The organism is Parafrankia discariae (assembly GCF_000373365.1).
GTDB lineage: Bacteria > Actinomycetota > Actinomycetes > Frankiales > Frankiaceae > Parafrankia > Parafrankia discariae.
Genome location: NZ_KB891102.1, coordinates 127,805 through 185,475 on the forward strand (window position 1 = coordinate 127,805; position 57,671 = coordinate 185,475).

Annotated in this window: 49 protein-coding genes and 1 pseudogene (1 of these 50 cut by a window edge); 34 read left to right on the plus strand and 16 right to left on the minus strand. The window is 74.4% G+C overall.

Going from position 1 to position 57,671, the window contains the following annotated elements; translation table 11 throughout:
- Positions 1–131: 131 nt before the first annotated feature.
- Complete coding sequence (recD2, locus tag B056_RS0100470; RefSeq protein ID WP_018499931.1) at positions 132–2,369, minus strand: SF1B family DNA helicase RecD2; 2,238 nt, start codon at positions 2,367–2,369, stop codon at positions 132–134.
- A 152-nt stretch (positions 2,370–2,521) separates the two neighbouring features.
- The gene (locus tag B056_RS0100475; RefSeq protein WP_018499932.1) at positions 2,522–3,151 is read right to left on the minus strand and encodes a TetR/AcrR family transcriptional regulator; all 630 of its coding nucleotides are present in this window, start codon (positions 3,149–3,151) and stop codon (positions 2,522–2,524) included.
- 89 nt (positions 3,152–3,240) lie between these two features.
- Here B056_RS0100475 and B056_RS0100480 point away from each other — a divergent pair, with 89 nt between their 5' ends.
- The 3 genes from B056_RS0100480 (at position 3,241) to B056_RS0100490 (ending at position 6,928) form a co-directional block, all read left to right on the plus strand.
- Positions 3,241–4,050, plus strand: a complete 810-nt coding sequence (locus tag B056_RS0100480; RefSeq protein ID WP_018499933.1) for a lysophospholipid acyltransferase family protein — start codon at positions 3,241–3,243, stop codon at positions 4,048–4,050.
- Positions 4,051–4,278: 228 nt separating this feature from the next.
- A complete protein-coding gene (locus tag B056_RS0100485) occupies positions 4,279–5,901 on the plus strand; it encodes a sulfatase family protein (protein ID WP_026239169.1) in 1,623 nt (540 codons plus the stop codon).
- A 277-nt stretch (positions 5,902–6,178) separates the two neighbouring features.
- Positions 6,179–6,928, plus strand: coding sequence for a neutral zinc metallopeptidase (locus B056_RS0100490; RefSeq protein WP_026239170.1), 750 nt, complete (start codon positions 6,179–6,181; stop codon positions 6,926–6,928).
- Between the two features lie 143 nt (positions 6,929–7,071).
- Here the strand turns inward: B056_RS0100490 and B056_RS0100495 are convergent, their stop codons facing one another.
- Complete coding sequence (locus B056_RS0100495; protein WP_018499936.1) at positions 7,072–7,605, minus strand: pyridoxamine 5'-phosphate oxidase family protein; 534 nt, start codon at positions 7,603–7,605, stop codon at positions 7,072–7,074.
- A 387-nt stretch (positions 7,606–7,992) separates the two neighbouring features.
- Between B056_RS0100495 and B056_RS0100500 the strand changes: the two genes are divergently transcribed.
- A complete protein-coding gene (locus B056_RS0100500; RefSeq protein WP_026239171.1) occupies positions 7,993–8,835 on the plus strand; it encodes an SAM-dependent methyltransferase in 843 nt (280 codons plus the stop codon).
- Here the strand turns inward: B056_RS0100500 and B056_RS0100505 are convergent.
- The gene (locus B056_RS0100505) at positions 8,810–9,310 is read right to left on the minus strand and encodes an ester cyclase (RefSeq protein WP_018499938.1); all 501 of its coding nucleotides are present in this window, start codon (positions 9,308–9,310) and stop codon (positions 8,810–8,812) included. The two genes, B056_RS0100500 and B056_RS0100505, sit on opposite strands and share 26 nt — an antisense overlap.
- Before the next feature lie 142 nt (positions 9,311–9,452).
- Between B056_RS0100505 and B056_RS0100510 the strand changes: the two genes are divergently transcribed.
- From B056_RS0100510 to B056_RS0100520, 3 genes are all read left to right on the plus strand, one after another.
- Complete coding sequence (locus B056_RS0100510; protein WP_018499939.1) at positions 9,453–10,940, plus strand: TetR/AcrR family transcriptional regulator; 1,488 nt, start codon at positions 9,453–9,455, stop codon at positions 10,938–10,940.
- Between the two features lie 294 nt (positions 10,941–11,234).
- Positions 11,235–11,549 carry a hypothetical protein gene (locus tag B056_RS0100515; protein ID WP_018499940.1) on the plus strand — a complete coding sequence of 105 codons (315 nt, stop codon included), beginning with the start codon at positions 11,235–11,237 and terminating at the stop codon, positions 11,547–11,549.
- A gap of 14 nt (positions 11,550–11,563) precedes the next feature.
- Entirely contained in the window at positions 11,564–13,063 is a 1,500-nt protein-coding gene (locus B056_RS0100520; protein ID WP_018499941.1) for a class I adenylate-forming enzyme family protein, read from the plus strand.
- Positions 13,064–13,176: 113 nt separating this feature from the next.
- Here B056_RS0100520 and B056_RS0100525 read toward each other — a convergent pair whose 3' ends face one another.
- The 3 genes from B056_RS0100525 to B056_RS0100535 are packed head-to-tail and all read right to left on the minus strand — an operon-like array spanning position 13,177 to position 16,863.
- Positions 13,177–13,881 carry a VIT1/CCC1 transporter family protein gene (locus B056_RS0100525; RefSeq protein WP_020572239.1) on the minus strand — a complete coding sequence of 235 codons (705 nt, stop codon included), beginning with the start codon at positions 13,879–13,881 and terminating at the stop codon, positions 13,177–13,179.
- A gap of 17 nt (positions 13,882–13,898) precedes the next feature.
- On the minus strand, positions 13,899–15,887 hold the full coding sequence (locus B056_RS0100530; protein ID WP_018499943.1) for an APC family permease: 1,989 nt from the start codon (positions 15,885–15,887) through the stop codon (positions 13,899–13,901).
- 28 nt (positions 15,888–15,915) lie between these two features.
- Entirely contained in the window at positions 15,916–16,863 is a 948-nt protein-coding gene (locus tag B056_RS0100535; protein WP_018499944.1) for a hypothetical protein, read from the minus strand.
- Between the two features lie 238 nt (positions 16,864–17,101).
- Between B056_RS0100535 and B056_RS0100540 the strand changes: the two genes are divergently transcribed.
- A complete protein-coding gene (locus B056_RS0100540) occupies positions 17,102–18,037 on the plus strand; it encodes a sulfotransferase family protein (RefSeq protein ID WP_018499945.1) in 936 nt (311 codons plus the stop codon).
- Between the two features lie 116 nt (positions 18,038–18,153).
- Positions 18,154–18,471, plus strand: coding sequence for an STAS domain-containing protein (locus tag B056_RS0100545; protein WP_035749792.1), 318 nt, complete (start codon positions 18,154–18,156; stop codon positions 18,469–18,471).
- On the opposite strand, the gene B056_RS0100550 is transcribed toward B056_RS0100545, so the two are convergent.
- Positions 18,468–19,493, minus strand: a complete 1,026-nt coding sequence (locus B056_RS0100550) for a sigma-70 family RNA polymerase sigma factor (RefSeq protein WP_020572240.1) — start codon at positions 19,491–19,493, stop codon at positions 18,468–18,470. The two genes, B056_RS0100545 and B056_RS0100550, sit on opposite strands and share 4 nt — an antisense overlap.
- 137 nt (positions 19,494–19,630) lie before the next feature.
- Here B056_RS0100550 and B056_RS0100555 point away from each other — a divergent pair, with 137 nt between their 5' ends.
- The 11 genes from B056_RS0100555 (at position 19,631) to nhaA (ending at position 32,458) form a co-directional block, all read left to right on the plus strand.
- Complete coding sequence (locus B056_RS0100555) at positions 19,631–21,040, plus strand: hypothetical protein (RefSeq protein ID WP_018499948.1); 1,410 nt, start codon at positions 19,631–19,633, stop codon at positions 21,038–21,040.
- Positions 21,027–22,088: a glutamate ABC transporter substrate-binding protein gene (locus B056_RS0100560; RefSeq protein WP_026239173.1), complete on the plus strand. Its 1,062-nt coding sequence runs from the start codon at positions 21,027–21,029 to the stop codon at positions 22,086–22,088. The genes B056_RS0100555 and B056_RS0100560 overlap by 14 nt, the downstream gene beginning before the upstream one ends.
- A gap of 144 nt (positions 22,089–22,232) precedes the next feature.
- Positions 22,233–22,424: a hypothetical protein gene (locus B056_RS34645; protein WP_018499950.1), complete on the plus strand. Its 192-nt coding sequence runs from the start codon at positions 22,233–22,235 to the stop codon at positions 22,422–22,424.
- A gap of 5 nt (positions 22,425–22,429) precedes the next feature.
- Positions 22,430–23,740 carry a hypothetical protein gene (locus tag B056_RS0100570; RefSeq protein WP_026239174.1) on the plus strand — a complete coding sequence of 437 codons (1,311 nt, stop codon included), beginning with the start codon at positions 22,430–22,432 and terminating at the stop codon, positions 23,738–23,740.
- Positions 23,731–26,070 (plus strand): serine/threonine-protein kinase, encoded by a 2,340-nt coding sequence (locus tag B056_RS0100575; RefSeq protein ID WP_018499952.1) that lies wholly within the window; start codon positions 23,731–23,733, stop codon positions 26,068–26,070. Before B056_RS0100570 ends, B056_RS0100575 begins: the two co-directional genes overlap by 10 nt.
- Complete coding sequence (locus B056_RS0100580; protein WP_018499953.1) at positions 26,067–27,188, plus strand: PP2C family protein-serine/threonine phosphatase; 1,122 nt, start codon at positions 26,067–26,069, stop codon at positions 27,186–27,188. Before B056_RS0100575 ends, B056_RS0100580 begins: the two co-directional genes overlap by 4 nt.
- The gene (locus tag B056_RS0100585) at positions 27,188–28,483 is read left to right on the plus strand and encodes a VWA domain-containing protein (RefSeq protein WP_018499954.1); all 1,296 of its coding nucleotides are present in this window, start codon (positions 27,188–27,190) and stop codon (positions 28,481–28,483) included. Before B056_RS0100580 ends, B056_RS0100585 begins: the two co-directional genes overlap by 1 nt.
- An 80-nt stretch (positions 28,484–28,563) precedes the next feature.
- Positions 28,564–29,100, plus strand: a complete 537-nt coding sequence (locus B056_RS0100590; RefSeq protein WP_154676762.1) for an FHA domain-containing protein — start codon at positions 28,564–28,566, stop codon at positions 29,098–29,100.
- Positions 29,101–29,134: 34 nt separating this feature from the next.
- Complete coding sequence (locus B056_RS0100595; RefSeq protein WP_018499956.1) at positions 29,135–29,836, plus strand: NADPH-dependent FMN reductase; 702 nt, start codon at positions 29,135–29,137, stop codon at positions 29,834–29,836.
- Between the two features lie 276 nt (positions 29,837–30,112).
- Positions 30,113–30,883 carry a class I SAM-dependent methyltransferase gene (locus B056_RS0100600; protein ID WP_018499957.1) on the plus strand — a complete coding sequence of 257 codons (771 nt, stop codon included), beginning with the start codon at positions 30,113–30,115 and terminating at the stop codon, positions 30,881–30,883.
- A gap of 177 nt (positions 30,884–31,060) precedes the next feature.
- A complete protein-coding gene (nhaA, locus tag B056_RS0100605; RefSeq protein WP_018499958.1) occupies positions 31,061–32,458 on the plus strand; it encodes a Na+/H+ antiporter NhaA in 1,398 nt (465 codons plus the stop codon).
- On the opposite strand, the pseudogene B056_RS34650 reads toward nhaA, so the two are convergent.
- A pseudogene (locus B056_RS34650) lies at positions 32,402–32,956 on the minus strand (DsbA family protein); the annotation flags it as partial. The gene nhaA and the pseudogene B056_RS34650 sit on opposite strands and share 57 nt — an antisense overlap.
- Positions 32,957–33,342: 386 nt before the next feature.
- Between B056_RS34650 and B056_RS0100615 the strand changes: the two are divergent.
- Entirely contained in the window at positions 33,343–34,917 is a 1,575-nt protein-coding gene (locus B056_RS0100615) for an ABC transporter ATP-binding protein/permease (RefSeq protein WP_230202750.1), read from the plus strand.
- 52 nt (positions 34,918–34,969) lie between these two features.
- Here B056_RS0100615 and B056_RS0100620 read toward each other — a convergent pair whose 3' ends face one another.
- The 5 genes from B056_RS0100620 to B056_RS0100640 form a co-directional block, all read right to left on the minus strand.
- Positions 34,970–36,910, minus strand: coding sequence for an ABC transporter ATP-binding protein (locus B056_RS0100620; protein WP_018499961.1), 1,941 nt, complete (start codon positions 36,908–36,910; stop codon positions 34,970–34,972).
- Complete coding sequence (locus B056_RS0100625; RefSeq protein WP_018499962.1) at positions 36,907–37,350, minus strand: lasso peptide biosynthesis B2 protein; 444 nt, start codon at positions 37,348–37,350, stop codon at positions 36,907–36,909. Before B056_RS0100625 ends, B056_RS0100620 begins: the two co-directional genes overlap by 4 nt.
- A complete protein-coding gene (locus B056_RS0100630; RefSeq protein WP_018499963.1) occupies positions 37,347–37,601 on the minus strand; it encodes a lasso peptide biosynthesis PqqD family chaperone in 255 nt (84 codons plus the stop codon). The genes B056_RS0100625 and B056_RS0100630 overlap by 4 nt, the downstream gene beginning before the upstream one ends.
- A gap of 2 nt (positions 37,602–37,603) precedes the next feature.
- Positions 37,604–38,443, minus strand: a complete 840-nt coding sequence (locus B056_RS0100635; RefSeq protein WP_018499964.1) for an AfsR/SARP family transcriptional regulator — start codon at positions 38,441–38,443, stop codon at positions 37,604–37,606.
- A 144-nt stretch (positions 38,444–38,587) separates the two neighbouring features.
- Positions 38,588–40,885 carry a PI-PLC domain-containing protein gene (locus B056_RS0100640; protein ID WP_018499965.1) on the minus strand — a complete coding sequence of 766 codons (2,298 nt, stop codon included), beginning with the start codon at positions 40,883–40,885 and terminating at the stop codon, positions 38,588–38,590.
- A gap of 151 nt (positions 40,886–41,036) precedes the next feature.
- Between B056_RS0100640 and B056_RS0100645 the strand changes: the two genes are divergently transcribed.
- From B056_RS0100645 to B056_RS0100655, 3 genes are all read left to right on the plus strand, one after another.
- Positions 41,037–41,267 (plus strand): hypothetical protein, encoded by a 231-nt coding sequence (locus tag B056_RS0100645; RefSeq protein WP_018499966.1) that lies wholly within the window; start codon positions 41,037–41,039, stop codon positions 41,265–41,267.
- A 46-nt stretch (positions 41,268–41,313) separates the two neighbouring features.
- Positions 41,314–42,102: a hypothetical protein gene (locus B056_RS0100650; protein WP_026239176.1), complete on the plus strand. Its 789-nt coding sequence runs from the start codon at positions 41,314–41,316 to the stop codon at positions 42,100–42,102.
- An 82-nt stretch (positions 42,103–42,184) separates the two neighbouring features.
- Positions 42,185–43,009 carry an enoyl-CoA hydratase/isomerase family protein gene (locus B056_RS0100655; protein ID WP_018499968.1) on the plus strand — a complete coding sequence of 275 codons (825 nt, stop codon included), beginning with the start codon at positions 42,185–42,187 and terminating at the stop codon, positions 43,007–43,009.
- Positions 43,010–43,025: 16 nt separating this feature from the next.
- Here B056_RS0100655 and pepN read toward each other — a convergent pair whose 3' ends face one another.
- Positions 43,026–45,602 carry an aminopeptidase N gene (pepN, locus tag B056_RS0100660; protein WP_035749725.1) on the minus strand — a complete coding sequence of 859 codons (2,577 nt, stop codon included), beginning with the start codon at positions 45,600–45,602 and terminating at the stop codon, positions 43,026–43,028.
- Between the two features lie 168 nt (positions 45,603–45,770).
- Between pepN and B056_RS0100665 the strand changes: the two genes are divergently transcribed.
- The 7 genes from B056_RS0100665 to B056_RS0100700 all read left to right on the plus strand — a co-directional run bounded on the left by B056_RS0100665 (position 45,771) and on the right by B056_RS0100700 (position 53,426).
- Complete coding sequence (locus tag B056_RS0100665) at positions 45,771–46,913, plus strand: phosphotransferase family protein (RefSeq protein ID WP_230202751.1); 1,143 nt, start codon at positions 45,771–45,773, stop codon at positions 46,911–46,913.
- 64 nt (positions 46,914–46,977) lie between these two features.
- The gene (locus B056_RS0100670) at positions 46,978–47,268 is read left to right on the plus strand and encodes a TFIIB-type zinc ribbon-containing protein (protein WP_026239177.1); all 291 of its coding nucleotides are present in this window, start codon (positions 46,978–46,980) and stop codon (positions 47,266–47,268) included.
- A gap of 140 nt (positions 47,269–47,408) precedes the next feature.
- Positions 47,409–48,827 (plus strand): sensor domain-containing phosphodiesterase, encoded by a 1,419-nt coding sequence (locus B056_RS0100675; RefSeq protein ID WP_018499972.1) that lies wholly within the window; start codon positions 47,409–47,411, stop codon positions 48,825–48,827.
- Positions 48,828–48,892: 65 nt separating this feature from the next.
- Positions 48,893–50,170, plus strand: coding sequence for a bifunctional cobalt-precorrin-7 (C(5))-methyltransferase/cobalt-precorrin-6B (C(15))-methyltransferase (locus B056_RS0100680; RefSeq protein ID WP_018499973.1), 1,278 nt, complete (start codon positions 48,893–48,895; stop codon positions 50,168–50,170).
- A gap of 83 nt (positions 50,171–50,253) precedes the next feature.
- Entirely contained in the window at positions 50,254–51,306 is a 1,053-nt protein-coding gene (locus B056_RS0100685; protein WP_230202752.1) for an LLM class F420-dependent oxidoreductase, read from the plus strand.
- Between the two features lie 57 nt (positions 51,307–51,363).
- Entirely contained in the window at positions 51,364–52,170 is an 807-nt protein-coding gene (locus B056_RS0100690) for a 2-phosphosulfolactate phosphatase (protein ID WP_018499975.1), read from the plus strand.
- 887 nt (positions 52,171–53,057) lie between these two features.
- Positions 53,058–53,426 carry a hypothetical protein gene (locus B056_RS0100700; RefSeq protein WP_018499977.1) on the plus strand — a complete coding sequence of 123 codons (369 nt, stop codon included), beginning with the start codon at positions 53,058–53,060 and terminating at the stop codon, positions 53,424–53,426.
- Here the strand turns inward: B056_RS0100700 and B056_RS34655 are convergent.
- Positions 53,416–54,822: an MFS transporter gene (locus B056_RS34655; RefSeq protein ID WP_018499978.1), complete on the minus strand. Its 1,407-nt coding sequence runs from the start codon at positions 54,820–54,822 to the stop codon at positions 53,416–53,418. The genes B056_RS0100700 and B056_RS34655 overlap by 11 nt on opposite strands.
- 185 nt (positions 54,823–55,007) lie before the next feature.
- On the opposite strand from B056_RS34655, the gene B056_RS0100710 reads away from it, so the two are divergent.
- The 3 genes from B056_RS0100710 to B056_RS0100720 all read left to right on the plus strand — a co-directional run.
- Positions 55,008–55,877, plus strand: a complete 870-nt coding sequence (locus tag B056_RS0100710) for a rhomboid family intramembrane serine protease (protein WP_020572242.1) — start codon at positions 55,008–55,010, stop codon at positions 55,875–55,877.
- 140 nt (positions 55,878–56,017) lie between these two features.
- Complete coding sequence (locus B056_RS0100715) at positions 56,018–57,229, plus strand: MFS transporter (RefSeq protein WP_018499980.1); 1,212 nt, start codon at positions 56,018–56,020, stop codon at positions 57,227–57,229.
- Positions 57,230–57,327: 98 nt separating this feature from the next.
- Positions 57,328–57,671 carry the beginning of a response regulator gene (locus B056_RS0100720; protein ID WP_026239179.1) on the plus strand. It continues 352 nt past the right edge of the window, so 344 of the gene's 696 nt are visible here — the first part of the coding sequence; it begins with the start codon at positions 57,328–57,330; its stop codon lies beyond the right edge, outside the window.

Here is a 57,671-nt window from a genome sequence, read left to right on the forward strand (position 1 = left end):
GGCGAAGACTGTAGCAGCCCGTGCCGGACGGACGCCGCAGAGACACCGAGAGCGGGCCGAAAGACCCGGAGCAACCGGCAGACCGAAGGCCCGGACCACCGACCCCCGGCTGCCGACCGCTGGCCGGCGAGCTATCCGGAACGCCCGGCGGACCGCAGGCGGTGCGCGAGCGCGGTGTGCCGCTGGCCGTGGCCGGCCGAGCGGACCGCCTGCCCGACGGCCCGGCGCGAGCCGACGAGGACCACCAGCCTCTTCGCCCGCGTCACCGCCGTGTAGAGCAGGTTGCGCTGCAGCATCATCCACGCGCTGGTCGTCAGCGGGATGACCACGGCCGGGTACTCGCTGCCCTGCGAGCGGTGGATCGTCACCGCGTAGGCGTGGGTCAGCTCGTCGAGCTCGGTGAACTCGTAGTCGACGTCCTCGTCCTCGTCGGTGCGCACGGTCAGGGTCTGGTTGTCGTTGTCGAGCGCGGTGACGACCCCGAGCGTCCCGTTGAACACCCCGTTCGCGCCCTTGTCGTAGTTGTTGCGCACCTGGGTGACCTTGTCGCCGACCCGGAACACCCGGCCGCCGAAGCGGCGCTCGGGGCGGTCCTGCCGGCTCGGCGTGAGCGCCTCCTGCAGCGCGATGTTGAGCGCCCCGGCGCCGGCCGGGCCGCGGTGCATCGGCGCGAGCACCTGGATGTCGCGCCGCGGGTCGAGGCCGAACTTCGCCGGGATCCGCCGTGCCACCACGTCCGCGGTGAGCCGGGCGGCGTCCTCGGCCTCCTCGGCGGCGAAGAGGAAGAAGTCGTCCAGGCCGCGCACCAGCGGATGGTCGCCGCGGTTGATGCGGTGCGCGTTGGTCACCACGCCCGACTCGCTGGCCTGACGGAACACCTGGGTCAGCCGCACGTGCGGGATCGGCGTGCCGGTGGCGAGCAGGTCGCGCAGCACCTGCCCGGCGCCGACGGAGGGGAGCTGGTCGACGTCGCCGACCAGCAGCAGGTGCCCGCCCGGCGGGACGGCCTTGACCAGCTTGTTCATCAGCAGCAGGTCGACCATGGACGCCTCGTCCACCACGACGAGGTCGGCGTCGAGCGGGCGGTCCCGGTCGAAGGCGGCGTCGCCGCCGGGGCGCAGCTCCAGCAGCCGGTGCACGGTGGACGCCTCGTGGCCGGTGAGCTCGGCGAGCCGCTTGGCGGCCCGGCCGGTCGGGGCGGTGAGGACGACCTTCGCCCGCCGGGCGCGGGCCAGCTCGACCACCGAGCGCACCGTGAAGCTCTTCCCGCAGCCGGGGCCGCCGGTCAGCACCGCCACCCGGGCGGTGAGGGCGAGGGTGACCGCCTCGCGCTGCGCCGCCGCCAGCTCGACCCCGGTGCGGGTGTGCAACCAGCCGAGCGCCTTCTCCCAGTCGACGGCGGCGAACGCGGCCAGGCGATCCTCGTCGGCCCGCAGCAGGCGCAGCAGCTGCCCCGCGACGGAGATCTCGGCGCGGTGGAACGGGACGAGGTACACGGCGGCGACCGGCTGCTCCGGGTCCTCGCCCGGGACGTCCTCACGCACCACCCCCTCCTCGGTGATCAGCTCGCCGAGCCCCTCGATCACCGCGCCGGTGTCGACGCCGAGGATGCGTACCGCGTCGGCGATCAGCCGGGTCTCGGGCAGGAAGCAGTGCCCGCCGTCGGTGGCCTCGGAGAGGGTGAACGCGAGGCCGGCCTTGATCCGCTGCGGGCTGTCGTGCGGGATGCCGACCGCCTGCGCGATGGTGTCCGCGGTGCGGAACCCGATGCCCCACACGTCGGCGGCCAGCCGGTAGGGCTCGGTGCGCACCACCCCGATCGAGGCGTCCCCGTACTGCTTGTAGATCTTGATCGCCAACGAGGTCGAGACGCCCACGCCCTGCAGGAAGACCATGACCTCCTTGATGGCCTTCTGCTCCTCCCAGGCCGCGGCGATCGCCTTCGTCCGCTTGGGGCCGAGGCCCGGCACCTCGATGAGCCGCGCCGGCTCGGTCTCGATGACGTCCAGCGCGTCGACGCCGAAGTGCTCGACGATGCGCTCGGCGAACCGCGGCCCGATCCCCTTGACCAGGCCCGATCCCAGATAGCGCTGGATGCCCTGGACGGTCGCCGGCAGGACGGTCGTGTAGTCCTCGACCTGGAACTGGCGGCCGTACTGGGGATGCGAGCCCCACCGCCCGCGCATCCGCAGCGACTCACCGGGCTGGGCGCCGAGCAGCGCGCCGACGACCGTCAGCAGGTCCGCGCCGCGGCCCGTGTCGACCCGGGCGACCGTGTAGCCGGTCTCCTCGTTGGCGTACGTGATCCGTTCGAGGACGGCCTCGAGCACGGCGAGCTGGAACGGCGCGGCGGCGGCGGGTCGGGACACGGCTGGTCACTCCGGGGCTTCGGGCCTTGGGGACTTCGAGTCTTCGGGAACTTCGGGAACTTCGGGACTCGGGAACTTCGGCGATCCGGGCTTCGGCAACTACGGGAATCCGGTCATCCTCGCCCACAGTCTCGGTGCCGGGAGCAGGCGGATCAGCGCGGCCCGACGTCCGGGCACAGGTGGACACCGATCGCCTCGACGACCAGGTCGGTGGGATCGGGTGATCCGGTGACCAGCCCCAGGCTGTCGTTGGCCGCGAGCACGGCGATGCCGTGCAGGTGCGTCCACGCCAGCAGGGCCCGCCCGCGCGCCCGCTCCGCAAGGTCAGCCGGGTCAGCGCCGGCCCCGGCGGGCGGCGGGGGCAGCGCGGCCCGGACGAGATCGGTCCAGGCGTCGAACAGCGGCAGGCTCCGCCCGCGGAGGTTCTCCCCCGACCCGACCAGGATGTCGTGCCGGAACATCAGCTCGAACATGGCGGGCCGTTCGCGGGCGAACCGGACGTACGCGGATCCGGCGTGGACGACGCACTCGCGCGGGGAGGCTCCGGCCGCCTCGCGTCCCGCCCGGACCCGGGCCAGGCGGGACGTGAGGTCGGCCAGCCCGCCGCCCGCGATCGCCGCGAGCAGCGCCGCATGGGTGGGGAAGTACCGCCGGGGCGCGCCGTGTGAGACGCCCGCCTGCCGCGCGATCGCCCGCAGGCTGACGGCGGCCAGCCCGCCCTCGTCGAGCATCGCCGTGCCCACCTCGACCAGCCGGCACCGCAGCGTCCCGTCACCCGTCACGTAGACAGTGTCTACTATCCGATGGGTAGACACTGTCTACCCATCGGGAGGCCGCTTGCCGGCCGGGCGAGTCAGGAGTGGGCGGACACATGGTGTACTGGCTGATCAAGCTGCTGGTGGTGGGACCGCTACTCGGCCTGCTGGGACGTCCGAGCGTCACCGGCGCGGAGCACATCCCACGCCGCGGGCCGGTCATCCTGGCCGGCAACCACCTGGCCGTGGCCGACTCGTTCTTCCTGGTCCGCCTCGTCCCCCGGCGGATCACGTTCCTGGCCAAGCAGGAGTACTTCACCGGGCGGGGAGCGCGGGGGCGGCTGGTCCGCTGGTTCTTCACCGCCGCCGGGCAGGTGCCGGTCGACCGGCGCGGTGGCGCCGCGGCGGCCGGGGCGCTCACCGCCGCCGTCCGGGTCCTCGATGCCGGCGGCGCGTGGGGGGTCTACCCGGAGGGCACGAGATCACCGGACGGCCGGCTCTACCGGGGCCGGACGGGGGTGGCCCGGGTCGCGCTCGCCACCGGGGCACCGGTCGTCCCGGTGGTGGTGAAGGGAACCGAGGCGGTGAGCCCACGCGGCCGGCGCCGCTGGCGCCGCGGGCGGGTCCAGATCGTCGTCGGCCGCCCCCTGGACTTCTCCCGGTACCGCCGCGTGCTGGCCGACGGCCCGCCGGGCCGCCCCGCGCCGGTCGAGCGGATGGTGCTCAGATCCGCCACGGACGAGCTCATGCGGGTGCTGGCCGAACATTCGGGCCAGGAGTACGTGGACGCCTACGCCGCGGACCACCACCGACCGGCCCCACGCGGGCACACCGCGCCTTCACGCCGAACCGAGTTGCCAGACCAGCGCACGGACCGGATCAGGCCGACTCACCTCGGCGGCCCCCGGAACCACCGGAACCGCTGAGACCCCCCAGACCCCCGAGACCCCCCAGACCCCCGAGAACGCCGAGACCGCCCGAAGGGCTGGGCGGATCGACCCGCGGATTCCTCGGCCGGATGAGTCGGCGGCTCCCGGGCCGCCGATGCTCACATCCGGGGCACATGTTCCGTTCGCCTTTCTCGAATCCGAGCCGACCAGGATGGGCCGGCCGTCGCCCGCCGGCCCGGCCACGGTCGAGAGAAGGAGCGCTCTGTGCCTGGACGACATCGACCCCGCGGAACCCGTGCCCGGATCGGGACGGCCGGTCTCCTCGTCGCGGCCCTCGGCGCGGCGGTGTTCGCCGCCGCGGGCGGCCCGGAGCCCTCGACACCACCCGGCCTGTCGGCCACGCCGCTGGCGGCCGACACACCTTTGGCGGCCGACACGCAGCGGCCCAACTTCGTCTTCATCCCCGCCGACGACCTCGACGCGACCACCTCGCCCTACTGGGCGGCGATGCCGAAGACGGCAGCGCTCATCCGGGACGCCGGCCTGACCTTCACCGAGAGTTTCGCGCCCACCCCGATCTGCTGCCCGGCCCGCGGGTCGCTGCTCACCGGGAAGTACGGGCACAACACCGGGGTGCTCACCAACAGCGGCGACGAGGGTGGCTGGGCGACGTTCGCGGCGAACGGCAACGAGGAGCACACCTTCGCGAAGTACCTGCAGGACGCCGGCTACGACACCGCGCTCGTCGGCAAGTACATGAACGGCATCGAGGACGCGCCCGACCACGTTCCTCCGGGCTGGACGGAATGGTATGGCAGCGTCGACAACTTCTTCTACACCGGCTACGACTACGCGCTGAACGAGAACGGGACGATCGTGCACTACGGCGGGCCGTCCGACCCGGCGAACTACTCCACCGACGTCGTCGCCGCGAAGTCGGTGGACTTCCTCCGGCGGGCGGCGGCGAAGGACGAGCCGTTCCTGCTCTACGCCGCCTCGACCGCGCCGCACCTGCCACTGCCGCCCGCGCCGCGCGACAGCGACAATCCGTTCACGGACGATCTCGCGCCGCGCTCGCCCAACTACCGGGAGCCGGACGTCAGCGACAAGCCCGCCTGGCTGCGGACGAGCGCCGGGGTCCGCTCCGCCCAGGTGAACCTGATCAACGACACCGACTACCGGAACCGGATGGGATCACTGCTCGCGCTCGACGACATGGTCGGCGACATCGTCACGACGTTGCGCGACACCGGCGAGCTCGACCACACCTACCTGGTCTTCACCTCGGACAACGGCTACAACCTCGGCGCGCACCGACTGATCCACAAGATGGCGCCGTACGAGGAGTCGCTGCGGGTCCCGCTGGTCGTCGCCGGGCCCGGGGTGACCCGGGGAACCGACGACCACATGGTCGCCGCGATCGACATCGCGCCGACGTTCCTGGAGCTGGCCGGGGTGCCCGTCCCGGCCGACGTCGACGGCCTGTCGCTCGCGCCGCTGCTGCGCGGACAGGACCCGGCCCGGTGGCGCTCGGACCTGCTGGGCCAGTACGCCGGCCCGGGCGGCCAGGGTGACGACGGCATCGCCGCCGAGCAGGTGCCCGGCCGGCCGATCGTGGCGGCCGCCACCGACCCGGTCGCCCACTACCTGGACATCCCGGCCTGGAGCGGGCTGCGGACCGACCGGTACACGTACGTGCGCTGGTACGACACGGACCGGACCGTGGTCCACGAGCGCGAGCTCTACGACCTGTCCAACGATCCGTACGAGCTCACGAATCTGCTGGCGACCCCGGCGGGACGCGCGGCGAACGCCGAGCTCGTCGCCCGCCTCGACAGCCGCCTGGACTCCCTCGCCGCCTGCGCCGGAGCGACCTGCCGGACGTGAGCCCGGGTAGGGACGAAATCCGCTCCGGGCGGGGTTCCGGCCCGGCCCGGAGCGGATTTCGGATGACCCGTCGGTGCCTCCCGGAACGGGTACGGGACGACCGTCACACAATGCCGCGGACCGCATGGCGAAGGTCACCCGCACGGCGTTGCCCAGGCTGAACCGGTAGTCCGGGAATACGGGCACACCCATTTCGGCCATCCCGGGGACGGCGGGTGTGCCATGGAGTCGACCGACCCCGCCCCGGGTGGCCGAAATGCCCTCTACGGTGGCCGTCGTGCGCGCCAGAAAGGCCGTTGCGGCCGTATTCGCCCTTTCGTTCTTTCTGCTTGCGGGCTGGTTGGGCATCCCGCCGACGGGTGCCTCGGCGGCCTGGGCACAGACCCCGTCCTGCGGAGGGAAGATCGGAACCCTGGCGGATGTCGACACGCTGATCTCGGAGCCCGCCGAATGCCCGGGGTCGGTGAACGGCTACTGGCGCGCCCACCTGGGCACCGCGTGGACCCAGCCGCACTACGTCCCCTACCGCAACGGCGAGATTCCCAGGATCGCGTGCGCGGACGGCGTCACTGACCCGAAGGTGTTCGCCGACAACGCCCTCTACTGCACCACCGACGACACGGTCGCGTACAGCACCGACTTCATGGCCCAGCTCAACCAGAGCGGCGGGCCGTCCTACCCGGCTTTCGTGATCATGCATGAGCTGGGCCACCGCGGCGATCGGATCGGCGGGACCCTCGGTTCGGTGTCCCGGGCCGAGGAGAACCAGGCCGACTGCCTGGCCGGTGGCCAGGCCCGCTTCGCGGTCGACGCGGGCCGGCTCACCTCGACCGACGCGGTGAACGGCTCGATGCTCTTCTTCAGCCTCGGCGACACCCGCGGCGGCTGGTTCGACCAGGAGGCGTCCGCCCCGGACGCGCACGGCACGCCGATGCAGCGGGCGCAGGCCTTCGACCTCGGCTACCAGCAGGACATCTCCGCCTGCCGCCGCATCGGCCAGTCCCCGAACGGCAGCGTCACGGGCTGACGACGGCACGGACGGCACGGGGGCACCGGCCGCCCGGGGGCACCGGCGGGCCCGGCGTCCCCGGCGCCGGGTCGGCGGCCGGCTCGACGGGCGGCCCAACGGCCGGCTCGGCGGGCGGCCCAGCAGCCGGCTCGGCGGGCGGCTCAGCACTCGTCGGCGGACGGCGGACGGGTGGTCGTCCGGCCGGAGACCGAGTCCCAGTGGATACGGACCCAGCTCGGCCGCTCGAGGTTCACCGACCAGGGCGCCAGCCCGCGGCCCTCGAGCCGGGCGATCTCGGTGTCCTCCCGGACGGCTTCCGCGCACCCGTTGATCAGCACGCTCCAGCCGACGCCGACGGTGGCGTCATAGCCGTCCACCTCGAAGGCGACGACGCTGTGGTTGGTGGCGGCGGAGAGCTTCGAGCCCACCCGGGAGCGGAACGCGACGGTGTTGCCGTCCACGATGTAGTTCACGGGCAGCACCAGGATCTCGCCGTCCGCGACGAACGCGACCCGGCCCATCCGCTCGCCGGCGACGAGCCGCACGCAGATGTCGAAGGTCAGGACGCCGAAGCCGGCGTGGTCACGCGGGATACCCGACCGGGGGATACCCGCCTCGTCGGTGGTGCGCTGCGCAGCACCGGAGCCCAGCGGAGCGCCGATGGTCGCCGGAGCAGGAGCGTCGGTCCGCGTCATGACGGCCTCCGTGGTCGTAGGTCGCCGCCGGGGCGCCGGGCGGCGTCGCCGGGTCGGCGCTGGTCCGGTACCGAGGTGATCCCTCGGTACCTGGGCCACCGTAGGCGCGGCCCGACCGGGGTGGGCAGTGCCTGTCGCCGCCGGCCGCCGGTGCATGCGGCCGGTTCGGGACCCGTCGTCCGGACGCGGCGGGCAGGCCGGATGGCCGCCGCGCCCACGCTGACCCGGGCCGCCGGAGCGGGCGCGGCCCAGCGCTGACGTCGGTCCCGGCTCCGCCGCGGACACCGACCCGGACGCCGGCCCGCACCGGCCGGGACGAAGGCCACACCCGTGCCGCAATGGGCCGACCGTCAGCACCCGGCGGATGGGCTGAACTACGTTCGGTACATGAACGAGGTTCCGCGGGGCGTGGGACGGACGGCTCTGGCCACGGCCTGGATCCGGGCCGGGGAGAACGACCGCCCGGACCGGCTGTTCGACGACTGGCTGGCACCGGCGTTCGTGGCCGCGGCCGGCGACGCGGTGCCGCTGCTCCCGCCCGACGCCGAGCACCGGCTGGGCGAGCTCACCGAGGTGATGACCACCTATCTGATCGTGCGGACCCGCTTCTTCGACGACGAGCTGCTCGCCGCCGCGCAGGCCGGGATCAGGCAGGTGGTCCTGCTCGCGGCCGGTCTCGACAGCCGCGCCTTCCGGCTCTCCTGGCCGGCCGGGACGCGTCTTTTCGAGGTGGACCGGCCGGACATGCTGACCTTCAAGGAGCGGGTCCTGACCTCGGCTGGGACCCGGCCGCGGTGCGAACGCCACGCCGTGCCGGCCGACCTGACCGAGGACTGGGTCGACCGGCTCCTCGACGCCGGTTTCCGCCCGGACGAGCCCACCGCCTGGCTGGCCGAGGGCATCATCGTCTACCTGTCCGCGGAGGAGGCCGAACGCCTGCTCACCGACGTCACCCGCCTCTCGGCGCCGGGCAGCCGGCTCGCGCTGGAGGACTCGAAGGGCCTGGCCGACGAGATGATCGAGCAGGCCCGGCATATCCCCCCGCTGGGGGAGTTCGCCGACCTGTGGAAGGGCGGCCTGGAGGGGGCCTCCCCCGCCTGGCTGGGTGACCACGGCTGGCGCGGCCGGGAGATCGACTCCACCACCGTGGCGACCGGGCTGCACCGGCCGATCCCGGAGCGGCTGCCGGTCGCCGGCTACTTCGTCACGGCTCAGCGCACGGCGGGGTGAGCTGACACGGCCGCGAGCTGGCTGACACGGGCTCTGGCTCTGGCTCGGCCGCGGGCTCTGGCTCGGCCGCGAGCTGACGGTACAGGTGGGCCGCGTCGAAGTAGAAGCGGTTCTCCGTGATGTGGCCGCCCTGGACCCGGTAGACCTCGGCGACGCGCACCGAGACCCGCCGGCCGGTGGGCGCCAGGGCCTCCCCCGTGGGCGTGGTGAACGTCGCGGCGTGCGTGGCGACGAGCGTGTACTCCTCGACGACCATCTCGCCCTGCTCGGCCAGGACGTGGGTCCGCACCGTCAGGTCGGTGAAGGCGGCCAGGAACCGGGCGCTGTAGTCGGCGACCGCGTCCCGCCCGGTGAGCCGGACCGGGCCGGGCGCCTCCAGGACGACGTCGGCGGCGAGCAGCGACCGCAGCGTGACGTCGTCCGCCTCGTCGAAGGCGGTCAGCATCCGCCGCACCGTGTCCAGCGCCTCGCCCATGTGCCTCCCCCTCATCCAGGTGCCCGCCCCGCCGGGACCGCCGAGAGCCGACCAGCCGACTCAATTCCACCTTTCGGCGGGCAACGGCGTTCCGCGCCGCGGAACGGAATGCAGCGCGATCCGTTCGCATACTCTGACATGGATGTCCGAGAACGAGATCCTGCGACGGGCGAGCTACGGCCCCACCAGTCCGGTGGTGGGGGCACGCGGTTCACGCACCCGCACGCGCATCGTCGACACGGCGCTGGCGCTATTCGAGGCCCAGGGCTTCCACGGCACGTCGGTGGACGACATCGCGAAGGCCGCCGAGGTGTCCCGGGCCACGCTGTACCAGTATTTCGAGAGCAAGGAACAGATCTTCGTCGAGCTGCTCGAGGAATGCGGCGGCGCGCTCATGCGGGTGGTTCGCCGCATCGGCCCGCTGGAGCCCGGCGAGCTCGGCTTCGACAATCTGCACTGGTGGCTCGGCGAGTGGGCCTGGGTGTACGACAGGTACGCGACGATGTTCGTGCAGTGGGCGAACGTCAGTTCGCCGGGCACCGCGATACCGCCACTGGTCAGCCGTTTCTCGGCCGCCTACCGGGACCGGATCGCGCAGCGGCTCGCCTCCTCGGGGGTGACCGGCCTCGCCCCGGCCGACGCCGCGCTGGCGCTGACGGCGCTGGTGAGCAGCTGTAACTACACCCGATACGCGCAGACACCGCCCGGTCGGGAACAGGGCGGAGCCGGGCCGGCCGCCCGCGGCCCGGCGGCGGGCACCGACTACCTGACCGACAACCTCGCCGTGCTCGTCCAGCTCATCCTTTTCCCGCACACCCCGGTGAGTGTTTTCGCCCAGCTGGGTCGGGAGATCCCCACCCCGCGCCCACCGAGCACCGGAGAACGCCTCTGGTCCGCGCCGGCCACGGCGGCCGACCCGCCACCGGTCCTGCCGCCGGACGGGCGCCTGCGGCAACTCAGCAGCCGCGCCACGGTGACCGTCCGGCGACTTCTCGACGCCGGGATCAGATGTTTCACCGAAAAGGGCTACCACCAATGCTCGGTCGACGACATCGTCACTGAGGCGGGTTACGCACGCGGCACCTTCTACAAGTATTTCGACGAGAAACTCGACCTGTTGGTGGCGCTGAGCGACGAGGCGATCGAGACGATCACGGAGCTCGACGGCCGGCTGCGGCGGATCGGCCCGACCGTCGGCGACGACCCCACCGGGCTGCGGAGCTGGCTCGGCGACACCGTCGCCTTCCACCTGCGGTATCTGGGCGTCACCCGGGCCTGGCTCGACCGGCGGCCGTGCCACCCGCGTCTGGACGCGGCCCGCCGGCTCGTCGGCGAACGGCTGCACACCGGCTACCCCGCCCTGCTGGGCCCGGCGCGCTGGTCGCATCCGCTCGACCCGCGGGTCGCCAGCATCGCGTTCTTCAGCCTGCTGGAGCGACTGCCCGAGGCGATGGTGGCCGCCGAACCGGACCGCCCGCTGGAGGAGATCGTCGACCTCGTCGCCACGGTGCTGGAGCGCGCGCACCTGTGCCCCCGCGGCGGCCCCCGCGACTCCCACGGCTCCCGGCCCGGCGACGCCGGCGCGGACGCCGCCTCCGTCCCCTCGGGGCACCGCCTCCCCCGCCCCTGACGCTTCTCGGCTCGGACCTCCCCCGGCCCTGACACCGGCTCCTCGCCGGTGCCCCCGCCCGCTCCTCACCCGCTCCTCGCCGGCGGCCCCCGTCGTCACCGTCGGGGACCGCCGGCCGCACGTCCGGTGACCCTCGCGTGCCAGACGGGCCCCCGGTGGATCACCGACCGGCGCGGGGCCCGGCAATCTGCTGGTGGCAAGGCATCTCGGCGGCAATTCTGAGAGTCTGGTGACAGGAGAATGGCCCCTGCGCGCGGATGTGCGGCGGGATGCCCGAACGAGGAGGTCACACGGGTGAGCACCCTGGTCAAGCCGGGTACGCGTTACAAGTCCACGGTGTGCGACACCGAGGTGATCGTCGTCAAGCCGGCGGCGGGCGCCGTCGACCTGCGCTGCGGCGGGCACCCGGTGATCGAGGTCGGCGCGGAGGCACCCGCCGGGCTCACCCTCGACCCGGCGTTCAGCGCCGGCACCCCGCTGGGCAAGCGGTTCGCCGACCCCGAGTCCGGGCTCGAGCTGCTGGCCACCAAGGCGGGCGCCGGGTCACTGTCGATCGGCGACGTTCCGCTCCCGCTGAAGGACGCCAAGCCGCTCCCCTCCTCGGACTGACGGGCGACAGGCACATGCACCTCGGGATGCTGTTGGAGATGGCCGCGGACGGTCTGGCCGACCGGGTCGCGCTCGGTTCCCGCGTCGGCGGGCTGAGCTTCGCCGAACTCGCGCACCAGGCGCGCCGGGTCGGTGCCGCGCTGCAGGCCCTGCCTGGAGACCGGGTCGGGCTGATCGACCTGAACTCGCCCGCAGTCCCGCTGGCCCTGTTCGGGTCGGCGATCGCGGGCAAGCCGTTCGTGCCGATCAACTACCGGCTCGCCGACGAGCAGCTGCGCGCGATCGTCACCCGGACCGCGCCGGCCACCGTCGTCGTCGGGGCCGGCGTCGCCGAACGGCTGGGCGACATCGACGGCATCCACCTGGTCACCCGGGACGAGCTGCTCGCCATCGCCGCGGACGCCGACGCCAAGGAGGCCGACGGCTGGGGCGGCGACCCCGAGGACATCGCAGTGCTGCTGTTCACCAGCGGCACCACCGGCGAGCCCAAGGCCGCCGTGCTGCGCCACCGCAACCTGACCGAGTACGTCATCTCCACGGTCGAGTTCGCCGGTTCCGCCGAGGACGAGGTCGCGATCGTCAGCGTCCCGCCGTACCACATCGCCGGGGTGTCGGCGTCCTGCTCGTCGACCTACTCGGGACGTCGGGTCGTCCAGCTCGAGAGCTTCGAGCCCCGGGCCTGGGTCGAGCTCGTCCGGGCGGAGTCGGTCACGCACGCGATGGTGGTGCCGACCATGCTCGGCCGCATCCTCGACGTCATCGAGGCCGACGGCCAGGGGCTGCCGTCCCTGCGGTCGATCTCGTACGGCGGCGGGCCCATGCCGCTGCCGGTCATCGAGCGCGCGGTCTCCGCACTCCCGCACGTGGGGTTCGTGAACGCCTACGGGCTCACCGAGACCTCGAGCACGATCGCCGTCCTCGGCCCGGACGACCACCAGGCCGCGATCAGCAGCGACGACCCGGAGGTACGGGCGCGGCTGGGGTCGGTCGGCAAGCCGCTGCCGAGCCTGGAGGTCACGATCCGCGACCCGGGCGGCCAGGAGGTCCCCACCGGCGAGCACGGTGAGATCTGGGTCCGCGGCGGGCAGGTCTCCGGCGAGTACCTGGGCATCGGGCGGGTCGAGAACGACGGCTGGTTCCCGACCCGCGACGAGGGCCACCTCGACTCGGGCGGCTACCTGTACGTCCACGGCCGGCTCGACGACGTCATCGTGCGCGGCGGGGAGAACATGTCCCCGGGCGAGATCGAGGCCGTGCTCATCACCCATCCCGCCGTCGAGGAGGCCGCCGTCGTCGGCATCCCGCACCGGGACTGGGGCGAGCAGGTGGTGGCCGCGGTCGTCACCTCCGGCGAGGTCACCGAGGACGAGCTGCGCGGCCACGTGCGCGCCCAGCTGCGGTCCAGCCGCACCCCGGAACACATCCAGTTCCGCTCGGAGCTGCCGTTCAACGAGAACGGCAAGCTGCTGCGCCGGGTACTGCGCACCGAACTCCAGGAGGCTTTCCCCTCCTGACCGCCGGTTCCGCCGGCCGCGGCCGGCGCGGCAGGCTTCGAAGTGAGGTGTGACAGCGGCTCATCGAGTGGCTGTCACACCTCACTTCCGGCGGGGTCCGCGGCGCGGTGGTGTCAGGTGATGAAGGTGTTGACCAGGATGCCGATGCCGTAGGTGGCGGCGGCGGCGACCGACCCCAGCAGGAGCTGACGGCCGCCGCTGTAGAACGCCGAGCGCTCGGTGAAGCGGCTGACCGCGGCCCCGAGGGCGAACAGCCCGAGGCCGGCGAGCACCGCCGCGGTCGCGAACGAGGCGAACCCGGCCAGGTAGGGCGCCACCGGCACCAGCGCGCCGAGGGCGAACGCGCCGAACGACGCGCCGGCCGCGCCCAGCGGTGACGGCAGGTCGTCCACGTCCAGGCCGAGCTCGTTGCGGGCGTGCGCGCGCAGCGCGGCGTCCGGGTTGCGGGCCAGCTGACGGGCGACCGACTCGGCGGTCGGCGCGTCGACCCCCTGGTCGCGGAAGAACCCGGCCAGCTCGGCGTGCTCGGCCTGCGGATACTGCTCCAGCTCGCGCCGTTCGACCTCGATCTGCGCCCGCATCGCCTCGTTCTGCGAACGGACGGAGGTGTACTCCCCGGTCGCCATCGAGAACGCCCCGGAGGCCAGGCCCGCGAGCCCGGCCAGCACGACCGCCGGCCGCCCGGCGGCCCCACCGGCGAACCCGCTGATCAGCGCGATGTTGCTGACCAGCCCGTCCATCGCCCCGAACACCGCCGGACGCAGCCACCCGGCGCCCGCCGAGTGCCCCGACGGATGCGCCTCCCCTGTCCCGCTCAAGTGCCGCACATCCCCGCTCAGGCCACGTGGACGAACGGGCGGCGCTGCGGGTCGGGCTCGGCCTCGCGGAGGATCTCCCGGGTCGTCGAGGCGACCTCGCCGACTCCGAAGAACACGAAGCGCGCCAGGTTCTGCAGCGGGTTGCCCTCGGACCACTCGAAGTACACGTTCGGCCTGGTCCCGGTGAGGTCGCGCAGGTGCAGGAGCAGGGCCGCGATCGCGTTCGGGACGGAGTTGCTGGTGAGCTGCAGGATCCGGTACCCGTGCCGCTCCCGCCCGCAGACGTCGAGCCCGCCCTCGAACTCCGACGAGTCCGGGACGACCACCTCCAGGAACAGCGGGCGGGCCGCGCGCGGGACGTGCAGCACCTCGTGCGCCTTGCCGGCCTTGTCGGCGTACTCCGCGGCGTCGCCGGTGTCGAACTCGTTGGCGACCAGGTGCAGCGACCCCGAGCGGGCCGCCTCGGTGACCCACCGGGTCGCCGTCTCGTCGAGCCGAACGCCGGTGACCCGCAGCTCGAAGGACCGCACGGCCCGGGAGACGAAGGAGATCACCAGGATCGACAGGATGAAGATCGAACCGATGATGAGCCCGTCCGGCCGCTCGACGACGTTCGCGACGGTCGTGTAGACGAACACGGCCGCGATGGCGCCGAACCCGAACACCGCCCGCCGCCGGCCGCGGCGCGCGGCGGAGATGGTGACGGCGACCGACGCCGAGGTGATCAGGACGAGCACCCCGGTCGCGTAGGCCCCGCCCTGCTTGTCGACGCTGGCCCGGAAGATGACCGTGACCGCGAAGCCGATGACGGTGAAGACCAGGACCAGCGGGCGCACCGCCCGGGCCCAGTGCGGAGCCATCCCGTACCTGGGCAGGTAGCGGGGAACGAGGTTGAGCAGGCCGGCCAGCGCCGAGGCGCCGGCGAACCACAGGATCGCGATCGTGCTGACGTCGTAGGCGGTGCCGAAGACGTTGCCCAGTTCCTGGTGCGCCAGATACGCCAGCGCCCGCCCGTTCGCCGGGCCGCCGGGCTCCGCGAGCCGCTCGGGGATGAGCACCGTCGTCGCGAGGCTGCTGGCGAGCAGCAGCACGGCCATGATCAGCGCGGCCGTGGTGAGCAGCCGCCGCGCGCCGCGGATCCGGCCGGCGAGGTTCGCGTCGGTGTCGGCCGAGTCGGCGGTGTCGGCGGTGTCGGCGGTGTCGGCGGGGCTGTCGGTGTCGGCGGGGCCGCCGCGGATCAACGGCATCACCGCGACGCCGGTCTCGAAGCCGGAGAGTCCCAGCGCGAGCTTCGGGAAGACGATCAGGGCCACGCCCACCAGCGCGAACGCGTCCGGATGCTCGGCCACCAGCAGCGCGTGCCAGTCGTCGAGCAGGGACGGGTGGGTGGCGACCTTGTACAGTGACACCGCGATGACGACCACGTTCAGGGCCAGGTAGACCACGACCAGGACGACGGCGATCCCCACCGCCTCGGTGAACCCGCGCAGGAACACGGCCGCGAGCAGGGCCAGCAGCACCAGCGTGACGGCGACCTCGTGGCCGGCGAGCAGGTCCGGCGCGTACGGGTTCTCCAGGATGTGCGCGGAGGCGTCCGCGGCCGAGAGGGTGATCGTGATCAGGAAGTCGGTGCAGGCGAAGCCGAGGAGCACCAGGACCAGCAGCTTGCCCTTCCACCAGGAGAGCTGCTTCTCCAGGATCGCGATCGAGCCCTCACCCCGCGGGCTCTCGCCGGCGACCCGCCGGTAGACCGGCAGCGCCCCGAACAGCGTCACGGCGACGAGCACCGCCGTCGCCACCGGGCTCACCGCGCCCGCCGCGAGGATGGCGATCCCCGGCTGGTAGCCCAGTGTGGAGAAGTAGTCGACGCCGGTCAGGCACATCACCCGCCACCAGTGATGGCGGGGCTGGTGCGGTTCGGGCTGCGCGTGCGGGCCGGGATGGCGGCGGGCCTGCTCCGTCCCGGCGAGCAGCCAGCCGCGCAGGCCCTCCCTCCACGGTGTCACCGCGCCACCCCGATGGGCCGGGGCCGGTTCAGCGCGGCGGGTGCAGGTCGGTGCGCAGCTCGTGCGACCCGTCGGGACGGGCCTGCTCGTAGTACAGCCGCTGGCCGCCGTCGGGCAGCGGCACCACGGTGACGTACCGCAGCGCGCCGCCGTGCGGTGAGACCGCGATCGGCGCGTCGCCGACCGCTTCGAACCCGTCGAGCCCGCCGACGGCGATGCCGGTGCGCTCCGACCAGTTCTCCGCCGCGTTGGCCCGACCGTCGTAGTAGGCGACGGCGTCCGGCGGGGCGCCCGTTCCGTCGGGACCGCCCCCGGCGCCGAGCAGGACGGCGGAGATCCGGACCCCGCGGGCGTCCCACGCGCCGGGCCGGGGCGCGAGGGCGGTGCCCTGCCACGTCCAGGTCAGCCCGTCCGGGCTGGTGGCGTGCCGGCTGTCCATCCGGTCGGTGGCCGCCGGGTCGTCCAGCGGATGGCAGGAGGCCCACAGATGCCACAGGCCGTCGTGCCAGACGACGACCGGGTCCTTGACCGCCGTCAGGTGGTCGCCGGGGAGCACGGTGCGCCGGGTGGCGGGGTCGAAGGCGTCCGGCGTGTCCGCCTCGAGCACGTCGACCCACCAGTGCGGGCTGCCCGGCGTCGCGCAGCTCACGTAGAGCCGCCAGCTTCCCCACGGGGTGGGCACCAGGGCCGGCCGTTCCAGCGACTCGGTGGGGAAGGCGTCCCGGGGAATCGTATGGATCGGGGTGAACCGCTCACCGTCATCGGAACGGGCGATCACCACCGCGTACCCACGGCCGTGCCCGACCGGCCGGCGCAGCCGGTAGGCGAGGTAGAACGTGCCGTCGACGAGCACGGCGCTCGGCGCCCCGGCCCAGAAGCCCGGCCCCTCGCCTGGGGGAGACACCACCGTCACCGCGCTGCCCGGTGTGGGCAGGGGCACGTTCACCGTTGTCCGCTCGACCTCGTACGTCACCACGGGCGGAATCCTACTTAGCTGATGAACAAACCCGGCAGCCGACACGAACGGTCACCCACCGCAGTTGATCCGGTGGTCCGACCTGGGCGTCGGCCGTAACGTCGGCCGGACCGCCGGCCTGTCACCGACCGCCCGCGGGGGCGGCCGGCGCGACGCTTTTCACCTTTTTTCCATCGGGAATGTCCCTTAGTCTGATCCGATCCCACATCAGCCGCGCCGGCCCCTGGAGCAGTCGTCGATGTCCCTGCCCGACTTCCTGGTGATCGGGGTTCCCAAAGCCGGCACCACGGCGCTGCACGCCGCGCTCAGCCGCCACCCCGAACTGTTCCTCTCCAAGGTGAAGGAACCGAAGTTCTTCCTCTCGGACGGCCCGCCGCCCGCCCGCGGCGGGCCCGGGGACGCGCAGACCTACCAGGAGCACATCTGGCGCCGGGCGGACTACGAGGCGCTGTTCGACCCCGCGCCCGACGGAGCTCTGCGCGGCGAGGCGACGCCGTTCTACCTGTACGACCTCGACGCGCAGAACCGTATCCGCCGGCTGGTCCCGAAGGCCCGGCTCGTCGTCCTGCTCCGCAACCCGGTCGACCGCGCCCACTCGAACTGGACGCATCTGTGGGCCGCCGGTCTGGAGTCCGAACGTGACTTCGTGCGGGCGTGCGCCCTGGAGGAGAGCCGACGCGACGCCGGCTGGGCGCACTTCTGGCACTACGTGAGCCAGGGGCTCTACGGCCGGCAGCTCGAGCACCTGTACGGCCTGTTCGCCCGGGAGCAGGTGCTGGTGCTGCGCTACCGCGACCTGCGGGACTCCCCGGTGCAGACGCTCGACCGGGTGTGCGAGTTCCTGGGCGTGCAGACCGGGCTGCTCGACGCCGTCCCGTCCCAGAACGTGACGCCGTTCGTAGCCGACACGGCGGCGAACGCGGTGCTGCGCGCCGCCCTGCGCACCGGTGGGCGGATCGGGCACCACTTCCCGGCGCCGCTGCGCGCCGTGCCCCGCGGGCCGCTGCTGACGGCCCTGCAACGGCAGCGGGGCGGCCGGCCGACGATGACACCGCGGGAGCGTGCCGCCGTCCTGCCCTACTTCACCGCGGACATCGCGCTGCTCGAGCAGGTCACCGGCCAGTCCTACGCCGACTGGCTCACCGTGGGCCTCGAACCGGACGTCATCGACTGATCCGGCCGGCCCGGTGCCTGGCCGGGGTTGGTGGCGGGGCCGATGAGTTCCGGGTAACCGATCGGTCTGTGCCGGTGGGTGGGCCACGGTGCGCGCCCACCGACGGGAGGCCGATCATGCCTGATGACGGATCGCCGCCGCCGGGCCCGGCCACGGTGGTGCTGCCGTTCCCGCCCGGGCTGCGGCGGGCGGCCGTTCCCGAGCTGTGCGCGCGGCTCGACAGGCTCCTGCGCTCCGGCCCGGAAGCCACCGTCATCCTCGACACGACCCCGGTGGGCCGACCGGACGCCGTCGTCGTCGAGGCGATCGCCCGGCTCGCGCTCGTCGCCCGCAGGCACCGCCGGCCCGTCCAGGTGCACGCGCCACCGCGGGTCTGGGAGCTGCTGGCCCTCACCGGCCTCGCCCCGCTCGTCGGACGCCCGGGGCAGCCCTAACCAGGCAGCCCGGCCGGCAGGCCGAACAGCGGGAAGAGACGTTCGACGTCCAGGAACGTGTTGATGCCGGCGACCCGCCCGGCCGAGATCTCCAGGACGACCAGGCCCCACGGGTCGTGCCCGGCGCCCGTGGCACTGGGCCGGTACTGCCCGAAGGCCGGGTGGCCGTTGGCCACGGTGGGCAGCAGCCGCGAGCCCCGGCAGCCGCGGCCGGTGCCGAGCATCCACGCCTGGACGTCGGCCTGGCCGCGCAGCCACAGGCCCAGCGGCGGCATCGACATCGTGACGTCCTCGTGCAGCAGTGCCGTGAGGGCCTGCAGGTCGTACCGCTCGAACGCCTCGACGTAGCGGGCGAGCAGCTCCCGCTGCCCGGCGTCGGCGGGGCGCAGCGGGTCGGCGGTGGAGATCTCCGCCGCGGCGATCGTGGCGCGGGCCCGTTGCAGGGCGCTGTTGACCGAGGCGACGGAGGTCTCCAGCAGGTCGGCGACCTCGGCAGCCGACCAGTTGAAAACCTCGCGCAGGATGAGCACCGCCCGCTGGCGGGCCGGCAGGTGCTGCAGCGCGACGACGAACGCGAGCCTGATCGTCTCGCGGCGGGCGGCGAGATCGGCGGGGTCGGCCGCGGCGGCGGCGCTGGAGTACACCTGGCCGTCCGGCGCGGGCACGATCCAGGCCGTCTCCGGCAGCGGCGCCGGCAGCGGGGAGTCGGCCGCCGACGGGCCGGCGAGATCCATCGGCCGGGCCCGCCGCTGACTGGCGCCGAGCATCGACAGGCACACGTTCGTCGCGATGCGGTACAGCCAGGACCGCAGCGCGGCCCGGCCCTCGAACCGGTCGAGGCCGCGCCAGGCGCGGATCATCGTGTCCTGCACGGCGTCCTCCGCCTCGAACGGCGAGCCGAGCATGCGGTAGCAGTAGCCGGTCAGCTCACGGCGGTACGGCTCGAGAAGGTTCTCGGCACCCGCCGCCGCCCCGGCGAGAGCGATACCGCCCGTTCCGCCACCCGGAAGCACATCACCCATCAGAGGCCGCCTCTCTTCGCCTTCCTGACTCACCGCAAGGCTAGCCAGCACCTCCGACAAAACCACCGCGACCATGACGCGCATCCGACAGCGCGCGCGTCTTTCTCTGCGCCACAGCAGAACTAAGATCATCAGGCATGAGCACGGTGGCAACGCCGTCCGCGGCACCTTCCACCTCGCCGGCCGCCGGCCCGGCGAGGGCCAGCCCGGCGACCGCCGGCGCCGTGACTGCCGGCGCGGCGCCCGCGGGCGCCGCGGCCGTCGCGGCGGCGGCGGGGGCGATCCGGCGGCGGAGCCGGACCCCACCCGGATTCCTGCGTCTGCTGTCCGTCGGGCTCGTGCTCGTCCTGCTGGTGACGCTGTCCGTCTGCCTGCTGGCCACGCTCTCCCGCCAGCACGCCGTGGACGCCCTCGCCCACGACTCCGGCGCGTCGTTCGTCGCGGCGCAGCAGTTGCACGCCGAGCTCTCGGTGGCCGACGCGACCATGGCCCGCGCCTTCCTCGCCGGCGGCGTGGAGCCACCGGCCCAGCGGACCGCCTACCAGGAGAGCATCGCCTCGGCGAGCGGGCGCATCGTCGACCTGGCACTCGCCGGCGGCCCGCGCGAGCCGCTGAGCGTCCTGGCGGCCCAACTGCCGGTGTACACCGGACTGATCGAACGGGCCCGCGCGAACAACCGGATCGGGAACGTCGTCGGCGGCGCGTACCTTCGCCAGGCCTCCGAGCTCATGCAGACCAGGATCCTGCCGGCGGTCGACCGGCTGGCCGCCGAGGACGCGGTGGACATCGACCACGGCTACACCCAGGCGACGCGCTGGTACCAGCCCGTCCTCGTCGGCGTGGCCGCCGCCGCGGCGCTGGCGGCCCTGGTCGCGCTGCAGATCCGGCTGTTCCGGCGGACGCACCGGATGTTCAACCTCCGGCTGGTCGCCGCGACGGCGCTGGTCCTGATCGCGACGGGTCTCACCCTGGTCGCCTTCGGTGTCTCCCGGGCCCGCCTGGTCGACAGCCGCGACGACGCCTTCCGGCCGATGACGATCGTCGCCCAGGCGCGGGTGCTGGCGCTGCGGGCCTGGGGCGACGAGAGCCTCTCCCTGATCGCCCGCGGCAACGGCGACGAGTTCGACGTCGACGCGCGCCGGGTGACCGCTCGTCTCGGCTACGACCCGGCGGGCCGTCCCGCCGGTACGGGCACGCTCGCCACCGCGGCGGCGCTGGACGGCCCGGACGCGCCGGGACGGGACGCGCTCGTCCCCGACTGGGAGCGCTACCAGGACACGGCCGTCCGGGTCCGGGACCTGATCCGCGACGTCGGCGGCTTCCAGGACGCCGTCCGGCTGGCCCTCGGCGAGGGAACCTCGACGTTCACCCGCTTCGACGGCGACGCGGAGACCGCGTTCACCGCGAGCCGCGAGCGTCTCGCCGTTGGGCTGAGCTCCGCCGCGGGCGCCTATGACGGGGTGGCCGCCGGGACGGGCGCGGCGCTCGGGCTGGCGGCGCTCCTCACCCTGGCCGGGATGCAGTCGAGGATCAATGACTACCGGTGACGGCGCCCCGCCGAGGTCGGTGACCGCCCGCCGCACGCCCGCCAGCCGGGTGACGCTCATGCTCGTGGGGCTCGTGATCCTCCTCGGCGCCTGTGGCACGGTCGGCAGCCCGCTCCCCGAGCAGGCCCGGGCCCTGCCGGCGGCCGGCGCCGCACCGGCTGCCGGCACGACGCCGGGCCCCACCGCGCCGGGCCGTACCGCACCCGCACCGGGCGGCGGGACGCCGCCGGCGGCCGGCGACTGCGGGGACCCGACGGCCAGCCTGCGCCCGCCCGCGGAGCTGCCGTCCCCCGGGGCCATGCCGGCCGGATCCCACCTGGAGACCATCGCCCGGCGGGGCTACCTGACCGCCGGCGTACTCGCGGATGTGCCTCCGTTCGGATACATCGATCCGTTCGACGGCGAGTTCGCCGGCTTCGACGTCGACGTGGCCCGGCTGATCGGGCGGGCGATCTTCGGCGCGGACGGTCACGTCCGGTTCCGGGCCGTGACCTACCCGGAACGGATCCCCGTCCTGCGGGACGGCACGGTCGACGTGGTCGTGGCGACGATGACGACGAACTGCGAGCGCCGCGCCCAGGTGGACTTCTCCGCGGTGTACTACGAGGAGGCGAACCGGGTACTCGTCCCGACCGACTCGCCCTACCAGGGCATGGCGGACCTCGGCGGTCGCCGGGTCTGCACCGCGGCGGGGACGACGACCCTCGACCACCTCAGGAACGCGGACCCGCGGCCGGTCGCCGTCGCCGCGCCGACCATCGGGGACTGCCTGGTGGAGCTGCAGGCCGGAGGGGTGGACGCGATCACCACCACCGAGGCCATCCTGGCCGGGATGGTCGCCCAGGATCCGCGGGTCCACATCGTCGGGCCGAGGCTGACGCCCGAGCCGGACGCCGTCGGCGTGAGCCTGAACCACCCCGATCTGACCCGGTTCGTCAACGGCGTCCTCGCCCGGGCGATCGCCGACGGCAGCTGGACCCGCCTCGCCCGCACCTGGCTCCCCGGGCTCACCCCCACCCCACCGACCGCCGTCTACCGCGACGAGTAGGCCGGTGGGCCCGCGCCGGCGGGAACGGCTGGGGCCGCGCGGTTCCGGGAGCGGGTGGGTCGTCGTGCGTCGGGCCGGAAACCGGGTGACGACAACACGACAAGTCCCGATCGGAGGAGTACCGACGATCTAGCATCAGCGATCATGCGGAGGGTCGGACGCGGGCCAGACCGCCGACGCCGGCGGATCATCCCGAGGATCACGCCGAGCACCACGTTCCGGGCGATGGTCCTCGCTGTCGTCTCCCTGCTCGGCACCACCGGGGCCTGCGGGACCGTGCCGAACGCGCTGCCAACCGCGGGCGGTCCCCTGCCGGCCGCCGCCTACCGGGACTGACCCCGATGGTCTCGCGACGCGACGTGGACGACGCCCTGGCCCGGCTCCGGTCGGAGACGGCGGCCCTGTCGGCGGCCCTGCTCGAGCTCGACACGACCGCGGAACAGGTGCTCGGCGACGGCACCCGGCTGCGCGGGCACACCGCCGCCCGCGCCGCGGCGGCCCGGGCCGGACTGGGCTGGCTGTGGGACCGCCACCGCGCCGTCAGCGAGGTACTGGCCCGGGCCGAGGCTTTGCGCGGCCTGCCGGATTCCCGGCTCGGCGCCCGGCAGGCCGCGCGGGTCGAGGCGTTCCTACGCGAGCCGCCGTCACACCCGCCCGCGCCGCCGCCCGGGGAGTTGGGAACTGCCCCCGGGCAGCTGGCGGCCGGCGCGGCCGGGGACCTCCTGGGCGGCGCGGCCGGAGGCCTGCTGGCCGGCACCCGGGAGGTCGCCGCGGCGATCCGTACCGAGTTGGCGGCCATCACCGCGGCCCGGGCCGCGCATCACCGGATTCTTGTCGACGCGGCGCGTGGGCTCGCGGAGACCGACGCCGTCTGCGCCCGGCTCGCGATACCCGACCTGCCGGAGCTGGTCGCCGCGCGCGCGGCACTGGACGCCGCGGCAGCGGCGGTGACGGCCAACCCGCTGGAGACCACACCGGACGACCTCGGGCCCGCCGTCGCCGCGGCTACCCAGGTAGGTGAGCTGGTCGCCGTCCTACGCCGAACTTTCGACGGGCTGGACGCGGAGCTCGCCGCGGCCGCGGCGATGCTGCGGCGGATCGTGTCGGTCGCGCAGGAGGGTGACCGCGCCGCCCGCACTGTGGTGGAACGCCTCACCGGTGACCCGACCGGCCTGGTGCGGCTGGGCGACGGATGGTTCGACGGCCCGCGCAGCGGGCTGCGGCCATGGCTGGACCGGCTGGTGGCGGCCGGTGCCGCAGGTGAGTGGCGGCTGGTCGCCCACGGCCTGGGCGCCTGGCACCGGGTCGCGCGGGAGACGCTCGCCGCGGCGGAGGAGACCGTCACGACGAACTCGGCGCCGCTGCGCCGCCGGGACGAGCTGCGCGGCCTGCTGGGCGCGCTGCGCGCGAAAGCCGGCCGGCTCGGCCAGCTCGAGTCGCCTCATATCGGCGAGTTGTACGAACGCACCGCGACCGCGCTGCGCACCGTCCCGGTTGATCTGGACGCGGCACAAGCCCTGGTCACGGCATTTGGCGACGCCCTGCTGAACATCCCGCCGCCGCCGCTGCCACCGGTGTCGGTGTCGGTGGCAGCGGCGGGACGGACCGGTGACGGGAGCGGCGAGGCCGCGTGGACGGAGGAATGCTCGTGACGGTCAACGGCATCGCCTGCCCGGAACCCGACTGCGACGGAACCATCGAGGACGGCTACTGCGACGTGACCGGGCTGGCGTACCGGCCACCCGCACCCCACCCGGCACCGGCACCGGCACCCCAGTCCAACCCTGCGGACAGGTCGGTCCCGGGCGGGCCGGGCGGCAGCGGATCCGGCACCGGCGGGTCTGGCACGAGCGGGTCTGGCACGAGCGGGTCGGCCGCGGGCTCCGCGTCGTGGAGCGCGACGGCGGGCGGCACACCGCGCCGGCGGCGCCGCCCGGGCCGGGCGCGCCGGTCCCCGAGCCGGCTCGGGGAGGGGCTGGTGGACGTCCCGGACGTGCCGGTCCCCGACCCGGAGTCGCTGCTGCTCACCGACCCGTGCGTTCCGGAGCACCGGCGGGTGTGCCCGAACCCGAACTGCGAGGCCGAGGTCGGGCGGGCCCGCGACGGCCGGCCGGCCTCCGCCGAGGGTTTCTGTGTCGGGTGCGGGCATCATTTCTCGTTCGTCCCGGCGCTGCGCGCCGGTGACCGGGTCGGCTCCTACGAGATCGCGGGCGCGCTGGCGCACGGCGGCCAGGGCTGGGTGTACCTCGCCCGCAACCGCGAGGTCGCGGACGACTTCTGGGTCGTGCTCAAGGGCCTGCTCGACCAGGGCGACCCGGACGCGCAGGCCGCCGCGATCGCCGAGCGCCGCTTCCTCGCCGCGGTCGACGACCCGGCGATCGTGCGCATCCACACGTTCGTCCGGCACGCGGGTACCGGCTACATCGTCATGGAGTACGTCGGCGGGACGTCGCTGCGCGAGGTCCTGCGCCGGCGCCGGGCGGAGGCGGGACGTCCCGACCCGCTGCCGGTCACCCAGGCGATCGCCTACATCCTGGCCGTGCTGCCGGCGTTCGCGTACCTGCACCGCAACGGGCTGGTGTTCTGCGACTTCAAGCCGGACAACGTCATGCTCGGCCGGGAGAGCCTGCGGCTGATCGACCTGGGGGCGGTCCGCCGGCTCGACGACGAGGAGGGCGCGTCCTACCGGACCCGCGGCTACTCGGCTCCGGAGGTCGAGACCGAGACACCCACCGTCGCCTCCGACCTGTACACGGTGGGGCGGACGCTCGCCACGCTGATCCTGAACTTCCGCGGGAACACGAGCACCTACGTCCACAGTCTCCCGCCCGCGTCGGCGCACGAGGTCCTGGAACGCCACGAGTCGCTCGACCTGTTCCTGCGCCGGGCCACCGCCTGGCTGCCCGAGGACAGGTTCGTCTCCGCCGACGAGATGCGCGACGAGCTGCTCGGCGTGCTGCGCGAGATCGTCGCCGCGGAACGGGGCTCACCGGTGGCCGCGCCGAGCCGGCGGTTCACCGGGGACGTCCACCTGACCGGGGAGAACGCCGACGGGTCGGTCGTCACCCCGCGGTGGGCGAGCCTGCCGCGGCTGCGCGTCGACCCCGAGGATCCGGCCGCGGCCACCCTCGCGGCGCTGCCCGACAGTTCGCCCGCGCAGCTCGCGACGCTGCTGGCGGCGATCAGCCCGACGACGGTCGAGGTCCGGCTCCGGCTGGCCCGCGCCCACCTCGAGACCGGGGACGCCGCGGCGGCCACGGCCGTACTCGACGAGGTCGCGGCCGAGGATCCGTTCGAGTGGCGGGTCCACTGGTACCGGGGGCTGCTCGCGCTCGGCGACGGCGGCGGCGGAGAACGAGGAGGCGGCCACACGGCCGCGGCGGCCGCCGCGTTCACCCACGTGTACGCGCAGGTACCCGGGGAACTCGCGCCCAAGCTGGCGCTGGCCGTCACGGCCGAGGCGGCCGGCGAGCGGGACCGGGCCGCCACGCTGTTCGACCTGGTCTCGCGGACGGACGACGGGTTCACCAGCGCCGCGTTCGGCCTCGCCCGGGTGCGGATCGCGGCGCGGGACCGCGCCGGGGCGGTCGCCGCCTACGAGCGGGTCCCGCCCGCGTCCGCGGCGTACCAGGAGGCCCGGATCCGGACCGCGCTCGTCCGCGGGACGACGACGGCGGCCGGGGTGCCGCGGCCCGCCGATCTGGTCGCGGCGTCGGGCATCCTGGCCGGTCTGGACGTCGACCGGCGGCGCCGGGTGGCCCTCGCCCGGGACCTGCTGCGCTGCGCGCTGGACCTGGTCCTCGCCGGAACCGGGCCACCCGAACCGGACGTCGAGGTCGCCGGGACCGCGTTCCGCGAGGTCGACCTGCGCTTCGGGCTGGAGCGCGCCTACCGCGAGCTGGCCACCCTGGCCCCACTCGCGCGGGAGCGCCACGACCTGGTGGATCTCGCCAACGCCGTGCGCCCGAGGACGCTGCGGTGAGCGGGCCCCCGGCGGGGCCGCTGCCCGGCCCCGCGGAACCGGCCCCGGTCACCACGCCACCCGACTGCCCGCGGTGCGCCACGCCGCCGCTGGCCGGGGACCGGTACTGCGAGCGGTGCGGCGCGGCCCTGACCGCGACGGCTGCCTCCGGGACCGGCCCCGCTTCGCGGACCGCCGCCGCCACGCCCGCCGTGCTCGGCGTCGGCGTCGGCGTCGACCGGTACGAGACCGACCTCGGCGCCGCCGCCGGGGTGTCCGACCTCGGCCTCGTCCACCACTCGAACGAGGACGGAATGGGCGTGGCGTTGGCCGCCGGCAGCGGCGGCGGCGCGGTCCACGCGGTCGGCGTGGTCTGTGACGGGGTGTCGAGCGCGCGCGGCTCCGGGCCGGCGGCCGTGGCCGCCGCGGCCGCCGCGACGGCGCTGCTGACCGATCGGGTCGAGGCCTGGCGGTCCCGCGCCGTCCCGGTGCCGGCGGGCCGGCGGGCGCCGGGTCCCGTTCCCCGGCCAGCCCGTCTCGACGGCGGGCCGGCCGGCGCGGTGGCGACACCCGAGATGGACCGGGACACCGCCGGTGAGATGGCCGCCGCCCTGCGTGACGCCGCGCGGGCGGCGCAGCACGCGGCCGTCGCGGGGGCGGCCGAGCTCGGCCTCTCCCCCGCCTGCACGTTCGTCGGCGCCGTCGTCGTGGACGCGACGCTGGTCGTGGGCTGGCTCGGTGACAGCCGCGCGTACCTGGTCGACAGCGCCGGGGCACGCCGGCTCACCGAGGACGACACCGTCGCGGCCGAGGCCGTGCGGGCCGGCCGGCTGGCCCCCGAGCTGGCCGAACGCGGCCGTGACGCGCACGCGATCACCCGCTGGCTGGGAGTCGGGAGCGCCTCCGCCGTTCCCCGGATCCGCGCCGTCGCGCTGCCGTGCGCCGGACGGGTCGTGCTGTGCAGCGACGGCCTGTGGAACTACGCCTCCGCGGCGGAGACGCTCGCCGCCCACGTCGCGGCGTCCGGGCCCGGCGCGCCGGCGATCGACGTCGCGCGGCATCTGGTCGAGGTGGCGCTGCGCGGGGGCGGCTCCGACAACGTGACCGCGATCGTCATCGACATCCCAGGGAGATCCTGATGGTGGACTTCAGCCTCGAGGTCAGCCAGAACAAGTACCTGCCCGAGGGGTCGGGCGAGGTGCACGCCGTCATCACCGTCACCGCGCACGACGTCGGCCCCGGCACCTCCGGGTCGGCCGGAACGGCCGGGTCCGGCGCCGCGGCGGGCGCCGCCGAGGTCATCCTGCTGGACTGCTCGGGCTCGATGGACTACCCCCACTCGAAGATCATCGAAGCCCGCCGGGCGGCCCAGGCCGCCATCGACACGCTGCGCGACGGTGTCGCGTTCGCCGTGGTGGAGGGCACCGGGCACGCCGCGATGGTGTACCCGGCGCGCCAGCAGCTCGTCGAGGCGTCGCCGCGCACCCGCGAGGCGGCGAAGGCCGCGGTGAAACGGCTGCAGCCCCGCGGCGGCACCGCCATGGGCCGGTGGCTGCTGCTCGCCCGCGACCTGATGGCCACCCGCCCGGACGCCATCCACCACGCGATCCTGCTGACCGACGGCCAGAACGGCGAGAGCCCCGCCGAGTTCGACGCCGCGCTGGCCGCGTGCGAGGGCCGGTTCCAGTGCGACTGCCGTGGCGTCGGCGCGGACTGGAAGGTGGCGGAGCTGCGCCGCGTCGCCTCCACTCTGCTGGGCGGCGTCGCGCTGCTGCGCGAGCCGGCGGAGATGGCGCAGGACTTCCGCTCGCTCGTCGAGCGGGCCCAGGCCCGCGGGATCGATCGGGTCGGCCTGCGGGTGTGGACGCCCCGGGGGGCGACGGTCCGGTTCCTGCGCCAGGTGTCGCCCGAGCTCGAGGATCTCACCGGGCGGGCCGTCGAGATCAACCCGCTCACCCGGGACCATCCGACAGGGGCCTGGGCCACCGGGACCCGGGAGTACCACCTGTGCGTCGACGTCCCCCCGGCGGCGGTGGGGAACGAACGGCTCGCCGCCCGCGTCAGCGTCATCGCCGGCGAGGAGGAGCTCTCCCGCACGGCGGTGCTCGCCGCGTGGTCGGAGGACGACGAGCTGTCGGCCCGCATCGACGAGGTCGTCGCGCACTACACCGGGCAGACGGAGCTGGCCCGCGCCGTGCAGGACGGGCTCGCGGCCCGCCGCGACGGGGACGAGGTCAGCGCGGTCACCCTGCTCGGGCGGGCCGCGCGGATCGCGGCCGCCGCCGACGACGGCGCGACCCTCGAACGGCTGGCGAGGGTCGTCGACATCGACGACGCGGCCACCGGAACGGTGCGGCTGCGCCCCCAGGTCGACGCCCTGGACGAGATGGACCTGGACGCGGGCTCGACCGTCACCGTGCCCGCCCGGCGGTGAGCCCGGAGGCGGGCCCGCCACCCCCCGCGGCCCGGCTCGACACGGCGGCGCCGTGTGCCGGGTGCGGGTTCCCCGGGCCGGTGACCGAACCCGTCTGCCGCGCGTGTGGTCACGACGCCGACACCGGCACGGGACCCCGGGCGGTCGGCGTGGTCCCGTTGGGCCGCACGGCGGTCCCCGCCATACCGGAGGCGGCCGGCGGGTGGACGGTCGAGATCGCTCCCGACCGCGCCTACTTCGCCCGCGGGGAGAACGACGGCGCCGTCTTCCCCACCGCCGCGGCCGGCCGGATGATCCCGCTGACGGCCCCGCGGGCGGTCGTCGGACGGCGCAGCCGCTCCCGGGGCCGAGCACCGGAGCTCGATCTCTCGGTGCCCCCGCTGGATCCCGGGGTGTCCCGCGCGCACGCGCTGCTGGAGCGGCACGCCGACGGGACGGTCACGGTGACCGACCTCCGCTCGGCGAACGGGACCTGGCTCGGCCCGGACGCGGCCCACCTGACCAGGGTGGAGGCGGGCGGCCCGCGGCTGGTGCGCGCGGGCGAGCACGTCTTCGTCGGCGCCTGGACCCGGCTGAGCGTCACGAACCCGCCCACCGGTACGCGACCCGGACCTTGACCTGAAGTCAGGTTTAACCCTTAGTGTCGCCGCCATGAGCGATCTGACGATCTCCGGCCAGCGCGGGACGGCCGAAACCCGGCCCGCGGACACCACCCCCGGGGCCGCGCGGCACACCCCGGACACCACCCCGCTGCGGGTCGCGGTCGTGCTCGCGAGCGTCCGCGCCGCCCGGTTCGGCCCGGTGGTCGCCGGGTGGTTCGCCCGCCAGGCCGCGCGGCGCCCCGACGTCACCGTGGACGTCGTCGACCTGGCCGGGCTCGCCGGCATCGGCGGCGTGGACACCGCCGTCGTCGCCCCGGCCAACACCAGCACCGCCGACGCCGCCGACACCGGCCCGATGACCTGGGAGTCCTTCGCGGACCGCGTCGGCGCCGCCGACGCGGTCGTGATCGTCACCCCGGAGTACAACCACAGCTTTCCCGGGCCGCTCAAGACCGCCGTCGACGCGCTCGGCCGGCAGTGGCACGCCAAGCCCGTCGGGTTCGTCGCCTACGGCGGGATGTCCGGCGGGCTGCGCGCCGTCGAGGCGTTGCGGGTGGTCTTCTCCGAGCTGCACGCGGTCACGATCCGCGACACGGTCAGCTTCCACAACGCCTGGAGCCGGTTCGGCGCGGACGGCGAGCCGCTCGACCCCGACCAGGTGAACGCCGCGGCGACGACGCTGCTGGACCAGCTCTGCTGGTGGGGGTCCGCCCTGCGCGACCGGCGGCGTACCCACCCGTACCAGCGCTGACCGGGTGGCCGGGTGACCGGGCCCGGCCGCCGATCCGCGCGGTTCGCCCACCGCACCCCCCGTGTGCCCCTTCTGTCGCGTCTCGTACAGTCACGGAGCCCGGCGGATGCCGTGTCCGCCGCGCGCGCGGCGGACGCCCACGTCACGGGCGTGACGCGGGGACCCGGCACCGGCGCCCACCACGGCATCCCCCGCGCCCGACCGTCCTCGCGCCACGGCGCGTGACGGCCACGACGTTTCACTGGCGGCGACGTTCAACGAGGAGCGGACGAACGGATGATCGGCGACGACACCCACGTGCGGAACAATCGCACCCGGTGGAACGAGATCTCCGACGACTACCAGCGGTTCAACGCCCCCCAGATCCGCGGGCAGGCGTTCACCGGTGACATCACCTGGGGGGTGTGGGGCATCCCCGAGTCGCGGCTGAACGTCCTCGGCCACGTCGTCGGGCTCGACGTACTGGAGATGGGCTGCGGCGGGAGCCAGTGGTCGACCGCGCTGGCCCGCCGCGGCGCGCACCCGGTGGGTCTCGACCTCTCCGAGCGCCAGCTGCACCACAGCCGCCGGCTCCAGCGCGAGACCGGCCTCGACTTCCCGCTCGTGCAGGCCAGCGCCGAGGAGGTGCCGTTCGCGGCCGGGTCGTTCGACATCGTCTTCGCCGATCACGGCGCCTTCTCGTTCGCCGACCCCTACCGGGCGATCCCCGAGGCGGCCCGGATCCTGCGCCCCGGTGGGCTGCTCGCCTTCGGGCACGTGAGCCCGATCTACGAGATCAGCATCCCGGACGGCGCCGAGGCGGCCGGCGACCGGCTCGTCGGTGACTACTTCGGCCTGCGGCTCATCTCCGACACCGACGGCCTGGTCAGCGCGAACCTGCCGTACGGGGCGTGGATCAGGCTGTTCCGCGACAGCGGGTTCGTCGTCGAGGATCTCGTCGAGCCGAGGCCCGAGACCGGCCCGGACGCCACCCACCGTGACAGCGCCGAGGAGGCGTGGGCGCGCCGGTGGCCCTCGGAGTGCATCTGGAAGGTCCGCCGGGTCTGACCGCCGGGGCCCGGGGCCGGCCCACGAACGGGTCACCCGCTCCGGGTCCCGGGCGCCCTGGTCGGCGTCAGGCACGAGGATGACACGTGGGGGCGCACGCACGATGTCCTCTCGAGGAGGATCGACGCACACGATGAGCCCGAGCGCAGAGATCCCAGGCCCGGAAGCCCGAATCGCATGACCGTTCCGACCAGGCCGGGGCCGGAGCTGCGGGTCCGGCTGCCCCAGGTCGCGCCGTCCGTCCGCGAGTTCCTCGCGACGGAGGCCGGCGGCGCCGTACTGCTCGTCATCGCCGCCGTGGCGGCGCTGGTCTGGGCGAACAGCCCCGTCGCGGACAGTTACCACGAGCTCTGGGAGACCACCGCCACCCTCGGGGTGGGGGACGCGGCGCTGTCGATGACCCTGCACCACTGGGTCAACGACGGCGCGATGGCGATCTTCTTCGCGGTCGTCGGACTGGAGATCAACCGCGAGTTCACCACCGGCGAGCTGCGTGACCGCCGGACGGTCGCCGTGCCCGCGCTCGCCGCGGTCGGCGGTCTCACCCTGCCGGCGCTGATCTACTTCCTGTTCAACTCCTCCGGGCCCGCCGCGGACGGCTGGGGCATCCCGATGTCGACCGACACCGCCTTCGTGGTCGGCATTCTCGCCCTGTTCGGTCCGCGCTGCCCCGACCGGCTGCGGCTGTTCCTGCTGACGCTGGCCATCGTCGACGACATCGGCGCGATCTCCGTCGTGGCGATCTTCTACACCGACCAGGTCGACGCGGTCTGGCTCGGGGCCGCGGCCGCCGTCCTGGTCGTGATCGGGGTCATGCGCTGGATGGGTGTCTGGCGGCTGCCGCCGTACGTGGTGGCCGCGCTCGTGCTCTGGGTGGCGATCTACTCGTCGGGGGTGCACGGGACGCTCGCCGGCGTGATCATCGGACTGGTCCTGCCGTCCGCGCCGCCGCGCCGCGAGCAGATCGACGAGGTGCCGATCTACGTCCGGGCGCTGCGGGAGGACTCCACGGCCTCACGGGCCGCGCTGGCCGTCTCCGCGGCCAAGTCCACCGTCTCCACCAGCGAGCGGCTGCAGTACACCCTGCACCCGCTCAGCGCGTACCTGATCGTGCCGGTCTTCGGCCTGGCCAACGCGGGCGTGCACCTCGACAGCCACACGCTCGCCGACGCGTCCACCTCACCCGTCACGATCGGGGTCGCCGTCGCGCTGCTGGTCGGCAACGGGATCGGGATCACGGCGACCTCGCTGGTCGCCATGCGCACCGGGCTGGGCGCGCTGCCCGGCGGTGTCCGCTACGGCCACCTGGTGGGCGCGGCCGTCCTCGCCGGCATCGGGTTCACCATCTCGCTGTTCGTCACCGAACTGGCGTTCACCGACGAGGCCCTCGCCGAGCAGGCCAAGATCGGGATTCTGGTCGGTTCCTTCGCCGCCGCCGTGCTGGGCACGCTCGTGCTGCGCTACGTCGGGGAACGCTGGTCGCTGTGCTCACCGGGCTCCGACGAGTCGATCCCGGCGCTACCGCCGCGCCCATGGCACTCGCCGACGCCGGCTGTCATCCCCGTCATCCGCTGACCGGCCCGAACCGGCGCGGGCGACGGCCGTGCGCAGCGGCCCGAGTTCGAGCCGCCCGCGGTAGCGCACCCCGTCGATGAAGATCGTCGGGGTGCCCTGCACCCGCAGCTCGGCGCCGCCGGCGTAGTCGGCCTCGACGGCGTCGCCGTAGGGCTGGGCCGGGTCGCCGACGACGAGGTCGGTCCCGATCCCCAGGGACCGGGCGAAGGCCATGAGGTACTTGTCGGCCAGCTTGTCCTGGTTGGCGAACAGCAGGTCGTGCATCTCCCAGAACCGGCCGTGCGCCCCGGCGACCTCGGCCGCCAGCGCCGCGGTGAGCGCGTAGGGGTGGATGTCGAAGACGGGGAAGTGCCGGAACACCTGCCGGACCTGGCCGTCGGAGGAGTCGACCAGCTCGTGCAGGATGGCGGCCGCGCGGGCGCAGTAGGGGCACTCGAAGTCGCCGTACTCGACGATCACCACCGGCGCGCCCGGCTCGCCCCGGGAGTGCCGCCCGGGATCGGTCGAGACGCGCCGGCTCCGCTCAAGAACAACGGCGTTCCCGCGCCCTACCGCGTTCTCGCGAACCTCGAAATTTCCGCCCGCCTTGTTTTTACCGACCTTGCAAACCTCTGAGTTCTCGCGGACATCGACATTCTCGCGAACCTCAGAATTCTCGCGAACATCGGTATTCTCGCGAACATCGGTATTCTCGCGAACCTTTCCCATACGGCCATTGTAGCGAGCGGCGGGGGCCTCGTGATGCCGTTAGGCTGACGCCCGTGGCCGAGCCGAGAACATCGGAACGACGTGTTCCAAAGGCCGACGACGACCTGGCGGTCCGGGCGGTCGACCTTCGCATACGACGCGGGACGAGCTGGGGCGGCCACGGTGGGCGCGAAATCGTGCACGGCCTGTCTTTCGAGGTGCCTCGCGGATCGGTCACCGGGGTCATCGGCCCGAGCGGGTGTGGAAAAACCACGTTGTTGCGGGCGGTCGTCGGCATCCAGCGCGCGGTGAGCGGAGAGCTGCGGGTGCTCGGTCGCGACGCCTGCGAGATCGAGCTCCGCCGCCAGGTCGGCTACGCCACCCAGACCGCCTCCGTCTACGACGACCTCACCGTGGACGAGAACCTGCGCTATTTCGCCGCGCTCTGCGCGGACCGGGTCCCGAGCCCCGCCGAGATCATCCGCCGGGCCGGGCATGCCGCCGCCGGGGTCGGCCTGGCTACCGAGAGCCGCACCCCGGTCGGTCAGCTCTCCGGCGGCCAACGCTCCCGGGTGTCGCTGGCCGCCGCGATCATCGGCGGGCACGAGCTGCTCGTCCTGGACGAGCCGACCGTCGGTCTCGACCCGGTGCTGCGCCGCGAGCTGTGGGACGAGTTCCACCGGATGGCCGGGCGCGGCCTGACCCTGCTCGTGAGCTCGCACGTCATGGACGAGGCGTCCCGCTGCGACCGCCTCCTGCTGTTGCGCGAAGGCCGGCTGATCGCGAACGAACGGCCCGCCGACCTGCTGGCCCTGACCGGGACCCGCGATCTCGATCAGGCGTTCCTGTGCCTGGTGGAGCCGGCCGCGGCCGCGTGCGCCGACCTCCCGGCCGGTGGCGACCGGCCACTGCCCCGGGACGCGTCTCCCCCACGGGACCCACCTCGGCCGCAGGACGATTCTCCCCCGCGGGCGGCGTCTTTCAGGCGCGGGGCACCCGGGCCGGACGCCTGTGCCGGGAGTTCGCGTCAGCCGCTGAACCTCGCGCGCGCCACCAGCACCGCGCTGCGGGTGATCCGCCAGATGCGCCGCGACCGACGCACCGTCCTGCTCGTGCTCGTGCTCCCACCGGCGTTGCTGGTGCTGCTGCAGGCCATCTTCGCCAGCAGTCCCACCGCGTTCGACCGGGCCGGGACGGGCCTGCTCGGCGTCTTCCCGCTGATGACCATGTTCTTCCTGACCTCGGTCGCCATGCTGCGGGAACGGCGGTCCGGGACACTGGAGCGTCTGATGACCACGCCGATCGGCCGCGGCGACCTGCTCGCCGGGTACGGCATCGCCTTCGGGCTGCTCGCGGTCGCGCAGGCCGTCATCACGACCACGACGGCCGTCGCACTGCTGGACCTGCGCATCGCCGGACCGCTGGTGCTGCTCGGCCTGCTCGCCGTGCTCGCCGCGCTGTTCGGCACCGCGCTCGGCCTGCTCACCAGCGCCTTCGCGAACTCCGAGTTCCAGGCGGTGCAGTTCCTGCCGCCGGTCCTGCTCCCCCAGTTCCTGCTGTGCGGCATCCTCGTGGCGAGCAGCCAGCTGCACCCCGTCCTCGCCACGGTGAGCCTCCTGCTCCCGATGACCTACGTGGTGGACGCGCTGACCCGGATCGGGGCCTCCCCCGGAGTGTCCGCGCTGGTCGTCCGGGACGCCCTGGTCATCGCCGCCTGCACGCTGGTCGCGCTGGCCCTGGCCGCGGCGACGCTGCGCCGGCAGGGCCCCTGAACCGCCCGGCGGCCCGTGGCCCGGGACGCGGGCCGGCCCAGGCCGCGGGCGGTCAGGCGGTGCGGTCCAGGCCGACGGCGGCGAGGCGGGCGTAGTCCGGTGAGGTGCGCAGCAGCTCCTCGTGCCGGCCGGTGGCGACCACGCGGCCCTCGTCGAGCACGACGATCAGATCCGACGCCCGCACCGTCGAGATGCGGTGCGCGATGACGAGCAGCGCCCGGCGGGCGGCGATGTCCGCCATCACCCGGGTCAGCGCGTGCTCGTTGACCGCGTCCATCTGGGACGTCGGCTCGTCGAGCAGCAGCAGGGCGGGCCGGGCCAGCAGCGCGCGGGCCACGGCGACCCGCTGGCGCTCCCCGCCGGAGAGCAGGACCCCGTGGTCCCCCACGTCGGTGTCGAGGCCGGCGGGCAGGCGGCGGACGACCGCGGTGAGCCGGGTGATGTCGACGACCTCGGCGATCTCGGCGTCGGTGGCCTCCGGGCGGGCGTAGGCGATGTTGTCCCGCAGCGAGCCGCTGAGCACCGGGGCGTCCTGCTCCACGAGGTTGACCTGCCGTCGGGTCAGGGCCCGTTCGGAGCGGCCCAGCGGCACGCCGTCGACGAGGATCTCCCCCGCGTCCGGCTCGTAGAACCGCTCGATCAGACCCAGCACCGTCGACTTGCCGGCGCCGGACGGCCCGACCAGCGCGACCTGGCCACGGGCCGGCACGGTGAACGACAGTCCCCGCAGAACGGGGCGCCCGGTGTAGGAGAACCAGACACCGCGGAACTCCAGCGCCGGCAGCGCGGGCGTCGCGCCCCGTACCGCCGCCATGCCTCCCACCGCCGCCGCGGGCCCCACCCGCGCCGGCGGCCGGGCCGGCCGGGTGGCCTCGCCCGGTGCCTCCTCCGGCGGCATCGTGAACACGAAGTTCACCCGGGTCAGCGCGCCCAGGCCGCGCTGGATGGTCTGCGCGGACTCGATCAGCTGCGCCAGCGGCATCACCAGGTAGGTCGCGTACAGCAGGAAGGCGACCAGGTCGCCCAGGGACGTCGTGCCGCGGGCGACCAGGACACCGCCGGCGAGCAGGACGACCAGCACGGACCCCTGCACCGCGAGCTGGGTGGCGGGGGCGATCACCGCGCTGAGGCGGGCCATCCGCAACCCGGCCTGGTAGGCGTCGTCGGCGTGCGCGCCGATGCGCTCGGTCTCCCGCTCCTCGGCGTTGCTGGCGCGCACGGTGCGGATCGCGGTCAGCGCCCGTTCCAGGTCGGCGGTCATCCGTCCCACGCTCGCCTGCCCCTGCTCGGAGACGGCCCGGACCCGGACCAGCGCCGTGAGCACGATCGCGCCGGCCACCAGCACCGCGATCAGCACCAGCCCGAACAGCAGCGGGCTGAGCCAGATCATCAGCCCGATCGCGGCGAGCACCCCGATCAGGCTGGTGACGAGCGAGGTGAGGCTGTAGGCGACGGCGTCGCGGACCACCGTGGTGTCCGCGTTCGAGCGGGAGAGGAGGTCACCGATGCGCTCGGCGTCGAACACCCGGATCCGCAGCCGCAGCAGGTGGCCGATCAGCCGGCGCCGCAGACCCAGCAGGACCCGCTGCCCGGTGCGCTCCAGCAGGTAGTGCCCCCAGGTGTCGACGGCCGCCTCGACGAGGAAGACCGCGATCAGCACGACGATCAGCCGGACCGGCACCCCGCCGGCCCGCGCCGCGTCGATGACGGCCCGCACCAGCAGGGGCTGCGCCAGGCCGATCACCGTGCCGAACGCGGTGAGCGCGGTGGCGAACGCGATCAGACGGCCGTGGCCCCGCAGCAACCGCCACAGGTCGCCGAGCCCCGGCCGGGGCCCCGGCGGGCCGGGCGGCGGGCCGGGCCGGCCGTACGGGCCGGGCGGCGGGCCGCCGGGCAACGGGGACGGCGGGCCACCCGGGAGGAACGGCGGGCCACCCGGCAGCGGGAGCGGCGGGCCGCCGGTCGGCGGCCACGGCCGCGGGGGGGTGGTCATCTCACCCGGACGGCCGGGCGCGGCCTCGAGCGGACCGTGATCATCGGCCGGTAGGTCTCCGGCGGGACGGATTCGCCGACCATCAGCCCGTCGGCCTCCACCCAGGCGTGCGCCGCGAACGAGCCCGCGACCCGTACTCCTGTCCGCCATGTTGGCCACCTTCCCGAGACGCGGCAGAGCAGCGCGGTGGCGACCGCGCGCGGCAGGCACCCGGACTGGTCGCGGCAGATCCGGCTGACCGCCGTGACCGCCTCCAGCGCCGCCAGGGTCTGCCGGTACCCGGCCGGCCGGGTACCGGTGGCCAGCAGCTCCATCACCTGGCGCAGCCGTCCCGGCGACAGCCTGATCAGCACGCGGGCGAGCGCGACGGCCAGCAGGGCGGGCGCGTCCCGGCGCAGCCGCCGCCACCGGGCCCCGCCGCGCCGGGCCCGGACGGTCACCGGGTCAGCCCGGCCGAGCGCAGCGTCGCGATCAGCCGTTCGACGTCCGACCGCGCGGTGGCGGCGTCGACCTCGAAGGCCGCGGTCACCGCGCTCGTGGCCTGGTCGAGCGTCCCGCCGCCGGCCAGCACGTTGACGGCGAGATCGGCGGTGGGATTCAGGGTCCAGTAGCGTCCGGTCCGCTCGTCCAGCAGGACGGCGCCGTACTCGGTCTCGGCACGGATCACGTGCTTGCGCAGCTGTGTCGACACGGTCAGGCCCGTTCCTCTCGTCCACCGCCGGCGGCGCGCGCCGTGGCCGGCGCCGCGGCTGGCGCTGTGGTCACGTCGAGCTCGCCGGCGAGCACCTGGGCGTGGATCCGGCGCAGCTCATCGCTGGGTTCCACCCCCAGTTCCCGGGACAGCAGGTGGTAGGCGGTGCGGTAGGCGGCGAGCGCCTCGGCGCGGTGCCCGGAGCGGCAGGCCGCCACCAGGAACTGGCCCCACAGCCGTTCCCGCAGCGGGTGCTGGACGGTCAGCCCGCGCAGCATCGGCAGGACCCGGTCGTACTGGCCGCGGTCGAGCAGCGCGTCGATGAGGTCCTCGTGCACCACCGCCCGCAGCTCGTGCAGCCGGGCCGACTCGGCCCGGGTGACCTCCTCGGGAAGCTCGTCGTACGGTTCGCCGCGCCACACGGCCAGCGCGTCGCCGAGCAGTTCGACGGCCCGGTCGCAGTCGCCGGCCCAGCGGGCGTCCTGGCCGCGGCGCGCGGCCTCCTCGAAGATCCAGACGTCGACCTCGGTGGCGGCCACGTTGAGCCGGTAACCGCCCGGTCGGCTCTGGATCCGCCCGAGGCCGGCGGTCTCCCCCGACGGAAGCAGTTGGCGCAGGTCGGAGACGTAGGTCTTGATGTTGCCGGGGGCCGAGGGCGGCGGGTCGGCGTCCCACAGCACCGAGCGGATCCGCTCGATGCTCGTCCAGCGGCCGCGGCTGAACAACAGCAGCGAGAGCAGGCGTCGCTTCTTCGGCTGCCCGATCGGTACGGCATGGCCGTCGGACGCGTTCACCTCCAGTGGGCCGAGGACCCGGAAGGGCAGGTGGCGCCGCGGTTCCATGGGGCGTTTCTCCCCAGCGGGCGGTGGGTTTAGACGGTCCGGCCGGGTCCACGCGGGCCGTGACGTCGCCTCTGTCCCGATCCGAAAGGAAATCTTCCGGTCACTCGAAGCGACAACACGACAACCAGCGGCAACCTCGGATGATCAGTCGGATGAACGCCGGTTGTACTCGGCGACGGTGGCCACGAGATCACCGACCGTGGCGAAGTTGACCGCGAGGAAGGTCGGGCGCAGCCCGCGGGCGGCGCACTGCTCGGCGTGCGCGGTCAGCGACGAGCGGGTGTTCACCAGCGCCGCGTCGGCGCGGGTGGCGGCGTGGTCGGTGAGCCAGTGGTTGATGAGGAGCATGGTGGGCCGGCTCGTCCCGCGGCCGATCCGGCAGCTGAAGCCCCCGGGAATCCGCACGTCGAACGGGGTGTCCGCGTTGGACCGGTAGAAGTTGCGGTACCAGGTGCCGGGCACGTCCCCGTTCTCGGCGAAGACGACCAGGCGCCGGCCGCGGTCGATCAGCTGGCCGAGGGTCGGCCAGGACCGGCCCGCCGCGGGCGGCCGGACCAGGTACTGGCCGAGGCCCGCGGCCCGGAACGCGGCCATGATCGGTTCGGGCGGGACACCGTCCTGGACGATGATGGTGATCACCTCGGCCGGGTTGCGGGCCAGCCAGCCCGCGACGCCGGCCAGCGCGTCGTCCAGCGGGGTCGCGCCGAGCTGGCAGATGCCGTGGCAGAGCCAGAGCCCGGGGCGGCTCGACCGGGCGCCGGTGGCGAACGGCGCGAGTGCCTCGCGGGCCCGCGGCCGCAGGTCGGCCAGGAACGACTCGACCTCGGCGGGGGTCGTCCAGTGGTGGACGTCGAGCATCAGGGCGCGGATGCCGCTGTCGAGCTGGCCCACCAGGTCGGGGTCCTGCACGGCGCCGAGGAACCCGGCCCGCACCGACGCCATCCCGTTGTGGGTCGTCGGGTAGAGCACGTCGGAGTAGCGCCGGTTGCACAGGTCGGCCCCGCCGTTGCAGAACGCGGTGCCGGTGCCCGCCTCCCCGGGGATCAGCACCCAGGAGGCGGCGACGAACACCGAGCAGGTCGTGCCCACCGCCACCAGGCGCCGCACCCGCCACTCGGTCCGCGACAGCCGGCGCGTCACGACCGTCGCGGTGCCGAGGAGGATGCCGGCCACGAGCGGTATCGCCGCGATCTCGCTCCAGGTCGCGCGCACGTTCCCGACCAGCACCCGCCCGACGTCCCCGACGAGGACCCGCCCCGCCGGGGGAAGCGGCGAGTCCGGCCCACGCAGCGGCGCGAGCGGGTCGCCGACCAGGCCGGTCACGAGGACCCCGGCGGCCAGCGCGGCCAGCCCGCCCACGACGAGCGCCGCGACCACCAGCCGCACCGACGGCCCGCGGCGCCGGACGGCCAGGCCGAGCGCGCCCGCGGGCACGGCGAAGCAGAACGCGGCGAGGGCGAGCATGCCCGTGCCGCCGATCGTGTGGATCGTGCGCAGCCCGAACCCGGCCGGGCCGCCGGGCGCGTCCGCGAGCGGGCGGCCGAGGTCGAGGACGGTCCCGCCGGCCAGGCGCGCGCGCAGGTCGGCGACGGCGGACACGTCCCCGGCGAAGATCAGTGGGCCGACGACCGCCAGCGCGGCTCCGAGGTCACCGGAGCGCAGCGCGACCAGCACCTGCTCCCGGGCGACCGGCCGGTCGGGCCCGTCCACCCGGCTCACCAGCAGGTCGGTGGCCCAGGCGACCTGGTCGTTGGTGAGATCGATCTCGGGGACGGAGGCGGGCGGGCGGCCCTGGCTGACCCGGTCCACGCCGTCGAGGACGTCGCGCAGCGCGCCGGCGACGTCCTCGGTGCGGTACCGCGGCGCGCCGGACACCTGCCCGGCGAGGTAGACCGACGCCAGCCGGCCGATGTTGTCGAGGATCGGCCGCAGGTCGACGGCCAGGACGAACTCGGCGCGGCTGCCGTCGAGGTAGGCGGCGACGTTGTCGGCGACGCCGTCGGTCATCCCGCGCAGCGCCGACGGCGGGACGACGAGCTGCAGGTTGTCGACCACCAGGTCCGAGTCGACGGGCAGGTCGGCGAGCAGGTCACCGGTCACGTCGGTGAGCACCGGGTCGGTCAGCACCTCGTCGCTGATCCGCTCGTGCACCCGCGTCTCGTCCAGCGCGCCGCGGTAGAAGCTGGCCCGCTGGGCTGTCTCGTGCACGGTCAGCAGCGCGACCCCCGCCGGGACGAACACCGCCGCCACCACCGCGACCAGGCAGGTGGCACCCGCGACACCGCGCAGCCGGACCCAGGCGGAACCGGCGAGCCGCGGCCCGACGGGCCGGACCCGAGTCACCCGGAGCCGGGCCGACCAGAACCGGGCCGACCAGAACCGGGCCGCCGGAAGCCCGGCCGCCCGCAACCGGGCCGGCGAGGCTCCCCACAGCCAACCCATGGGACGCCAGATTACCGACGTCAGTAGTCGAACAGTTGACGAAATCGAGGTCATCCCACGTCCGGGCCGCTGGAATGCGTGGAGACGGGGTATCCCGGCACCGACGGCCCGCGCGGGAGGCCCGCGGCCGGCCGAGGAATCGAGGTGTCCGATGACCGTGCACTCGAGCCCGCCCCGTGAGCGACCCGTCCTGATCTGGGCACTGACGGGGGTCGTCGTCGTCGGACTGGTGCTCGCGCTGGTCGGGATGATCCTCAACGCCTGGGTACTGCTCGCCGTGGCCGCGGCCACGGCCGTACTCGCGACCCTGGCGCTGTGGCCCGCGGGCGTGATGTCCCACGTCACGACGACCCGCTCGGCCACCACCCGCGGACCGCGGTGACGGACGGCGCGGTGCCGGGCGGCGAACGGACGGGGAGGGAGAAGGCATGGACACGGCAGTGATCGATCGGCCACGGGGTCGCGACATGTGGCACGTCCCGCGGACGAAGGGTGCCCTCAGCGGGCTCCTGCTCGTGGCGCTCGGCGTCTGGGGGGCCCTCATCCCGTTCGTCGGGCCCTACTTCGACTTCGGTTTCACGACCCACGCCTGGGAGTGGACGGCGAACCGCTTCTGGCTCTCGGTGCTGCCCGGCGTCGTCGCGGTCGTCGGCGGGCTGATCCTGATGTTCAGCGGCAACCGGGCCACGGCCGCTCTCGGTGCCACGCTGGCGACGGTGGCCGGGGTGTGGTTCGTCGTCGGGCCGCCGCTGTCCCAGATCTGGGACCCGACGGCGATGGGCACCCCGCTCGGGGGCAAGGCCCGCCAGGCGCTGGTGCTGATCAGCTTCTTCTACGGCCTGGGCGCGGCGATGCTGTTCCTCGGCGCGAGCGCACTGGGCCGACTCAGTGTGGTCGGCGTCCGTGATGTCGCCACGGCCCGCCGGCGACGGCTCGGGCATCCCGAACCGGGCCGGCACGCCCGCGGCCACGACCGCCGGGCCGGTGTCGGGTCGGGCCTCGACGAGGCGTCGGTCTACCCGGACGAACCCCGCCGCCTGGACGCTCCGCCCGCGGGGACCGGTGAGCATGTGGGGACCGGTGAGCATGTGGGGAGTGGTGAGCCCACCGGGACCGGTGAGCATGTGGGGACCGGTGAGTCTGGCGGGACCCGGGAACCCGCCGGGGCCGGCGGCGGGCGGCACAGCCGTCACCACTGGTGGGAGCGTTCGCACTGACCCGCGGGGGCCTGGACCATCCCGCGGGGGCCTGGCCCACACAGCGGCGCCCCCGGCCGGTCCGGACTGGTAGGACGGCCAGATGAGCGACGAGAACACGGTCCACGCCTCCACCGCGGCGGACGCCGACGAGCTGATCTACGCGGTGGACGGCGCCATCGCGACGATCACCCTCAACCGGCCACAGCTGAAGAACGCCTTCACCCTCACCATGATCGACCGGTGGGCCGAGGCGCTGCGGTCCGCGGCGGCCGACCCGCGGGTCCGGGTCGTCGTCGTGACGGGCGCCGGCGGCGCCTTCTGCTCGGGGATCGACCTGGCGGTGCTCAGCGGCATCGAGCCCACGCCGATCGCGCGCCGGCGGATGCTCACCGAGGGCGTCCACAAGGTGGCCCGCGCCGTCCTGGACCTGGAGAAGCCGCTCATCGCGGCGATCAGCGGGGTGGCCGTCGGCGCCGGGCTGGACATGGCGCTGATGTGCGACATCCGGTTCGCGGGCCGCTCGGCCCGGCTGGCCGAGGGCTACATCAAGATCGGGCTGGTCCCCGGCGACGGCGGGTGCTACCTGCTCCCCCGCCTGGTCGGGCCGGCCAAGGCGCTGGAGCTGCTGCTGACCGGCGACACGGTGGACGGCGTCGAGGCCGAGCGGATCGGCATGGTGAACCGGGTCTACGACGACGCCGAGCTCCTCGACGCGACCTACGCGTTCGCCGGGCGGCTCGCGGGCATGTCCCCCATCTCCGCCGCCATGATCAAGAAGACCGTGTACCAGTCGCAGACCATGGACCTGCGCGCCAGCCTCGACATGATCGCCTCGCACATGGCGATCGTGCAGTCCACCGAGGACTACGCCGAGGCCCGGGCGGCGTTCGCCGGGCGGCGGTCCCCCGACTTCACGGGACGCTGACTCACGGGACGCCGGCTCACCGGACGCCGCCGACCCGCAGGTGCAGCTCGCGGGCGGCGAGCGCCCGGCGCAGGTCGTCGGCGGCGTCGACGATCACCCGGGACAGCACCTGGCCGACATCGCCGTGGCTCAGCGTCTCCTGAGCCACGGCGAGCGTCCGGGCCTCGACCGCGTACCGGGGGAAGGCCGCGGCGGCCACCTGCCGGACGGCGTGCGGGGAGCGGGCCGCCGCCAGCGGGGGCATGTCGGCGAAGTACCGGTCGACGTAACCGGCGGTCAGGCCGGCCTGCTCCGGTCGCCAGAAGCCCTGCGCCGTCGCCGCCACCAGCCGGACGGAGGTGGTCCGGTCCTCGGTGGCGGCCTGCCACGCCCGGGCCTTCGCCGCCGGCTCACCGATCGCCGCCCGGCTGCGCGCGGCGTGCTCGGCGGCCCGGGTGCTGCGGTCGCGGTCCAGCTCGGCGGCGATCTCGGCCTCCCCGGCGGCGTCCAGGACGACCAGCCGGTCGAGCACCAGCCAGCGCAGGTCCGGGTCGACGACGAGCCCGGCGGGGACGCCGCGCCCGGTGAGCCAGCCGCGCAGCTCGTCCACCTCGGACGTCCCGGCGCACCACACCAGGCCACGGGCCGCCGCCAGCAGCAGGCCGGACGTCCCGGCCGTGGCCTCGATGACGCGGCGGCAGGCGCCGGCGAGCGCGGCGCGGGCGGCGGGCCGGTCCCGTTCGGGCAGGAAGACGTCCACGACGGTCGCGGCGGCGAAGCGCAGCGCGTCCTCGAAGACGGCGACCGAGCGTTCGGCGGGCAGCGCCCGCGCGGCGAGCGCCAGGTAGTCCGCCGCGGGCCACTCGGCGTCCCGGGCCGCGTCCGCGACGGCCGCCCACACGACGGCGCGGGCCAGCGGATCGGCCAGCTCCGCCAGGGCCGCGCCGAGGCCGGGCAGCTCCCCCGCGACAAACCTGATCTTGGCGTAGGTCAGGTCGCCGTCGTTGAGCAGCAGCAGTCGGCCGGGCCGGGTGCCGACGAGCTGGGGGACCGCCGTGCGCCCGCCGGCCGGCGACGCCCCGATGTCGACCAGGACCCGCCGGACGAGCGTCACCGGCCCGGGGGCGCCGTCCGGGGCGCTGTCGTAGACGCCGATGCCGACGCGGTGCGGCCGCTCGGCCGGATGGTCCGCCGGGGCGGTCCGGGTGATCTCGACGGAGGCGTAGGCACCGTCGTCGTCGAGGGTCACCTCGGGGCGCAGCGTGTCGACCTGCGCGCGGCGCAGCCACGCCGCGGACCACGCCGTCAGTTCCTTCCCGCTGGCCCGCGCCAGCGCCGCCAGCAGGTCGTCGAGGGTGGCGTTGCCGAAGGCGTGCGCGGTGAAGTAAGCCCGCAGCCCGGCCAGGAACGCGTCGTCGCCCACCCACTCGACCAGCTGGCGCAGCGCGGAGGCGCCCTTGGCGTAGGAGATCCCGTCGAAGTTGAGCAGCGCCCGCGCGGTGTCGGCGACGTCGTCGGGGGCCACCGGGTGGGTTGAGGGCCGCTGGTCCGCCGCGTAGCCCCAGCTCTTGCGGCCCACCGCGAAGCTCGTCCAGGCGTCGGCGAAGCGGGTCGCCGCGGCCGTCACCCGGGTGCCCAGGTACTCGGCGAACGACTCGTTGAGCCACAGGTCGTCCCACCAGCGCATGGTCACCAGGTCGCCGAACCACATGTGCGCCATCTCGTGGGCGATCACGACGGCGCGCCGCTCCCGTTCGGCCTCGGTGACCGCGGAGCGGAACACCAGTTCGTCGCGGAAGACGACCAGGCCCGGGTTCTCCATCGCGCCCATGTTGAACTCCGGCACGAACGCCTGGTCGTACTTCCCGAACGGGTACCGGATGCCGAACAGCTCGTGGTAGTGGTCGAGGCAGCCGGTGGTGATCTCGAAGATCTCGGCCGCCTGGGCGTCCAGGTACGGCGCGAGCGAGCGCCGGCACACCAGCCCCAGCGGCACCCCGTCGTGGGTGGTGCTCCACACCCGGTAGGGCCCGGCGACGAGGGAGACCACGTAGGTGGACAGCGGGGCGGTGGGCGCGAACTCCCAGCGCCCGGGGCCGACCCGGGTGCCGGCGCCGTTCGCCCGCACCTCCCAGGGCGGTGGGGCGGTCACCGTCAGGCGCAGCGGCGCCTTGAGGTCGGGCTGGTCGAAGCAGGCGAAGATCCGCGCGGCGTCGTCGAGGAAGGACTGGGCGTAGAGGTAGACCTCGCCGTCCTCGGCGTCGGTGAACCGGTGCAGCCCCTCGCCGGTGTTGGTGCACTCCATGGTCGCCCGCACCTCGAGGGTGTTGGCGGCGAGCAGGCCGGGCAGGGCGAGCCGCCCCCCGGCGACGGCACCCGGGCCGGTCGCGGCCGGGCCGAGGTCGCGCCCGTTGAGCCGGGCCAGGTCGACGTCGACCGCCTTGACCTCGACGAACGTGGCCGCGCCCGGCTCCCGGCACGAGAACGAGACGGTGGTCGTCGAGGTGAACCGCGGGCCGGAGGGGGTCCCGGTCAGATCCAGGTCGACGTGGTACGAGTGGACCTGGACGAGCGCGGCCCGGGCCACGGCCTCGGCTTGGCTCAGCGGTTGCATCTGCCCGACGGTAGTGCCCGCCCCGCCCCGCCGTGCTCGTCGGGTTCCGCGGTACCGGTCGGGTTCCGCGCGGGGCGTCGCACCGCGACGCCCCGGAACCGCGACGCCCCGGAACGGACCGTCTCGGAACGGACCCCGGTCACAATCGGACCGGTCACAATCGGACCGGTGACGAGCAGAGCCGCCCGACGCGACGACGCCCCCGGGCACGGTCCGCTACGCGGGACGTCCGCCACGGAGGTCACGGTCGACGAGCTCACCCGGCCCGGCGGCGAGATCCTCACCGACCGCAAGGGCCGGCTGGTCGTCCGGCACGGCGATCTCGTCGTCAAGACGCACATGGCCGAGGAGGAGCCCGAGCCGCTGCTCGCGCGGCTGCGGCTCGCCGCGGACCCGCGGCTGGCCGCCGTGCTGCTGGCCCCCCTGCGCGTCCGGGACGGCCACGGCGGCCTGCTCGCCCCGGTCGGCGGCCGCCTCGTCAGCGCCTGGCCGGCCGGGACGGCGCTGCGCGTCGACGACGTCGAGGCCCGCGTCGGGGACGCGCCGTGGACGGCCGCCGCCGCGCTGCTCGCCCGCCTGCACACCACGGACCTGGCCACGCTCGCCCCGGTGCCCGTCCCGCCGGCCGGCGTCTGTACCCGGCTGCGACGCTCGCTGGAGCGCATGGAGGCGGCGGTGGCCCGGGCCGCCGCCTCCGGGCCGGGCGACTCGGGCGGGCCGGGCGACTCGGGTCCGGGTGACTCGGGCGGTCCGGGCGACTCGGGTCCGGGTGACTCGGGCGGGCCGAATGGGCCGGGCGGGCCGAATGGGCCGGCGGCGGCGTGGGAGATCGGGCGGCTGGCGGACGACGTCCGGCGGGCCCACCGGACGCTGCCGTCCTGGCTCGGGCGGACGCCGGCCCGCCCCGGCACGGCGCCGGCCCTCATCCACGGCGACTGGCACCTCGGCCAGGTCGTCCGGGTGACGTCGGCGCCGGCCGGTGCCCCGGACGCCGGCTGGCGGATCGTCGACATCGACGACCTGGGCTGGGGGGATCCCGCCTGGGATCTGGCCCGCCCGGCGGCCTGGTTCGCCGCGGGCATCCTGCCCGCCGAGGTCTGGGGAACCTTCCTCGGCGCCTACCGGGATGCGGGCGGCCCGGCCGCCGGCCCCGACGGCGATCCGTGGCAGGCGCTGGACGGCCCGGCACGGGCGGTCGCCGTCCAGTACGCGGCCGGTGCCGTCACCGACCTCGCCGCCGACGGCACCCCGCTCGACGAGGGCGCCGAGGCATTCCTGGCCTGCGCCCGCCGGATGTGGTCGGGACACTGACAGCCGCGAACGGTACGGACCGACGTGACCAGCCCGGTACGCTGCTGCCGTGAACTACCAGACCATGGTGTGTCCGAAGTGTCACGGAGCCATGCGGACCTACAACCGCAACGGCGTCCAGATCGAGCAGTGCGACAACTGCCGTGGGATCTTCCTCGACTACGGCGAGCTCGAGGCGCTCACCCGCCTGGAGTCGCAGTGGGCGCAGCCGGCACCGCCGCCCCCGCCGATGGCGCCCGGCGGCCACTACGCCCCGCCGGCCTGGGGCTCGCACGGCCATGGGCCCAGCCACGGGCACGGGCACGGCTACGGCCACGGGCACGGCCGTCTCACCCGGATGCTGTTCTCCTCCTGACGGTCTGCCCGGTCTCCTCCTGACGGCCTCCCGACCGGCGGTCTTCCCACGCCGGCGGGCGGCCGAACGCGGACGACTACCTCCCGTCACCGGCGGGTATCCCTTCCGGGACTCCCGTAGGGCGGCCCAGGGAGGCAGCAATGCCCGCGACGGCCCGGTATCCGCGCGACCTGTCCGCCGGCTCGCCGACGGCCGATCCGTTGCGCACCGAACAGTGCGGCGCGGTCGTGGCCGGGCTGATGTCGGTCGCCCGCCACCGGCTCGGGATGGAGCTCGCCGTCATCACCCGCCGGGTGGCCGACGTCCTGGTCGTCGAGCACTACGACGGCGACATCAAGTCGTTCGGCATCACCGTGGGCACGACCGCCAACTACGAGCGGGCGCGGGCCGCGCTCGAGGGACACCTCCCGCAGGTCGTCCGCTACGCCGGGCGGGACGGGCGCACCGCGGACCCGGCGCTGGCCCGGCGGGCGGGCATCGGCAGCTACGTCGTGGCCCCGGTGCTGCTGCCCGACGGCTCCGTCTACGGCTCGCTGGCGTGCATGAGCCACAACCCGGACCCGGCGCTGCGCGACCGCGACGCGTCGTTCCTGGCCCTGATCGCCGGCGCGTTGTCGAACTGCGTCTCCGACCATCGCGGCGACTGGCTCGGGCGGGATCGCGTCTGGCGCCGGATCAGCCGGCTGATCGACGACGGCGGGCCGGCGATGGTCTTCCAGCCGATCTACGACCGGGCGACGCTCGACGTCGCCGGCGTGGAGGCCCTGGCCCGCTGCCCCGACACCGGACCCGGTAGCGACGCCGCCGGCACCAGCGCCGTCAGTGCCACCGGCACCAGCACCGGCCCCGGTAACGGCCCTGGCGCCGGCGGTCTGGACGAATCGTCCCCGCAGCGGTGGTTCGCCGACGCGGCGTCGGTCGGGCTGGGCGTCGAGCTGGAGATCGCGGCGATCCGCAACGCGCTCACCGCGCTGCCGTGGCTGCCCGCCGGACTGCCGCTGTCCGTCAACGCGTCACCGGCCGCCATCGTGTCCGGCACGCTGGTCGGCCTGCTCAACGCCGTCCCGCCGGAGCGGGTGATCATCGAGGTGACCGAGCACAGCCGGATCGACGACTACTCGACGGTCCGGCTCGCGCTCGACTCCCTGCGCGCCCGCGGGATGCGCGCCGCACTCGACGACGTGGGCGCCGGCTACGCGGGCCTGCACCAGCTGCTCCAGCTCCGGCCGGACATCATCAAGATGGACCAGAGCATCATCCGGAAGATCGAACAGGACGTCTCGGCCTGCCGGGCGCTGGCGACCGCGCTCGTGTGCCTCGCGGAGGACATCGGCGCGACCGTGCTCGCCGAGGGTGTGGAGACGGCCCGGGAGCTCGAGGTCCTCGGCGAGGCCGGAGTCCATCAGGTGCAGGGTTTCCTGCTGGCCCGCCCGGGACGGCTCGCGGCCGGCCCGCCGCCCGGGACGGGCGGCACGCGAACCATCCCGACGCCAGCGGGTATCCGTACTCTCACACCACGTGAGCTAAGTGGTTACCGGAACGCGCGGCCGCCGGGATAGACCACGCGAGAGAACACACGTAACGGCCGGCTCCGCTACCGTGCGGTCCGTGGCAGGTCGATCTCATGGCTGACCCCGAGCGTGCGGATGTCACCCAGCAGGAGGCCGGCGGCCCGGTGGTCACCGTGGTCGGCATCGGCGACGACGGCTGGGACGGCCTCGCCCGGGCCGCTCGCGACGAACTGTCCCGGGCCGGGGTCGTCCTGGGTTCCGAACGGCAGCTCGACCTGCTGCCCGCCGTGGTCCGCGCCCGCCGGGTCCGCTGGCCGTCCCCGCTGGTGCCCGCGCTGGCGAAGCTGGTCGACGCGCACGCCGACACGCGGGTCTGCGCGCTGGCCAGTGGCGACCCGATGTTCTTCGGTCTGGGCACCACCCTCGTCCGGGAGCTGGGCGCCGCCCGGGTCCGGGTGCTCCCCCACCCGTCGTCGGTCTCCCTCGCCTGCGCCCGCCTGGGTTGGGCGCTGGACACGACCGAGATCGTCAGCCTGGTCGCCCGCCCGCTGGCGGCCGTGCATCCGGCGCTCACCGCCGGCCGGCGGCTGCTCGTCCTGAGCGCGGACCGCCGGACGCCCGCGCGGCTGTGCCGCCTGGTCACCGACCGCGGCTTCGGCGGGAGCGCCGTCACGATCTTCGAACACCTGGGCGGCCCGGCGGAACGCCGCCGGGACACCCGGGCGAGCGCCCTGACCGGCGACGACTTCATCGCCGACCTCAACCTGGTCGCGCTGGAGCTGATCGCCGGGCCGCAGGCCCGTCACCTACCCCGGATCCCGGGGCTGCCCGACGACGCCTTCGAGCACGACGGCCAGCTCACCAAGCGGGAGGTCCGGGCCGTCACCCTCGCCCGGCTGGCTCCCGCCCCCGGCGAGCTGCTCTGGGACGTCGGCGCCGGCTGCGGCAGCATCTCCATCGAGTGGATGCGGGCCCACCCGGCCTGCCGGGCCGTCGCGGTGGAACCCCACGCCGAGCGCGCCGGGATGATCGCCCGCAACGCCGAGGCGCTCGGCGTGCCGGCGCTGCGCGTCGTCGCGGCGTCAGCCCCGGCCGCGCTCGACGACCTGGCCGACGAGGCGGGCGTCCCCGACGCGGTGTTCATCGGCGGCGGGCTGACCGCGCCGGACACGATCACCCGCAGCTGGGAGGCGTTGCGCCCCGGCGGCCGGCTGGTCGCCAACGCGGTGACCATCGAATCCGAGGTCATCCTGGCGAAGTGGCACGCCCGGCACGGCGGGGACCTCATCCGGCTGGCCGTGAGCCGCGCGTCACCGGTCGGCGGCTTCGCCGGCTGGCGCCCGATGATGCCCGTCACCCAGTGGACGGCGACCCGTCCCCACGACCAGTAGGGACGTCAGGGCCAGCCCGGATCGACGTCAACGGCGACAGATGTCCGGGTCCCCGGGGAAGCCGCGTGCGGGATACTCCGTCGGTGACCCGGACGACGAGCGACCGAAGCGACGACGCCGGCCGAACGACCCCCGGCGCCCCGGGCGCCGGCACCGGCCAGGATCCGGTCTCGTCCGGAACGGGCCGGTGGGGGATGACGATCCCGCTGGGCGACGCGTCCCTGACGGACCTGCCCGCGCTGTGCGGGCAGCTGGCGGACGCCGGCTACACCGACGCCTGGTCGTCCGAGGCGACCGCCACCGACGGGATCGTCCCGCTGGCGCTGGCCGCCGGCGAACCGCGGCTGCGGCTCGGCAGCGCGATCGTGTCGGCCTACACCCGCGGCCCGGCGCTGCTCGCCCAGACCGCGGCGACGATGGCGGCCGCCGCGCCGGGGCGGTTCGTTCTCGGGCTCGGCACGTCCTCGAACGTGATCGTCTCGAACTGGAACTCCATCCCGTTCAGCCGCCCCTACCAGCGGATGCTGGACACCGTCCGGTTCCTGCGCCGGGCCCTCGCCGGCGAGAAGATCACCGAGGAGTTCCCGACCTTCACCGTCCGCGGCTTCCGGCTCGGCGTCACCCCGCCGGTCCCACCGAAGATCATGGTCGCCGCGCTGCGGCCGAGGATGCTCGAGCTCGCCGGCCGCGAGGCGGACGGCGTGATCCTCAACTGGCTCTCGCCGGACGACTGCGACACCGTCCTGCCGTACGTGCGCGCGCACAACCCCGACGCCGAGGTGGTCGCCCGGATCTTCGTGTGCGTGCACGACGACCCGGCGGCCGCCCGCCGGCAGCTCAGGACGATGATCGCCGCGTACCTGACCGTCCCGGTGTACCGGGAGTTCCACCAGTGGCTCGGCCGTCAGGCCGCCCTGGAAGGCATGTGGGCGGCCTGGGAGGCCGGCGACCGCAGGGCCGCCCTGGCCGCGATCCCGGACGAAATCGTGGACGAGCTGATCGTGCACGGGACGGTCGAGCAGTGCCGGGCCGGCGTGCGCCGGTTCGTCGAGCACGGGGTGACCACCCCGGTCCTCTCGATCGTGAACGGCGGCCCGAGCCCACTGGACGTCGCCTCGGCGCTCGCCGCCCGCTGAGCCCGTCCCACAGACGTCGTCGACGCGGGCGGTACCCGTGGACGGGCAGGGGGACTCGTGGTGCACACCGCTGAGCAGCGACCGTTCCTGGTCCGGTTCGGCTGGGGCGGTGAGGATCTGGCCATGCTGGCACCGGTCAGCGACACGGTGGTGATCGTCGACGTCCTCCGGTTCACGACAGCGGTCAGCGTCGCGGTGGCCAGCGGCGCACAGGTGCTGCCCTTCCGGTGGCGGGACGCGACGGCCGCCCGGTTCGCGGCCGAACACGGGGCGGTTCTCGCGGGACGACGTGAGGATCCGGCCACCCCGTGGTCCCTGTCCCCCACCGACCTCGCGCGCATTCCGGCCGGCACCCGCCTCGTCCTGCCCTCGCCGAACGGCGCAGCCCTGTCGGCCGCGGCGGCGGGCATCGGGACGCGCCTGGTCGCCGGCTGCCTGCGTAACGCGGCGGCGGTGGGCGGCCTGCTCGCGGAGGAGGTCGCCGCCGGACGGCACGTCGCGGTGATCGCCGCGGGCGAGCGGTGGCCCGACCCGTCCGGGCGTGAGCATGCCGGTCCGTTGCGTCCCGCCGTCGAGGACCTGCTCGGAGCCGGCGCGGTCATCGCCCGTGCCGTCGACACGGGCGCCCTGACCCGAACGCAGGTCTCCCCGGAGGCACGCGCCGCGGCGGCCGTCTTCCGCTCGGCCGAGCCCGACCTGCACGACGAGCTTCGCGGGTCGGTCTCCGGGCGGGAGCTGCTGGGCCTGGGCTGGGATGACGACGTCGCCTCCGCCGCGCTGCTCGACGCCGACCCGGTCGTTCCCGTTCTGCGCGACGGCGCGTTCACCGACCTCGGCCGCCCGCGCGGGCGCTCGGATCACTGACCAGACCAGCACGCGGCAGCGCCCTGCCGCCGCCCACGGGCGGCACCGCGTTCCGGCCGGCCGGGGGTCGACGGCCCGGTTACCGAGCCGGGCGACGGCGCGGTCGGGAAGGGCCGCGTGTCCCGTTCGGGACCGCGACGGGCCGGCCGGACGGCGGGTCGGCCGAGCGGCGCGGGGCCGGCGGTACCCGGCCGGCGGTACCGCCGCCGGGATCGGTGTCCTGGCAGGCCCAGGAACAGTAGCCGGCGGCGGCCACGATCGGGACCAGGATTTCCTCCGCGCACCAGCGGCATACGGTGAACACCGCCCCATCCTGACGGAGGAGACGCTCGCTGCCATCGTCCGTCCGGGTAGTTCCGTGGGCCCACCTACCGCGCCTCGGCCGGGTTCGCGGGCCTCGGCGAGAAACCGCGTGGCGTACGCGACGAACCCCGGGACGATCCAGATCACTTTCCGCCGAAAGCGGATCACCGCTTTCAGCTGGAAGAACTCGGTGCGCGGCGTCTCCACCCGCGGGTCGACAACCTCCAGCCCGGCGGACTCGACCCCGGCCCGGCCGGGGTGGCGCCGATGCCGCGCTTCCGGCGGTCAGGACGCGGTCGCCCCGTCACCGTGAGCAGCATCGGCGACCGGTTCCTCGAACGCGCGGGCCATGTCCCGATCCTCGCGGCCCCTCGCACTCCCCGCGCAGGGCCACGACACCGCACAGCGTCCGAAGGCTTGGATTCTTCCGGTGGCCGAGCGTCGCGCGGCGGTGAAGCAGTACCGTCACCGGCCTTCCGGAACCGCCACCGATCAGCGCCTGATCGCCCCCCGCTAGAATTCCCCGCCTAACTGACGGCCTATCCCCGCGAGCCCTTTCCAAAAGCAAATGAGGACCACTGACGATGGCTCTTCGCGACAAACTCACCGAGCGCGCCCAGCCCTTTCTCGCACCGGGTGAGACGGTGCGGCACGTCTTCCAGGCGCAGACCGGGCCGACGCCCTACTTCTTCCTTCTCACCACTCTGATCATCTTCTGGATCGACTATCGGATCGTGGTGGTGACGGACCAGAGCGTTCTGGTGCTGCGGGCCGGCAAGCTCGTCGCGACGAAGCCGAAGGGCGACGCCCCGCTCGCGCGACTGCCCCGCGAGACCGTCCTCGGGCCGGTCAGCGGCCTGTGGGGGACGACGGAGGCGACCGGCGAGAAGCTGCGGGTCCACAAGCGCTTCCACAAGGACATCGCCGCCGCCGACGCCGCGATCAGTCGGTAGCGGAGCCGCCGCCGCTCACGCCTACCGGTTCCCCGCCACCGGCGCGGGCACCGGTGCCCGCGCCCGCGTGCAACAGGGCCAGGACGACGACCGCGAGAGCGGCCACGATCGCGGCGAACACCAGGCCGGCGGTGGTCAGGCTGGTCAGCTCGACGAGCAGGCCGACCCCGACGACCGGCACTGAGATCGCCACGTAGGCGACGACGAAGAAGGCCGAGGCGGCCTCGGCCCGGCGGTCGGCCGGGGAGGCCCCGTTCACGGCGGCGAGGCCGGCCCGGAAGCCGATCCCCTGGGACGCTCCGGAGATCACGCCACCGACCACCAGGCCGGCGACCGACGACGTGGCCAGGCCCAGCGCGAGCACGCCCATGCCCAGCACCAGCCCGGCGCAGCCGACGGTCAGCCCGATGCGCTCGGGTGGGCGTCCCGGTGCGGCTAGCCGGCGGGTGACGACGTCGAGCGAGGCCTGACCGGCGGCGGAGGCGGCGAACACGGCGAAGACGACCAGTCCGGTGACGGCCCGGTTCGGCGGGTCCAGCACGGCGCCCAGGAAGGCGGGTGCCACGGCCGTGTAGAGGCCGAGGACGGCGAAGCCGGCGAAGGCCGCCATCGCGGCGCCGACGAAGACCGACCGGGCGCTCGGTGGCACCCGGGGACGCTGCGGGCGCAGCCGGGCCGGGCCGGTCACCTCCACGGTCTCGGGCATCAGCCAGACGCCGATCGCGGCCGGGACGAGCAGCGCCAGATCGACCACGAAGGTCAGCCGCAGCGGGTTGGGGGCGTACTGGGAGAGCAGGCCGGTCAGCAGCGGGCCGCAGCCCAGGCCGCCCATGTTGGCGACGGTGGCGACCAGGGTGGCGCGTCCCCGCCGATGTGGCGGCGCGAGGTCGAGGATCGTCGCGGTGGCCGTCCCGGTGAAGACACCCGCGGACAGGCCGGAGAGCACCCGGCCGACGAGCAGGACGCCGACGTTGTCCGCCAGCAGGAAGACCGCGGCGCTCGCGGCCGAGGCGAGCAGGCCGGGCAGCAGCGCGCGGCGGCGGCCGACCTGGTCGGAGAGCCGTCCGAACAGCAGCAGGGCCGTGATCACGCCGACGGCGTAGGTGGCGAAGACCACGGTGACCATGAGCTGGGAGAAGCCGAACCGCTCGCGGTAGAGCGGATAGATCGGTGTCGGCAGGGTGGTGCCGAGCATCGTGACGACGAAGGCGTAGGTGGCGAGGACGAACCCGACCTGGCGGCTGGTCGACGGGCGCCGCCGGCGCTGGCCGGCCGGGTCCGGGCCCGGACCCGGGTGGGCGGGCGGGGCGCCGGCGGCGGCGCCCGCCGTGGTCCTCACGTCCGGGCCGCCGCGGGCGGCTCCCTCCGGCAGGTCGGCAGAGCCAGCGGCGGGCATCCCCTTACCTTGCCCCCCGCCAAACCCCGGCGGTAGCCCGACCGAGGTGAGGAGCGTCGCATCCCGCCGGGCTGGACGGCGGCCCCGGCCAGCCGGCGCGGCCCGGCCAGCCACGGCGCCCGCGGCCACCTGCCGCGGACCTGGCCGGCTACGGCGCTCTGACCGGCTACGGCAGGATGTCCGGTGTGGTCATTCCGATTCACGACATCAACCCGCTGCGACGCAGGCCGATCGTGACCTGGCTGCTGATCGCCGCCAACGTCGTGATCTTCGTGTTCTTCACGCCGGTGGTCAGCTCGGTGGCCGGAGTGCGGACCTCACAGCCGCAGAACGCCTGCGAGCAGCAGCGTTTCTTCCAGGAATGGGGTGCGATCCCGAAGGAGCTGCTGTCGAACGAGCAGCTGTCGGCGACGAACTCCGGCCGGCTCGCGGTGGACGCGCAGGGCCGGGTGGGCTGTCTGCAGGAGTCACCGCCGACGTTCGACAAGTCGCCGGTCCTGTCGGTGCTCAGCGCGATGTTCCTGCACGGCAGCTGGCTGCATCTACTCGGCAACATGCTGTTCCTCGGGGTGTTCGGCAACAACATCGAGGATCGGATGGGCCGGCTGCTGTACCTGCTCTTCTATCTGACCTGCGGTTACGCGGCGGCGTACGGCTTCGCCGCGTTCGAGGGGAACACCACCAGCACCCTGATCGGCGCGTCCGGGGCGGTGGCCGGAGTGCTCGGCGCGTACCTCGTCGTGTTTCCTCGGGCCCGGGTCATCGGGCTGGTCTCGGTGTTGTTCTTCCTCCCGTTCTGGCTGCCGGCGTGGATCGTGCTCGGGTTCTGGTTCGCGCTGCAGTACGTGTACTTCACCGGCTTCGGGGTGGCCGACGGTGGGAGCGTCGCCTATGGCGCGCACGTGGTCGGGTTCGTCGTGGGGGCCGTGCTGGTGGCGCCGTTCGTCCAGCGGCTGCGCGCGGCCGGGCCCGATCCGCGCCGGGCGGTCCACCACCGCTGGGTGCGTGAGCCACCCGGCTTCGGTCAGCAGCGACGGCCCCGGCACCGCGGCTGAGCCTGCCGGGGGCGGTCCCCGGCCGTGCCGGGCCCGGCGGGGCCGGCCGCCCCGCCGGGCCCGGCCGCCGGTGTGGGAAAGAACCGCTGGGGAAAAACCGCTGGTGACGAGCTCGGCCATCCGGCACCGTTGGTGGCGCTATGACAACCACATATCACCGCGCCCTGACCACGCCGGGTGCCGCCCGCTTCGTCTCCGCCGCGTTCCTGGGTCGGCTCCCGATCGCCATGGTCTCCGTGGGGACGGTGCTGCTCGTCCAGACCGAGACCGGTTCCTACGGGGTGGGCGGGGCGGTCGCGGCGGCCGGGGCCGTCGGTGAGGCGCTGCTCGCCCCGCGCGTCGGGCGGGCCCTCGACCGGTTCGGGCAGGCGCGGGTGCTGTCCGGTTGCCTGGCCGGGCACCTGGCGGCGATGACCACGCTGGTCGTGGCGGTGACGGCCGGCGCGCCGCGCCCGGTGTGGTTCGCCGCCTCGGCGGTCGCCGGCGGCCTGCTGCCCCCGGTGGGCGCCTGCGTCCGCGCGCGGTGGAGCGCCCGGCTCGGCAGCGGTGAGCTGCTCGGCACCGCGCTGGCGCTCGAGTCGGCGCTCGACGAGGCGGTGTTCGTTCTCGGCCCCACGCTGGTGACGCTGCTGACGGTGCTGATCGCGCCGCCCGCGGGCCTGGTCGCGTCGATGGTCTTCCTGACGACGGGCACCGGGGCGCTGATCGCCCTGCGCGAGAGCGATCCGGGGCCGCGCGGCGGGGGCCCGACCGCCGGCGCCCGCATGCTGCGCGACGGGGGCACCCGCACCCTTCTGTTGATCTTCCTGTGCATCGGCATCGCGTTCGGCGGGGTGGACGTGTCGATGGTCGCCTTCGCCCGGGAGGAGGGACTCGCCGCGGTGGGCGGGGTGCTGCTCGGGCTGTTCGCGACCGGCTCCGCCGTGTCCGGGCTGGTGTACGGCGCTCGGGCACACCGCCGGCCGTTGGCCGGCCGGTTCCTGCTCGCCGCGGCCGTGATGGCGGTCGGGATGGCGCTGCCGCTGGCCGGGGTGACCCTCGAGCTGATGATCCCGCTCGCGCTGCTGGCCGGGGCGACCGTCTCCCCCACCCTGATCACCGGGAACGCGGTGGTGGAACGCCTGGTCGGCGCCGAGGCGCGTACCGAGGGGTTCGCCTGGCTCACCATGGCGGTCGTCAGCGGGATAGCCGTCGGGGCGCCGCTCGCCGGCAGTCTGGTGGACGGCGGGGGCGCGCACCGCGGACTGCTGGTGGCCGCGGGGGCCGGTGTTCTCATCGGTTCGGCCGCGCTGACCGGCCGCCGCCCGCTCTCCTCAGGCCGACTGGTGGATCATCGTCCACACAACGATTGAACCCGACTAACCGGCCGTTCACCAGGGTTATAATCTGCATGCTGCACGTGACATACAGCGACGTTCTTCAACGACAGCGGGGTCGGGCGGAGTCAACGGTGTCAGAGGTATCGACGGGCAGTTCCGAGGCCGGCGTGACGCCCGCCCAGCAGTCGCGGGCGGGCTCCATCCGCGTCTTCCTCCTCGACGACCACGAAGTCGTCCGCCGCGGGCTGCGTGACCTGCTCTCCGAGGAGTCCGACATCGTCGTGGTGGGCGAGGCCGGGCGCGCCGACGAGGCGATCGCGGACATCATCTTGCTGCGCCCGGACGTCGCCGTCCTGGACGCGCGGCTGCAGGAGGGCAGCGGGATCGAGGTGTGCCGGCACGTCCGGTCGCACGACCCGGAGATCGCCTGCCTCATCCTCACCTCGTTCGACGACGAGGACGCCCTGTTCACCGC

Excerpts from the sequence above, each read along its gene's own strand:
- B056_RS0100620 (WP_018499961.1), bottom strand. The coding sequence starts at position 36,910 with ATGACCACCCCCCCGCGGCCGTGGCCGCCGACCGGCGGCCCGCCGCTC.
- nhaA (WP_018499958.1), top strand. The coding sequence starts at position 31,061 with ATGACCGTTCCGACCAGGCCGGGGCCGGAGCTGCGGGTCCGGCTGCCC.
- B056_RS0100715 (WP_018499980.1), top strand. The coding sequence starts at position 56,018 with ATGACAACCACATATCACCGCGCCCTGACCACGCCGGGTGCCGCCCGC.
- pepN (WP_035749725.1), bottom strand. The coding sequence starts at position 45,602 with ATGCAACCGCTGAGCCAAGCCGAGGCCGTGGCCCGGGCCGCGCTCGTC.
- B056_RS0100560 (WP_026239173.1), top strand. The coding sequence starts at position 21,027 with ATGACTACCGGTGACGGCGCCCCGCCGAGGTCGGTGACCGCCCGCCGC.
- B056_RS0100500 (WP_026239171.1), top strand. The coding sequence starts at position 7,993 with ATGAACGAGGTTCCGCGGGGCGTGGGACGGACGGCTCTGGCCACGGCC.
- B056_RS0100655 (WP_018499968.1), top strand. The coding sequence starts at position 42,185 with ATGAGCGACGAGAACACGGTCCACGCCTCCACCGCGGCGGACGCCGAC.
- B056_RS0100675 (WP_018499972.1), top strand. The coding sequence starts at position 47,409 with ATGCCCGCGACGGCCCGGTATCCGCGCGACCTGTCCGCCGGCTCGCCG.
- B056_RS0100510 (WP_018499939.1), top strand. The coding sequence starts at position 9,453 with ATGTCCGAGAACGAGATCCTGCGACGGGCGAGCTACGGCCCCACCAGT.
- B056_RS0100640 (WP_018499965.1), bottom strand. The coding sequence starts at position 40,885 with ATGGGTTGGCTGTGGGGAGCCTCGCCGGCCCGGTTGCGGGCGGCCGGG.
- B056_RS0100645 (WP_018499966.1), top strand. The coding sequence starts at position 41,037 with ATGACCGTGCACTCGAGCCCGCCCCGTGAGCGACCCGTCCTGATCTGG.
- B056_RS0100700 (WP_018499977.1), top strand. The coding sequence starts at position 53,058 with ATGGCTCTTCGCGACAAACTCACCGAGCGCGCCCAGCCCTTTCTCGCA.
- B056_RS34645 (WP_018499950.1), top strand. The coding sequence starts at position 22,233 with ATGCGGAGGGTCGGACGCGGGCCAGACCGCCGACGCCGGCGGATCATC.
- B056_RS0100520 (WP_018499941.1), top strand. The coding sequence starts at position 11,564 with ATGCACCTCGGGATGCTGTTGGAGATGGCCGCGGACGGTCTGGCCGAC.
- B056_RS0100480 (WP_018499933.1), top strand. The coding sequence starts at position 3,241 with ATGGTGTACTGGCTGATCAAGCTGCTGGTGGTGGGACCGCTACTCGGC.
- B056_RS0100570 (WP_026239174.1), top strand. The coding sequence starts at position 22,430 with ATGGTCTCGCGACGCGACGTGGACGACGCCCTGGCCCGGCTCCGGTCG.
- B056_RS0100670 (WP_026239177.1), top strand. The coding sequence starts at position 46,978 with ATGGTGTGTCCGAAGTGTCACGGAGCCATGCGGACCTACAACCGCAAC.
- B056_RS0100545 (WP_035749792.1), top strand. The coding sequence starts at position 18,154 with ATGCCTGATGACGGATCGCCGCCGCCGGGCCCGGCCACGGTGGTGCTG.
- B056_RS0100635 (WP_018499964.1), bottom strand. The coding sequence starts at position 38,443 with ATGGAACCGCGGCGCCACCTGCCCTTCCGGGTCCTCGGCCCACTGGAG.
- B056_RS0100550 (WP_020572240.1), bottom strand. The coding sequence starts at position 19,493 with ATGGGTGATGTGCTTCCGGGTGGCGGAACGGGCGGTATCGCTCTCGCC.
- B056_RS0100555 (WP_018499948.1), top strand. The coding sequence starts at position 19,631 with ATGAGCACGGTGGCAACGCCGTCCGCGGCACCTTCCACCTCGCCGGCC.
- B056_RS0100540 (WP_018499945.1), top strand. The coding sequence starts at position 17,102 with ATGTCCCTGCCCGACTTCCTGGTGATCGGGGTTCCCAAAGCCGGCACC.
- B056_RS0100595 (WP_018499956.1), top strand. The coding sequence starts at position 29,135 with ATGAGCGATCTGACGATCTCCGGCCAGCGCGGGACGGCCGAAACCCGG.
- B056_RS34655 (WP_018499978.1), bottom strand. The coding sequence starts at position 54,822 with ATGCCCGCCGCTGGCTCTGCCGACCTGCCGGAGGGAGCCGCCCGCGGC.
- B056_RS0100575 (WP_018499952.1), top strand. The coding sequence starts at position 23,731 with ATGCTCGTGACGGTCAACGGCATCGCCTGCCCGGAACCCGACTGCGAC.
- B056_RS0100585 (WP_018499954.1), top strand. The coding sequence starts at position 27,188 with ATGGTGGACTTCAGCCTCGAGGTCAGCCAGAACAAGTACCTGCCCGAG.
- B056_RS0100505 (WP_018499938.1), bottom strand. The coding sequence starts at position 9,310 with ATGGGCGAGGCGCTGGACACGGTGCGGCGGATGCTGACCGCCTTCGAC.
- B056_RS0100600 (WP_018499957.1), top strand. The coding sequence starts at position 30,113 with ATGATCGGCGACGACACCCACGTGCGGAACAATCGCACCCGGTGGAAC.
- B056_RS0100650 (WP_026239176.1), top strand. The coding sequence starts at position 41,314 with ATGGACACGGCAGTGATCGATCGGCCACGGGGTCGCGACATGTGGCAC.
- B056_RS0100680 (WP_018499973.1), top strand. The coding sequence starts at position 48,893 with ATGGCTGACCCCGAGCGTGCGGATGTCACCCAGCAGGAGGCCGGCGGC.
- B056_RS0100495 (WP_018499936.1), bottom strand. The coding sequence starts at position 7,605 with ATGACGCGGACCGACGCTCCTGCTCCGGCGACCATCGGCGCTCCGCTG.